This window comes from Paenarthrobacter sp. AR 02 (assembly GCF_021538675.1).
In the GTDB taxonomy this organism is placed as follows: Bacteria; Actinomycetota; Actinomycetes; order Actinomycetales; family Micrococcaceae; genus Arthrobacter.
Map to the genome: position 1 here is coordinate 55826 of NZ_JAJUKH010000012.1, position 57671 is coordinate 113496.

Consider the following 57671-nt stretch of genomic DNA (forward strand, 5'->3'; position numbering starts at 1 on the left):
ATTGTGATCCTCTACGAAGCGCTTGGCCGGCTGGCTCCGTCGCCGGTGGTTGAGCTGAATCATGCGGTTGCCGTAGCAATGGCCACGGGTCCGGCCGCCGGGTTGGACCTCGTAGATGCACTGGCGGGCCGGGGCGCGCTGAAGGGTTCGCATCTCTTGCCCACTGTACGGGGCGTGCTGCTCATCAGGCTCGGACGGTTCGGGGAAGCAAAGGAAGCCCTGGATTTAGCCTTGAATTTGTGTTCGAACACCGCTGAACGCTTCGCGTTGGAACGCAGGATCGCCGAGCTGCCGGGGCCGGTTGTCCATGGTTGAACGGTAAGACAAGACTTTTGGCCGGCTAAGGGAGTCACTGGCAGTACCCCTATCAGCAGTGCCTCCCTTCCTCTCAGGCAAAGAGTGTTAGATGGAAACATCCACTCATGACAGACACGCAGGAGAAACATGCCTACCGCTTCCGCATTTGCCTCACCCTCGGCCACGGGCGACCTGACCCTGACCACCATCGAACGCCGTGAGGTTGGCCCGAACGACGTCCACATCGACATCAAGTTCGCCGGAATCTGCCACTCGGACATCCACACCGTCCGTGGTGACTGGGGACCCCAGCAGTACCCGCTGGTCCCAGGCCATGAAATTGCCGGCATCGTCACCGAAGTCGGCTCCGAGGTTACCAAGCATCAGGTCGGCGACCGCGTCGGCGTCGGCTGCATGGTCAACTCCTGCAAGGAGTGCAAGAACTGCCTTGCAGGCGAGGAACAGTATTGCCTTAAGGGCAACGTGGGCACCTACGGCGCAGTGGACCGGGATGGCACCATCACCCAAGGCGGCTACTCAACAAACGTTGTGGTGAACGAGGACTTTGTTGTCACCATTCCCGAAGGTTTGGACCTCGATGTTGCCGCACCACTGTTGTGCGCCGGCATCACCACTTTCTCCCCGTTGCACCACTGGGGTGCCGGTCCGGGCAAGAAGGTCGCCATTGTGGGCCTGGGCGGCTTGGGCCACATGGGCGTCAAGATCGCGCATGCCATGGGTGCCGAGGTGGCCGTCCTGTCGCAGTCACTGAAAAAGATGGAAGACGGCCTCAAGCTCGGTGCGGACCACTACTACGCCACCAGCGACCCCGCCACCTTCGAGGAGCTCGCAGGCACCTTCGACCTCATCATCAACACTGTCAGCGCTTCCATCGACATCAGCTCCTACCTGCAGCTGTTGACCCTCGATGGAACGTTGGTCAACGTTGGAGCGCCGGCTGAACCGCTGCCGGTGAACGCCTTCGCCCTTATCGGCGGCCGTCGACGGTTCGCAGGTTCCATGATCGGCGGCATCCCGGAGACCCAGGAAATGCTGAACTTCTGCGCCGAGCACAGCCTTGGCGCCGAAATCGAGGTCATTCCCGCGAGCCAGATCAACGAGGCGTACGAGCGGGTCCTGGCCTCGGACGTCCGCTACCGCTTCGTCATCGATACCTCCACCATCGGCTAGGGATCACGGCGCCACCGAAGCACGACGCCACCACCAGCATGGAAAGGCCACGTTTCCTCCATGGGAGCGTGGCCTTTCCCGTGTCCCCAGCAGGGACAATGGTCTGGTGACTTTCAGACTGGACACCATTGGCAGGGGACTGGTCTTCGCCGATTCCCTCGACAACCTTGCCGCCGCCCTCACCAACCAGGGTGACGCCGGCACGGCAGTCGTGCAGGCACCTCCCGGTACGGGCAAGACGACGTTGGTGCCGCCGTTGTTGTCCAACCTTGTAGCCGAACGGCACCCCGGCCAGCCTCGCGTCGTCGTTACCCAACCCCGGCGCGTCGCTGCCCGGTCCGCCGCCCGCCGGCTTGCCGGCCTGGACGGTTCGCGGCTTGGTGGCAGGGTTGGCTACACCGTCCGGGGTGAAAGCAAGGTAGGCGATGACACCGTGGTGGAGTTCGTCACGCCCGGCATCCTTCTCCGTAGGCTGCTGGTTGATCCGGGGCTCGACGGTGTCCATGCCGTAATCCTGGACGAGGTCCACGAGCGCGGGTTGGAAACGGACCTTCTTCTCGGCATGCTCGCGGAGGTCCGCGAACTCCGGGACGACCTGTCATTGGTGGCGATGTCGGCGACCGTCGACGCGCCTCGTTTTGCGGCGCTTCTGGGGAAATCCGGTCTCGACGGCGCCGGTCCTGCTCCGGTGGTTGATTGCCCGTCGGCGCTGCATCCGTTGGAGGTCCGGTGGGTGCCGTTCCGGGACCGGCGACTGGATGAGCGGGGTGTAACCCGGAGCTTCCTTGACCACGTTGCCTTCACCGCGGCGAGCACCCACGCTGCCGCCTTGACCGATCCCGGGGTGGACGCCCTGGTGTTCCTTCCGGGCGCCCGCGAGGTGTCCGACGTCGCTGCCCGCCTGCGGGGGCAGGTGGCCGACGAAATTGAGGTGCTGGAGCTGCACGGCCAGATCGGACCGGAGTCCCAGGACCGCACAGTATCAGGCCGGGAACCCGGAGGCTCGCCCCGGATCATTGTTTCCACGTCCCTGGCGGAATCGTCGCTCACGGTTCCGGGGGTTCGCTTGGTCATCGACTCGGGGCTCTCCCGGGAACCGCGCCGCGACTCGGGGCGGGGCATGTCCGGTCTGGTGACGGTCTCCTGTTCCCGCGCCTCGGCGGAGCAGCGGGCCGGCCGGGCTGCGCGGCAGGGTCCGGGCACGGTGGTGCGCTGTTATGACCAGCAGGCATTCGCCGCGGCCCCTGCACACCAAACCCCGGAAATTACCGTCGCGGACCTGACCGGGGCGGCATTGGTCCTCGCTTGCTGGGGCGCGCCTGGCGGCGAGGGCTTGTCACTTCCCGACGCACCACCGGCCATCGCCATGAGGGATGCCGTGGAGGTGCTCCGGGAATTGGGAGCGGTGACGGACGATGGAACCGCCACCAGTTTGGGCAAAACCCTGGCCCGGGTCCCGGCCGATCCCCGGCTTGCCCGCGCCTTGCTGGAAGGATCCAGCGTTGCCGGCCCACGTTCGGCCGCTGAAACGGTGGCCTTGGTGGCGGGGGACCAGCGGGCTCCCGGAGCCGATCTCACTGCATTGCTCTCATCGCTGCGTTCGGCTTCACACCCCGGCGCCCGGCGATTCGCGGAGGACACGCGGCGGCTGGAGTCGATGGCGCGCCGCGAGGCTGCCAGCATCGTGCCTTCCGTGGTCAGCAAAGAGCTCACCGCGAGGGAGGCGCCTGGCTTTGTGGTGGCCTTGGCGTTCCCGGATCGGATCGCCCGGCGCGTTCCCGGCGATGGAAGCACCACGTACCTCCTCTCCTCCGGGACGCGTGCCGGTCTCCCGGCTGGTAGCCCGTTGTCGGCCCATGAGTGGCTAGCTGTCGCCGAGGTGTCCCGGGCCCATGGCCGTGACGCCGCAGGTACCGGTGCGGTGATCCGATCGGCAGCACCGTTGTCGGCGGAGCTTGCAGAAGCGGCCGCGCCGCACCTCCTGGTCGGGGAGACGAAGGCAACGTTCGGCCAAGGGCGCGTAACCGCCACCCTGGAACGCCGTTTGGGCGCCATCGTCTTGTCCGCCACGCCTGTGCGACCCAGCGTGGAAGCCGGCCGGCATGCCGTGGCGGAGGCTCTGGAGAAAGCTGGGCTCTCCATGATTGGGTGGTCGGCACCGGGCGACGCCCTGCGCAGGCGGCTCGCTTTACTGAGGCGCGAGCTCGGTGATCCCTGGCCGGACGTCAGTGACGACGGCTTGCTCTCCAGGCTGGACGAGTGGTTGGCCCCCGAGCTGGAGGCCATCGCCTCCGGCTCGCCCGCCGGTTCGGTCAACCTCCTGGAGCCCCTGCGGCGCCTGCTGCCCTGGCCGGAAGCATCGCGGCTGGACAGCCTGGTGCCCGAGCGCCTGGAGGTGCCGAGCGGTTCGCGGGTGCGGATCGATTATCCGGACGTGGACAACGACTCTGGCAGGCCTGTTGTGGCGGTCAAGCTCCAGGAGTGCTTCGGCTGGGACCGTACGCCACGCCTGGTCGATGGCAAGGTTCCGGTGCTCTTCCACTTGCTGTCACCGGCCGGACGGCCGTTGGCGGTAACGGACGACCTCACGTCGTTCTGGTCCGGACCCTACGCGCAGGTCCGGGCCGAGATGCGTGGGCGCTACCCCAAGCATCCCTGGCCCGAAGACCCGTGGACGGCGCCGGCCACGGCCAAAACCAAGAACCGGATGCAGGCCGGCTAGCCCAAGCGCTCCACCATGAACTGCATCTCGCCATCCACGAAGGTTCCCACAACGCTGCTGGCGGCGAACTCGTCAGGCCCGGTGGTCAGGGGATCGAGCTCGAAGGCTGTGAAGTCTGCGCGCTTGCCCACGGTAATGGAGCCTGAAACATCCCACAGCCCTGCGGCCTTGGCTGCATGCGAGGTGTATCCCTCCAGGGCCTGGAGCGCGGTGAGGGCCTGGGCCGGGGCGATGGGTTGCTGCTCGGGATGTCCGGATCGCCGGCGTAGCTGCGCATCGGCGATGATGGGAAGCGGCTCGTAGGGGGCGATGGGCCAGTCCGAGCCGATGCCCAGGGTCACTCCGGCATCACGGAGGTCCCTGCACCGCCATGCCCTGTCCGCACGTTTGGGGCCCAGGCGTGTGGACCAATTGTCGCTGTGGTCCGCGAGCGAATAGTGCGTGCAATGCGTCGGTTGCATGCTGGCCACCACTCCCAGGTCCTTGAAGCGCTCCACCAGGTGGTCCGGTACGGATTCGATGTGCTCGATCCTGTGGACAGTCCGGCGCAGGACATCGGCAGGAACAGTACCGGCCAGTGACTCCAAGGCATTCAACACATGGTGCACGCCGGCGTCCCCGATTGCGTGGGTCGCTGTGGGGATTCCCCGGGATGCGAAGTAGTGGACGGCAGCAGTGTAATCCTCGGGACGGGGCCAGAAAGCTGCCGTGGATTGGCCGAGGGTGTCGGGCTCGTAGAGCCAGGCGGTGCCATTGTCCACTGTCCCGTCGACGAAGAGCTTGATGGCCTCAATGGACCAGCGGCGGCCACCGGTTCCGATGCCGCGGGCCATGTCCTTCCACTGGGCCTCGCCACTGCCGGGCATGCACCACGGAGCCGTGCGCAGCCGAAGGGGCAGCTCGCCGTCGGCCTCGAGTGCCTCGAAAAGGGCGGTTGATTCGTCACTGTGGTCCATGATGTGCCCGCCGGTCAGTCCGGAACGCGCGAAGTCCCGCAGCAGTCCGGCCAGCCGCGCCTTACGCTCCTCGAAGGACTCCTGCGGGATGTGGCGCTGCACGAGTTCCATGGCCGCCGCTTCCAGCAGGAGCCCCGTGGGTGTGCCATCGCCGTCGCAAACAACCTCTGAAATCTGGTCGAATTCCTGAGGGCCGTGGATGCCTGCCCGCTCCAGTGCCCGGCTGTTGGCAAGTGCCGAATGGCCATCGAACAGCCGGACAAGGGCCGGTTTTCCGCCGCTGACATCGTCCAAGGCATTCCGGTGCATGGGGGTGGTGCCAAAGGCGTTCGGGTTCAGGCCCCAGCCACGCAACCACTCGCCGTCGTTCGCTGCTTCCGATCGCAACAGAGCGCGCACGTCCGCCAACGTCGCCGCACCGGAAAGGTCGACCCCAATGGTGAGGTCAAGGCCAAAGACAGGATGGATGTGGCAGTCCACCAGGCCGGGAGTCAGCGTAGCCGTACCGAGGTCCACCACCCGGGTTCCCGCCTGGCGCCAGCTTTGGGCGTCCGTGCGGCTTCCGACGGCGGCAATCACACCACCGCTGACCGCGACGGCTTGTATGGGCTCATGGTGTGGCCGGTCATCCAGTGTGTGAACGGTGTCGGCAAGGACGATGAGGTCAGGAGTCATGGGTTTCAAAGCTTCCAATCCGGGAAAAGACGTCGGGGCGGTTGGTGCGCAGGCTACGGGCGATGAGCAGGCCGGCAAGGAACACCAGCGGTGATACCAGGAGCAGGATGGTATTGGTCAGCGCATCGGCGAAGGTGAGGAGTTCGATGTTGATGGCGATCAGTGCCACCACTCCGAACAGGAGGATGGCCGAGGCTACTGTCAGAGGGATGATCAGGCGGTTCGTGACAGCGGCAGGGTTACGGCGCAGGTAGATAAAGGCGGCAACGGACACCAGTCCCTGGAGTGCAACAATCCCGAAAATACCCGGTGTGTTGACCCAGATCAGGAGTTGCTTGTAAGGGTCGGCGCCGGCGATCGCGCAGATGATAATGACGACGGCGGCCAGGACAGTCTGGATCTGACCTGCACGATGCGGCGACTTGTATTTGGGGTGTGTCCTGCCGAGGAATGCTGGCAGCACACCGTCTTTGGCCAGCATGTAAACGTAGCGGTTAATCGCGTTGTGGAAGGCCAGTTGGGATGCGTAAACACTGGTCACGATCAGGATGTACATGACCACTTCTGCCCAGGGCCCAACGTACTGGTTGATGGTAGCGAAGAACATCCCGTCGGCCAGTTCTCCGGCGGCCGCCACCACGTTCCCGTCCCCGTACGCCTGGATAACAGTCCAGACGATGAACGCGTAGAACACGGACATGAAACCTACGGCGATGTAGGTTGCCCGCGGTACTGATTTGTCCGGATTACGTGCTTCGCGCCGGTAGAGCACCGTGGATTCAAAGCCCATGAAAGCTGCGAAGCAGATGGCCAGGATTGCCAGGACGCCCGGGGTGAAGGCGTGCTCGGGGGAGAAAGAGGAAAAACTGATGCCTTGGGCACCGCCACGGGCCAGGATGCCGACGCCCATGACGGCGAGGATGGCGGTTTCGGCGATGAGCAGGACCCCCAGGACCTTCGCTCCGACGTCGATTCCCCGGTATCCAAGGAACCACACCGCAGCGATCGCTACGAGGGCAACGGCGGGCCAGGGAACGTCCAGTCCGAACAGTGTGTGGAGCATGGCTTGGGTCTGGACGGCGAAGAGACCGTAGACGCCGATTTGCAGGCAGTTGTAGGAAACGATGGCCAGGATGGCAGAGGCCAAGCCAACTGTCTTGCCCATGGCCAGGGTGATGTAGGTGTAAAAGCCGCCGGCGGCCTTGACGTGTTTGGTCATGGCCATAAAGGAGATGGCAAACACCAGGAGTACCGCGCCGGCGATGACATACCCCATGGGGGCGCCGATGCCCCCAACGCCAAGGGCTACTGGTGCCACTCCGGCCATCACGGTGAGGGGGGCTGCTGCGGAGATCACCAGGAAAGCGATGCCGCCGGTGCCGATGGCATTCCGTTTGAGCCCATTCCCGGCATCAGCTGCCGGGGGTCGGGTTTCGAGGTCAGACATGGGGGTCCTCTGGGGTTCTGTGGGGAGGGGAAGTTTTGGAGGTTACGGAACCTAAAGCGAAAGGCTTTCGTTTATCGTAAGGGCCTGTGACCCTCCGCACAATACTTCGACGCAAACTTCTGGCTAGAGTCGTAACAACAACCTCGAATGGAGACACCCGCATGGCACGCCCGCTGGTCCCGCTGATATCGATCGACGCACTCGTCACCGCCGCCCTCGAACTGGTGGACGAGGCAGGGGATTTCAGCCTGCCGAAACTGGCCAAACGGATCGGGGTCAGCCAGTCCTCCATCTACAACCACGTCAGCGGGCGCGAGGAAATACTTGAGCTCATGCGTGGGCGCATCATAGCGGCATCGCCCTACATCCTGGGCAAAGACCAGGATTGGGAGGCATCCTTGCGGGCAATCGTCCGCAGCTACCGCGATGCTTTTGCCCGCCACCCCCGCCTCGCGCCGCTATTGGTACTTCAAACCGTCCAGGACCCCCAGGTCCTGGCACTCTACGAAAACCTCGCTGTCGCCCTGAGTACGGCCGGGTTCACCGGCGGGGACGTGGTCTCCGCGATCTCCACCATTGACAGTTTCGCACTGGGGTTCGCCCTGGACCTTGCCGCGCCTGACGTCGTGTGGGCTCCGCCCCTGGACGGCTATCCCACCCTGACCAGTGCCCTGAGCCATGCGGGCCTTCCCACCGAACGCGGGGAGGCGGCATTCGAGTTCGGCCTGGAAATCCTCATCGCAGGCCTCCACTCCCGCCTCCGTTCGACGGTGCAGTAAAGGTGGATTCTGCTGGACAGGTGATCCAAAACTGGTGGGACGCCGTACTTCGCGGTTTCACCGATGCCCACACCACTGCAGTACCCCTCCCTGCCCTGCTCGGCATCCTCGCATGTTCAGTAGTCCTGAGCATCCCACGGCTCACATGGCGCTGGTTCGGCCTGTACGTGACCTTCGTCCACGAACTCGGCCACGCGTACGCAGCCCTGATGACCGGCCGGTTCGTGCACGGACTTCGCATCGGGCTGGACCATTCGGGCCGGCTGGTCAGCAGCGGCCGGAGTTCCTTCGGTGCGGCATGGTCAGGATTCTGGGGTTATCCGGCCCCGGCGGTTGTGGGCCTAAGCCTGATCGCCGCATGCGCTGCCGGGCGTTCGGGGGCGGCAATGTCCGTGGGCGCCCTGATACTGCTGGTTTCGCTGGTCTTCCTCAGGAACCTGACGGGCATACTGGTGGCCGTGTGCAGCGCGGTCATTGCCCAGGTCTTGATCCTGTTTGCGGCGCCCACCACCGTCAATTACGTCGTGCTGGCACTCGGTGTTGCGCTCTCCGTGGGCGGTGTCCGCGATCTCTTCAAACTCGTCGGTGTTCATACCCGGCGACGGAACCGGTTGGCGGCCTCGGACGCGTTCATTCTGGGCCGCACCACGGGTGTCCCGGCCTACGTCTGGCTGGCCGGCTTCACAGTGGTAATTGCGGGGTGCTCACTCGTGGCTGCCTGGTTGCTGTGGGGCATGCTCACGGTTTAGTCCAAAGCCGGGCCGGTGGATCAAAGGCCGACGCCGGCAGGCTGGTTTTGCTCGCTGCAAGCCCTTGTCCTGCGGCCACCCCAGGGTGTCCAATCCTCTTTAACGTTCCACGTTCAGGGCGTTTGCATGAGCGCCGGAGAGAACACCAGGAGGTGCCCATGTCCGTGAAGGGTACGCGCGAACCGGCAAAAGGAAGCGGCCCAGGCACTGCTGAGGCCAAGGGCGGCGATAATGGCTCGACCATGTCACCCACGGATCCTGCCGGCATCCGGAATGTGGCACTCGTCGGACATTCCGGTGCAGGTAAATCCATGCTGGTGGAAGCCCTGCTTGCAGCCACTGGCGCCATTCCCAGGATGGGGACCATCAGCGACGGGACCACGGTCAGCGACTCGGATCCGTCCGCGATCCATCAGCAACGGTCCGTGACCTTGTCGGTGGCGCCGATCCGGGTCGGTGCGGTCAAGGTCAACCTGATCGACACCCCGGGCTACACCGATTTCACCGGCGAACTTCGGGCAGGTTTGAGGGCCGCAGACGCGGCCCTTTTTGTTGTATCCGCGGTTGACGACATCGACGGCGCCACCGTTGCGTTGTGGGGCGAGTGCCAGAAGGTCCGGATGCCGCGTGCGGTGGTGCTCAGCAAACTGGACCATCCGCGCGCTGACTTCGCCGCCGCCGTCGTGCGCTGCCGGGAAGCATTCGGTGACTCTGTCCTTCCCCTGTACCTTCCTGCCGCCGACAACGCCGGCCTCATTGGCATCATCCATGGCACCAGCAGCGAGACGCGGGTGGAGGAAGCCCGGGGACCCCTGGTGGAAGGCATTATTGCCGAAAGCGAAGACGAGACGCTGATGGACCGGTATCTCGGTGGTGAAGAACTGGCGCTGGAGGACCTCATCAAGGACCTCGAAACAGCGGTGGCCAGGGGAAGCTTCTTCCCCGTCATTCCCACCGCCGCAGAAGCCGGCATGGGGCTCGCTGAGCTCATGGCCCTCATGACCGAAGCCCTGCCATCACCCTTGGAACGGGTTCCCCCGCCGGCCATGACGTTGGACGGCACATCGCTTAAGCCCCTGCGCTGCGATCCGGCAGCTCGATTGGCGGCCGAAGTAGTGCGAACCACCGTGGATCCGTTTCTTGGCCGTGTATGCCTTGTCCGGGTCTTTTCGGGAACCCTGCGGGAAGATTCGTCGATCCACGTAGGCGGCAGGGGACTCGCCGACAGGGGCCATGAAGACCACGACGCCGACGAACGCGTCACCCATCTGTACTCACCTGTCGGTCAGGGACTGAAAGCAGTTCCGCAGTGCATTGCAGGTGACATCTGCGCGATCAGCAAACTCGCCAACGCCGAGACGGGCGACTCGATATCAGACCGTGAGGCGCCGCTGCTTCTTGAGACCTGGAACATGCCCGAGCCCCTGATGCCGGTCGCCATCGAAGGCGCTTCCCGGAGTGACGAGGACGCGCTTGCCAAGAGCATCGGCAAGGTGGCGGCCGCCGACCCCACGCTGCGCCTGGAACGGAACCCGGACACCCACCAACTCGTCCTCTGGTGCATGGGGGAGTCCCACGCGGAGGTAGTCCTGGACCGGCTCCGCAACCAGGGCGTCAAGCTGCAGACCGTGGACGTGATCACGCCTCTCCGGGAGACCTTTGCCACGAAGGCAAATGGGCACGGCCGGCACGTCAAGCAGTCCGGGGGCCACGGGCAGTTCGCCATCTGCGACATAGAAGTCGAGCCCCTCGGCCGCGGCGAAGGATTCGTGTTCTCGGACAAAATCGTGGGCGGCGCAATCCCGGGAACTTTCGTTTCTTCCGTGGAAAAAGGCGTCCGGGCGCAGATGCTTAAGGGTGTCTTGGCCGGTTTCCCGGTGGTGGATATCAAAGTGACGCTGGTGGGCGGTAAGACCCACAGCGTTGATTCCTCTGATGCGGCTTTTCAGGCGGCCGGAGCCCTGGCGCTGCGCGAAGCGGCAGCCGCGGCCAAAATCCAACTCCTGGAACCGGTATCCGCGGTGGTCATCAGCGTTCCCGATGAGTATGTAGGGGCGGTCATGAGCGACCTTTCAGGTCGGCGGGGACGCGTCACCGGGACGACGGCTGACGATACCGCAGGGACCGAAATCACCGCCGAGGTCCCGGACCAGGAGCTCCTGCGTTACGCTATCGAGCTGCGCGCACTGACCGCCGGGACGGGCCGCTTCCGGCGGTCCTACCTCCGGCATGAAGCGCTGCCCAAGTAGGACCTACGGGTTGGCCCGCAGGAACGCGGCCACAGCCGGCGCCAGCGACGCGCCCACTTCGGCTGCGCCCCGCTTCACACCCTTAACCGCAAAAGAATGGTCGCCGCCCTCACACCACTGGAGTGTCGCCGTCGGGCCAATCCTTGCCACTACGCCCTCCAGCAGTTCCGGCGTGGCAAAGGTATCGCGGGTACCTTGAAGAAAGAGCATGGGCACAGTGACTCCGTAAAGGTGCTCGTCGCGAAGCTTCTCCGGCTTACCCGGTGCATGCAACGGGTAGCCCAAGTACACCAACCCCCGTGCGGGCATTCCCTCAGCCACTGCCATTGATGCCATGCGTCCGCCGAAGGATTTGCCGGAAGCCCAGAGGGGTTCCGCATTCCCCAGCTCAGTGGCCCTGTCCATCACGGCCCGCCACGTAGCGATAGCCAGAGGCGGCCGATCAGGAAAACGCCGGCCGGCTTCGCGGTACGGGAAGTTGAAGCGCAGGGTTGCGACCCCTTCGTCCGCCATCGCTTCAGCGAAACCCTGCAGGAACGGATGTTCCATTCCCGCGCCGGCGCCATGGGCCATCACCAGGGTGGCCGAGGGGTTGTCAGGCCGGATGGAAAGGGCCGAAATTTCGAGTTCGTTGACGGCGATCCGCAAGGATGTTTCAGGCGTTGGCATGCATCCATCATCCTGCAGTGAGGCGGTCCGCGATGGACATGCGCACCGGAACGGGCCCGAATGCTGACGCGGGCGGTTCAAACACGGTAGCTTGTGGCCATGGCGAGCGAAGCAACCATTGTCACCGTGCCCGGCCCCGACGGTCCCCGGGAGGTTCGAATCTCCAGTCCCAGCCGAGTCATGTGGCCGGAGGCAGGACTGACCAAGCTGGACCTGGCCCATTACCTCATTGACGTGGGCGAGGCCTTTGTCGCAGCCAACGGGAACCGTCCCGTCAGCCTGCAACGGTATTCGGGCAACATCGAGGGCGAGATGTTTTTCTCGAAGAATCCGCCCAAGGGAGCGCCGGACTATGTGCGTTCGGTGCCCGTCACGTACCCGAGCGCACGGTCCCATCCGCAATTGGTCATCGATGAGCCGGCGGCCGCGGTGTGGGCCGCACAAATGAACACCGTGGTGTTCCATCCGTGGGCTTCCCGGGCCGACGATCCGGATAACCCGGACCAACTCCGGATCGACCTCGATCCCCAACCAGGGACGGACTTTGATGACGCCAAGCCGGCCGCACTTGAACTTCGATCAGTCCTGGAGGAGGCGGGCCTCACGGCGTTCATTAAGACCTCCGGGAACCGCGGGCTTCACGTCTATGCCCCCATCCACCCCAAGCATGAGTTCCTGGACGTGCGTCACGCCGTGATCGCCGCCGGCCGTGAATTGGAACGCCGCATGCCGGACAAGGTCACCATGGCGTGGTGGAAAGAGGAGCGCGGAAAGCGGATCTTCGTAGACTTCAACCAGGCCAACCGGGACAGGACCATCGCCGGTGCCTACAGCCCGCGTGCCGTACCCACAGCGCAGGTATCCTGTCCGCTGACGTGGGACGAACTGGATCACGCCGATCCGGCGAAATACACCATCGCCACAGTTCCCGAGCGCCTCAGGAAAGCCGGTGACCCGTGGGCGACCATGCACTCGCAACCGGGGGAGATCGACGTTCTGCTTTCCTGGTGGGAACGCGATGTCAGCAACGGCCAGGGCGAGATGCCCTTCCCGCCGGAATTTCCCAAGATGCCGGGAGAGCCCATGCGGGTGCAACCAAGCCGGGCGCGCAAGCCGGAGGAGTAAACCTCCGGAACCTTCGCCTGCGCCCTGGGTTCCGGGGCATCGATCCGGGGGTTATTCGAACCGGGACGGATCTCCGGTTCCGCGACGCACGACTTCGGCAACGCCGCTGGAAAAGTCCACCACGGTAGTCGGCTCTGCCCCGGTGTCGCCGGCGTCGATGACACCGTCCACCTGATTGTCCAGCCGTTCCTTGATTTCCCAGCCCTGCGTCAGGGGTTCTTCCTGGTCGGGCAGCAGGAGCGTGCTGGACAACAGCGGTTCGCCCAGCTCAGCCAACAGGGCCTGGACAACGCGGTGGTCCGGGATGCGCACACCCACCGTCTTCTTCTTGGGGTGCAGGAGCCGCTTGGGTACTTCGCGGGTGGCCGGGAGGATGAACGTGTAGCTGCCCGGAGTGACCGCCTTGATGCTCCTGAAAACGTCGTTGTCGAGCATCACGAACTGGCCCATCTGGGCGAAGTCCTTACACACCAGCGTGAAGTGGTGCTTGTCGTCCAAATGCCGGATCGCCCTGATGCGGTCAAGCGCTTCCCGGTTTCCGATTTGTGCCCCCAACGCGTAGCAGGAGTCGGTGGGGTAGGCGATCAGGCCGCCGTCCTGCAGCATTTTGACCACCTGGCCGATAGCGCGTGGTTGGGGATCTTCCGGGTGCACATCAAAGAATCTGGCCATGGGAAGAGCCTACGACAAAGCTAGGACAGGATGTCCTTGTTCGAGAATTTTGCGTAGGCCAACGTGCCGCATACGGCGATGTATCCGGCCTGCAGCAACGCATTGGCGCCGAACGACGTCCAGTCGATCGGCTGCCGCAGCAGATCCGCGAACCCCAGCCAATGGTGGCTGAACAGCCACGGGTGCAGCCAGTCCAGTTGCGGGAGGTTGTCCAGCACCTGGGAGACAACAGAGAGGACAATCGTGGCGGCCATGGCGCCCACCGGAACATCAGTGAAAGTGGAAATCAGCAGTCCTATGGCCGACAAACCCAACAGCGACACCGTGATATAGCCGGCGATCACCAAGGACCGCAGCATCGATTCGCCCACGCCGATGGTGTCGCCTGAAAGGAGCGTCACGGGTCCCACAGGAAAAAGCACGACGCCGACCAAGGCACCTGACGCTGCCACGGTCACCGTCGCGGCGAAACAGAACGCAACGGCCCCGGCATACTTGACCAGCAGGAGCCGGACGCGGCCTGCGGGTGCAAGCAACAGGTAGCGCAAGGTCCCCATGTTGGCTTCGCCGGCGATGGTATCCCCAGCCACCACGCCGATGGTCAGGGGCAGGAATAACGGTACGCACACCACCAGGGCGGTCACGGCCACAAACAGCCCGTTCTGGGTGATGCGGTCCAAAAAGAGCGGCCCCCGGCCTGGGGCGACGGGTCGGGACGACAGTTTGACGGCCACAGCTATGAGGATGGGTACGGCCGCAAGGGCGAGCAGCATCGCCCATGTACGGAGGCGACGGAACAGCACCGACAATTCAGAGCCAAGCAGGGACCACCCAACCGCGGGCCGCACCCCCGGGGCCAAGGGCTTAGAGGTGTCAGCCGACAACGTCGAACCCCTCTCCGGTCAGGGACACGAACCGGTCTTCCAGGCTTGCGTCTTCAACAGCGAACCCCCGTACCCGAACGCCATCGGCAACCAAGGCTGCCACGATCACCTCGGGGGCAGGCCCGGCCAGTCCACCGTTCATGACAGCCCTCGCCTCGATGGGGCGTTCACCATCCGGTGTGGCCGCCGGGACCAACCCCAGGCGCGCCAGGACGCCGTTGGCGCGTTCGGCGTCGGGCGTTTCAACCACAACCTGCCTCTGGCCCGCGGACCGCAACTCCGCCAGCGGTCCTTGGGCGACCAGGCGCCCGGCACTCATGACGCCGACGTGGGTGCACATTTGTTCCACCTCGGCCAGCAAATGGCTGGAAACGAACACTGTGGTCCCTCCCGCGGCGAGGGACCGCACCAAGCTACGGACCTCGCGGGTGCCCTGGGGGTCCAGTCCGTTGGTGGGTTCGTCCAGGACCAGCAGCTCCCGCGGCCTGAGCAGCGCGTTCGCCAAGCCAAGGCGCTGCTTCATGCCCAACGAATAGGCCCGGACCTTCTTACCGGCAGCGTGAGTAAGTCCAACACGGTCCAGGGCGTCGGCGACGCGTTGTCGACGTGTCGCCGGCAAGGCGTGGCGGTCAGCTGAATCGAGGCGCATGAGGTTTCCGGGTCCCGTGAGGAAGGGGTAGAAACCGGGCCCTTCCACCAAGGCACCGACATCGGGGAGGACCGATGCCAGCGCGGCCGGCATGGACTGGTCCAGGACCCGGACATCGCCGCTCGTGGCGGAAGCCAGCCCCAGCAGTACCCGGATGGTGGTGGTCTTTCCCGAACCGTTGGGTCCAAGGAAGCCGAATACCGCCCCGCGCGGTACAGCGAGGTCGATGCCGTCAACGGCGGCGCGTTGCCCGAAGCGTTTCACCAGCCCGTGGGTCTCAACAGCCAGCTCCTCAGCGGCGGCCCCGCGCTGCGTTGGTGAGGGCTCCTTCACTGGGCGGCAGCCGCTGACTGGAGCCGCTCCAACGGGACCAGCCCTGCGAGGACGCGGCCGTCGTCGAGAATCAGGACGCTCACCAGCGAAGAGGTCAATGCCCGGCCGCCGGAAACGCTTTGCAACACCTGGGAGATTTGGGGATTCGAAGTAAGCCCGGCAGGCACGGCGGCGGCAGGCAGCATGACGATCGATCCCCACCCTTCGCCGGAAACCCGTGTGCCGTGAGGCGATGGCGCTTTGGGGCTGGAATCGGCATCAGGCACCGGAGTGAGCCGCGCCGGGAGTACCTTCGTGGTGACAGTGGAACCCGCTGGCGGTGTGAACTGGAACAAGCCGGGATCGGGAGCGGTAAGGCTCAGATCGGTGAAGGCCAGGGAGTAGGCAGGGTCGGCTTGGTTCTTCGCCTGGACGTGGACGCCCAGCGGGAAGCCGGTTTCGGAGTCGACGTCGATGGACACCGAGGCCACCAGGGTGCCGGGGTCCTTCGGGGCCAGGCTAAGCCTGTACGCACTACGACCGGCAACCGATGAAGCCTCTCCCACCGTTACCTCGGTTCCGGCGTCAACAGCAGCCAGGAACCGGTTGGCCAGCGCCTCGGGCGTGGGCATCGCCGGCTTGCTGGGAAGAGTCTCCGTGGGGGCGCCGGGTTTTGGGGCCTGGAGGTGGGTGGCGCTGTTGTCTGCCGAGTTGTAGAACCACGCATCCTTGCCGTTGACGATGAGGTCGCGCTCAGCCATGGCGTCCATGATTTGCAGTCGCGCCTTGGTGGGATCGCCAACGAAGACACGCGCGGTGTGGCTGCCCGCCAGGAACTCAAGTGCGGTACCAGCACCCGGAGTGACGCCCGGGGTCGACGAGGGTATATCCGGGAGTCCCAGCTCCGCAGTTTGTTGGAGCGTTCCGGAGAAGGCACGCACTTGCGTGCGCGCAATCATGGCAAGAACCTCATCCGCCGTCTTGGGCGGCAACGACACTGTGGCACCGGCCTGGACCGAACCGGTGAGCACCGCAAGGACAAGGGCAAGGGGGATCAGGAGAGCTGGCAGCCACCGCCGCTTGGCCCGCGTCATTGCTACCGACCACCGCACGTGAAGGGCATGGATTAAGACTACTCCCGTTCCTGTCCGGAATTGGGGGCAGTCTCGCAGAAGCGCGAGTTAGTCCTGGATCAGCTGGCGCGCCAGTTCCACCGCACCGTGCACCGGGGCCTGTGTCAGGATCCGGACGGATGACGGGTCCTCGAGGGAAACTTTCCTGGCTACGGCACCAGCCAGCTGGCTCTGGTTGACCAGCAGGCCCCCGGCCATGACGAGCGGCAGGTCTAGGCCCAGTTCCCCCAGTACCTGGCGGGCAAGTGTTGCCAGGGAATGCGCGGCCTCGGCCTGGATCCGAACGGCAGCGGGGTCTCCCTCAGCTGCAAACTCCAGGACGAGCGGGGCCAGGCTGGCCCAGTGGTCAGGTTCCGGCTTCGCGTAGAAGAAGTCCATGAGCTGCAGGGCATCGGCGCTGGAGGTTGCTTCCATCAGCGCCCGAACCAGGATCCCAGGCTCCAGTCCGGCGTAGTACTCGCGCAGGGCTTCCCGGACGGCGTCGCGCACCACTGAGTAGCCGCTGCCCTCATCGCCCAGCAAATAGCCATACCCGCCGCTTCGCGCTTCGCGTCCCTCGGCGTTTCGACCCCAGGCTACCGAGCCGGTGCCAGCGACCAGCACGGCGCCGGCGTCGAGGCCGGCGGCCGCGAGGACAATGCGGGTGTCGTGGACCACCTCGACTTTGGCGCCGGGGAAATGTTCCATGAGGAGGGCGGAGAGGACAGCACGGCTCGCTGGCGTGTCGGCGCCCGCTGCACCCGCACAGACGGCTTTGACTCCACCTCCCACGCTTGCGGCAATCCGGCGCAGGACCGCGTCAGCGCCCTGATGCCCGACCGATGACAAGTTGGCGCTGGTTTCCGTGATTTCATCACCGGAGCTCCCCGGTGATCCGCTGACTCCCTGCGCTTGGTCCGAACGGACGGCGTGTGTCTTTGAGCCGCCGATGTGGAGGCCGAGGACTCGCGGCGTCACGGGAGCATCGCCGATGCTTTGGTTCTGCCGGGTGCGATGGCGCGGATCAGGGTCCCGGCCCGCTTCGCAGCGGCGCTCCTCAAGTTCACGGTGTCCTTCAACTGGCGTCCCTTCGGTTCAGGTGCGGACTGTCTGTGCGAAGGTGGGGGAGTGCCCCTGGCTCGCCGCAGTTGGTTGAAACCAACAGTCCCTAGATTGGCATAGACCAATCCAGCTGTCTACAAGTAGGATGTCCAACATGCAACCAGAAGCTGCACCTGCTGCGCCGAAGTATTACCTCCTCAAAACGGAGGTCTTGGCGCTGATCGCGGGTCTGCAGCCCGGGACGCTTATCCCCACCGAGCGGGCACTGGCGGAAAAGTATGCAACCTCCCGCACCACGGTCCGGCAGGCGATCAGCGAGCTCGTCGCGGAAGGCAGGTTGGGCAGGATCCAAGGGCACGGAACCTTCGTAGCACCACCCAAGGTGACGCACGTCCGGCAATTGACGTCCTTTTCCGATGACGCCCGCACGCAAGGCCTCCGTCCCGACTCCACCCTGATCGGCCTCGACGTCGTCCGGGCGGACACCGTCGTCTCGACGCACTTGGGATTGGAAGAGGGCGCGCAGGTCACCCGGTTGGAGCGGATCCGCTTGATCGAGGGCGAGCCGTTGGCCCACGAAGTCGCCTGGCTGCCGGGCAAGCTGCCGCGTTTCAAGTCGAACCTGTCCAAATCCGGGTCGCTGTACGCGGTCCTCGAGGACGTCTACGGGATCCGGGTCGCTGACGTGGAAGATACTGTGGAAACTGCCCTGGCAGGTCCCGGCGACGTTCAGCTTCTCGGAATCGAAATGGGTGCACCATTGCTGGTGGTACACAGGCTGGCCAGATCCGCCACAGGTGTTCCGGTGGAGTGGACCCGCAGCACGTTCCGTGGGGACAGGTTCAGGTTCGTCTCACGCGTGAAATCAGGCGATTAGCATGGCCAACTCGGCCTCAGGCGAGTCCGTCATCAGCCGCGTCGTTCGGCTGGTGGGAGCATTTGATGACTCCCACCGCACCATGAATGTAGCCATGCTGGCGCGCCGATCCGGGCTTCCAGTGACCACCACGTATCGCTTGGTGGACGAGATGCTGGCCGAGGGACTGCTTGAACGCGAAGCCAATGCTGAGGTCCGCGTGGGCATACGGCTGTGGGAGCTCGTCTCCAGGAGTTCGCGGATGGTGGGCCTGCGGGAAGCCGCGTTGCCGTTCATGGAAGACGTTCAATCGGTGGTCCAGCATTCAACGACGCTTGGGATCCTGGACTCCGACGAGGTCCTCTACATCGAACGCATCGGCTCCAGGGATTCCATGGTGGACATCACCAAGGTGGCCGGCCGGCTTCCCGTGCACGGTACATCGTCCGGGTTGGTCCTGCTGGCCTACTCGCCGGCTGCCTACCAGGACATCTTTCTGTCCCGGACGCTGGAGAAGTTCACCGATGCCACGCTGACCAATCCAGCCGATCTGCGCCGTCACCTCGCAGCCATCCGCCAACGGGGATTCGCGTCCATGCCCGGAATCATCGTGCCGGAATCAAGCGGAATCGCGGTTCCCGTCTTCGGGCGAACGAACACCGTGGTGGCTGCCTTAAGCGTTGTGGTGCCCAGGAATGAAGAAAACGCGGCCGTGCGCGTGCCGGTATTGATGACTGCCGCGCGCGGTATTTCGAGGGCCCTGGGTTGGCGCGGAGAGCTCAAAGGCGCGCTCCGCCAAAGCAACGGCAACATCTGATTCCCGTTCATCGGTAACGCTGTGGCCCCACTCACAAGCGCGCTGGCAGAGTGGAGCGCACAGCAGGGCACTGCGGACCGGAACCCCGGCCGGCGCCATACACGAGGACATTGACCCTCAAGGCATTCAGCCCAAGTACATCAACGGCCCCCGGGCCCTCTTCCGTGCTGCCCTGCGCCGTAGTGATGTTTGAACGCCGCTATGCCGCGGCAGGAGGAGTTTTGGTCATGGAGTCAGCAGTACACGGAATGCCGTCCCAACGCGTGGCCGGGAAAGTGGCTGTGGTTACCGGCGGCAGGGGAGACCTGGGAAGCGCAACCGCCCGGTTGTTGGCTGAACATGGGGCGTCCGTAGCCTCGTTGGACCGGGCAGGGACGCCGGCCGGGGGCAACCATCCCGGTATCACCGAATACGACGTTGATGTCACCGATGAGTCCAGCGTCGCAAGGACGATCGGAAAACTCAGCGAGGAGCTCGGCGCTCCGGACATCCTGGTCAACGCAGCCGGCATCATCGGCGTCGCCGGAGCAAGCCACACCGCGTCCATGGAAGATTTCAACGCCATCTTTGACGTCAACGTCAAAGGGGTTTGGCTCATGACCAAGTACGTGGTTCCAGGCATGATCGCCAGGCAGTCCGGAAGCATCATCAACTTTTCCTCCATCCACGGACTGACCGGCGGACGCAACGTGCCGCTCTACCACGCAACCAAGGGCGCTGTCCGGCTCCTCAGCAAGTCCGACGCCGCCGCCTACGGCTCCCACGGTGTCCGGGTGAACTCCATCCACCCGGGTTCCATGAACACCAGGATGAGCCGCCGGTCGGCGGAACAGTCCGAGATCGGGGCAGAGGCCTATTACCGGCAGTTGGTAGGCAGCAACCCACTGCCCAGGCAGGGCGAACCGGACGAAATTGCCTACGGCGTGCTGTACCTCGCTTCCGATGAGTCCCGGTTCACCACGGGATCCGAACTGGTGATCGACGGCGGCTACACCGCGGTCTGACCCGCCTGGCAACTGCAACCCCATTTCATTCCCGAAAGGCTCCACCGTGAAATTCCTGAACGGCACACAAACCGATACCTATGACGTCGTCGTGGTCGGCTCGGGCGCAGGCGCCCTGACGGCAGCGGCCACCGCCGCAAAGGCGGGCAAATCCGTCGTCGTCCTCGAAAAAACCGAGCTGCTGGGCGGTACCTCCGCGGTATCGGGAGGCATGCTGTGGGTGGCCGACAACCACCACGCCCGCGAAGCCGGTCTGAGCGACTCCAAGGAAGCCGCGGCGCAATACATCCGCGCTGTGGCCCGCGGACGTAGCCGCGAAGAGCTCCTTGATGCTGCCCTCGATTACGGGGACACCATGCTCCGTTTTACCGAGGACGAATGCGGGGTCCGTTTCATCTTCCTGGATAATTTCCCGGACTACCGCCAGGACCTTCCCGGTTCCGTTGAAGGCGGGCGGACCGTTGAACCCGAACTGTTCAACATCCGCGAGGCACTTGGCGAACTTGCCCACCATGTCCGGTCCGACGGCAGGGCGCCGTTCACTATGCAGGAGTATGAGAACTGGGGTGCCTTCACCAAATTCCCGTGGAATGAACTGAACCAGCGGCAGGAACAAGGACTTGTGGCCAAAGGCCATGCCCTGGTAGCCATGCTGCTTGCGAGCCTGGTCCGGGATGGCGCGGCACTGGTGGTTGGCGCCCGCGGTCAACGACTCCTGCTCGACGGCGGCAGGGTAGTGGGCGTCGAACTCGAGTCGGGTGAAACTTTCCACGCCAACGACGGCGTCGTCCTCGCTACCGGTGGCTTCGAGTGGGACAAGGCGCTGGCCGATTCGTTGCTGGCCTCCCGCCTGTACATCATGTGCTCACCACCCTCCAACACTGGCGACGGACTAAAGATGGCACAGCGGATCGGGGCACAGACCCGCGGAACCCGTGAAGCCTGGTGGGCGCCGATGTCCATCACGGGAGACACCCGCGATGGAGCGCCCATTGGCACCTTGCTGAGGTTCGAACGGCAAGGACCTGGCTCGCTCATGGTCAACCGGCAGGGACGCCGATTCGCCAACGAGTCCCAGAATTACAACGACCTCGCACGCTGCCTGCAGTCCTGGGATTCGCCGAACAACCAGACCCTGAACACTCCGGCACATGTGGCCTTCGACCACGGCTACTTGGAGCGCTACGGCGTCCTGGCTCACCGGGCCGGCCAACCGACGCCGGACTACCTGATCGAAGCACCCACGCTGGAAGAGCTGGCCGAAAAGATGGGTGTCCCTGCCGACGAACTCAACGCAACGGTCAGCCGCTTCAACGAATATGCCGTCAAAGGTGAGGACCCGGACTTCGGCCGGGGTGAAAGCGCCTACGACAAGTACTGGGGCGATGACGACTGCCCTTGGCCCAATCCGTCACTAGGCCCGCTGTTGACCGGACCGTTCTACGCAATGGAGGTGGTCAACGGTGCGTTCGGAAGCAACGGAGGCGTAGCGACGGACGGCCGGGCCCGCGTCCTGGACGTGGACGGCAACGCCATCCCAGGCCTTTTTGCCGCCGGTAACACCACGGAGAATGCCTACGCCGCAGGCTACCCGGGGGCGGGAGCCACCCTTGGCCCCATCATGACCATGGGATACCTTGCGGGCCGGACCATTGCCGGCCAACCGGCCGAGTATGCGGGTGACAGTGTGACGACAGGAGTGGGAGCATGATCCGCCACGCAGTGTTGTTCAAGTTCAAGCCTGACTTTCCCGCAGCGGACAAAGCCGCATGGGTGGCAGGCCTGGATGCGATGGACGGCAAGATTCCGGGCCTTCTGAAACTGACCCACGGCGCTGACGTCTTCCAGCACGAACGGTCCTTCGACTACGCGATCGTTGCCGACTTCGCCTCTGCCGAGGACATCGATGCCTACAACACCCATCCCCTCCACGAGCCACTCAAGAAGTACTCGTTTCCCAACAGCGAGCACATCATCGCCGTCGATTTCCACCTCTAGCACCATTTGGACGCCGTTCGAAGGAGAACAGCCATGTCTACAACTGCCCAGCAAACGACGCTGCGCAAGACCCCCGGAAAAGCGGCTTTGGCCTCGTTCCTCGGAAGCACCCTGGAGTACTACGACTTCTTCATTTATGGCTCAGCCGCCGCGCTGGTCTTCGGTCCGCTTTTCTTTCCCTCCGATGATCCTGCGGTGGGCCTGATCGGGGCCTTCGCCACCTTCGGCGTGGCCTATGTGGCCCGGCCGGTGGGTGGGCTGGTCATGGGCCACTTCGGCGACAAGCTGGGCCGCAAGAAAATCCTGCTCATCACCCTGGGCGTTATGGGACTGTCGTCCCTCGGCATCGGGTTCCTGCCAAGCTACAGCCAGATTGGTTTCTGGGCACCGGTCCTCCTGGTCATTGGCCGCCTGGCGCAGGGTTTCTCTGCAGGGGCGGAATCGGCAGGTGCGTCCACACTGACCCTGGAACACTCACCCGAGGGCCGCCGCGGCTTCTTTACCAGCTTCGTCATGACCGGTTATGCCTCCGGCATGGTGCTCGCGACACTCGTCTTTATCCCGGTGTCCGCACTGCCCACCGAGGCGTTGATGAGCTGGGGTTGGCGCATCCCGTTCTGGTTGTCCATTGTGGTGTTGGGCATCGCCTACTGGGTGCGGACGCACCTGGATGAGACTCCGGTGTTTGAGGACGCCAAGGACCGGCAGGCCGTGGCCCCGATGCCGCTGCGGGAAGTCCTTCGTTTCCAGTCAGCCGATGTGGCGAGGGTGGTTGGCATGTCCATCATGTCTGTCATGCAGACGATCTTCACAGTTTTCGGTTTGTCCTACGCCACCGGCGCCGCAGGCTTCGACAAGGCATCCATCCTGACCGTCAACGCGGTGGCCATTGGCTTGTCCATGTTCGTGATGCCCCTGACGGCGAAACTGTCCGACACTTGGGGACGCAGGCCGTTGCTCCTCACAGCGGCAATAGGCTGCTCAGCGACGATCTTCGCCTACTTCATGGCGTTGTCCAGCGGAAACATCTTCCTGGTCTTCGCCGCCGCGTTCATCAACATGACGCTGCTCTATTCCTGCTTCAACGGAATATGGCCCGCCTACTTCGCCGAACTCTTCGCCGCACCGGTCCGGTATTCGGGCATGGCTTTGGGGAACCAGTTGGGATTGGTGGTGGCCGGCTTTGCTCCCCTCATCGCAGGACTCCTGCTGGGCAAGGGCCAGGACGGGTGGCTTCCTGTCGCCGGGTTCGCGGTGCTGTGCATGGCCATCGCCGGCGTCTCCGCCTATTTCTCACGGGAAACCGCCAAGACTCCCATCGAAGACCTGGGGGAGCCGTACTGGCGGGGAATCGCCGTCAGGAAACCGTAGCTGCGGCCGTGCCCGCCAGGCAGCGACGAACGAATTCGGCACTGGGTTCGGCATAGGCGGCAACAATCCGTTTGAACAATTCAGCACCCTCGGCCCCGGGCCAGTCGGCTGGCAGGAAGGCCGCCGGCAACCCGGGGTCGAGGTACGGGATGATCCTCCATCGGTCGATGCACTGGACGTACGTGGCGAAGGCCTGCGCAGAGACGTCAACGGCGCGGCCTGAAACCGCGGCACCATGCTCCCTGATGAAGTCCTTGTGAAGGCCGGCCACCGCCTCCAGGTCCCACCAGTTCGACGCGGCATCCCGGAGGCTGCCACCTACCAACGGGGTTTCGGTCACGAAGACGGTTGCCATGTCCCGCAGGTCCAGGTCGGCCAGGATTTCCTCGACCTCCCCCCGCAGGGAGTCAGGGCAGATCCACAGACCCGCGGCCACTGTCCCGCAGCCGATCCAATGGAGCCTGCGCCGCAGCTGGTGTCGCTTTTCGCGTTCGGTCTCCGGAATGGAAAACGAGATCAGGCACCACGGATCGGCGTCGCCCATGCTGCGGGGGTTGTAGATCCGGCGGTCACCACGGGCCAGCATCGTGGAGGCGCCGTCGGTGAGCGTATAGCCGGGGAGTCCGTCACGGTTTTCCTGCAGGACCACATCCTTCTTGCGCAACCGGCCCAAGGCGGTCCGCGTGACTGTGCCGGACGTGCCGAGGGCCTCCATCAGGGCAACGATGTCCTTCGCCGACATCCAGCCCCCGGCATCCCTCAAGTACAATCCAATGACGGTCCGCAGCAATGAAGTGGTACTCCCGGGGCGGGAGTCCATATCGTCCAGTACAGCGCTCACTTCAGGCTCACAGCAGTTCGGCGAGGGCGTCCCGGATGGCGGTCACTCCCAGCTCGACCTCGGCGTAGCTGGTGCTCAACGGCGAGAGGCCAATGCGCAGCCCGTGCGGCGGGCGGAAATCGGGAATGACCCCCTTTTCCCAGAGGGCCGCAGTGACATCAGCGAAGAGCGGGTGGTCCACGGTGATGTGCGAGCCACGCTCGGCAGGGTCCCGGGGGCTCACAATTTCGGCGCCGAGAGGCACCAGGTGTTCCTCGGCCAAAGCGATGGCATACTCGGTGATCTTGACCGACTTCTCCCGGACGGCCTCCATGCCTACCGAAGCGATCAGTTCCACCATGTCCTTGAGGGGCTGCATGGCCAGCACCGGCGGTGTTCCCGTGATGAACCGCCGGATTCCCTGCGCAGGCTCGTAGGAATCCGTCATGCCGAAGGGGTTCGCGGCGCCCATCCATCCCCAAATGGGCTGTTGCAAGCGGTCCTGCTGCGAGGCATTCACATAGGCAAAGGCCGGTGAGCCGGGTCCACCGTTGAGGTACTTGTACGTGCAGCCCACCGCGAGGTCGACTCCCCATGCGTCCAGTTCCAGTGGCACGGAACCGACTGAGTGGCACAGGTCCCAGAGCATCAGCGCACCGGCCTCGTGGACCTTGGCGGTGATTCCCTTCGCGTCCGCAAGGAACCCCGAGCGATACGCCACATGGCTGAGGACCACGACGGCGGTCCGCTCGCCAAGCAGTCCGTCCAGGTCGTCCGCGCGGACACCACTGGCGGGGTTGGCAGCGATCCACTTGATGGTTGCGCCGCGTTCCTTGGCGATTCCCTCAATAATGAACCGGTCGGTGGGGAAGTTGTCGCGGTCAATGATGATCTCGTCGCGTCCGGGTTGGGAATCCACCGCGGCGCGGATCATCTTGTAAAGCATTACCGACGTCGAATCGCCAACTGTGGTCTGTCCCGGCGCCGCGCCAAGAGTCACTTCACCGATGCGGTCGCCAACGTTTGTGGGTTCGTCCATCCATTGTTCATCCCAGCCCCGGATGAGGCGGCTGCCCCAGGCGTCGTGGACGAAGGACGCCAGATGTGCGGCGGTGGCCTTCAGGGGGCGTCCGAGTGAGTTGCCGTCCAAATATGAGGTGAGCTGATCGGCGTCGGGCGCGTAAAAGGCTTCACGCTGGGCGGCGAGGGGATCAGCGGCATCCAGTTCGGTCGACGTTGGCCGGTGGGTTTGCTGTGCGGTGGTCATGGTTCCTCCTGCGGTATAGGCGGGCAGTGTTGCTTAGTTGCCGATCTCGGTCCGGACGGCGTAGAGCTCGGGGAAGAAGGTCAGGTCCAGGGCGCGCTTGAGGAAGTCCACTCCGGACGATCCGCCGGTTCCTACCTTGAACCCGATGGTGCGCTGGACGGTCCTGAGGTGCCGGAACCGCCAGGCCTGGAAGTTGTCCTCGATGTCCACCAGGTCTTCGCACGCTTCGTAGAGTCCCCACTGTGTGTCATCGGACTCGTAGATCTTCTGGAAGATGGGAACGAGGTCCTGGCGGAAGGTCCAGGGTTCGCTGGTGTCCCGCTCCAGGATGTCGGCAGGAATGTCGTAGCCGGCACGGGAAAGGACGCCTAGGAACGCATCGTAGAGAGTTGGCTCCTCCAGCAACCTGCCGAGCAGTGCGTGGGCCTCGGGCTCACTTTCGAACACGCGCAACATTCCCCGGTTCTTGTTTCCCAGCAGGAATTCGACGCCGCGGTATTGGTAGGACTGGAAACCCGAGGAACTCCCCAGGAAGCCGCGGAACTGGGAGTACTCGCGAGGCGTCAGGGTGCCCAGGACGGACCATTGTTCCGTCATGGTGCGCTGGATGGCCTTCACGCGGGCGATGCACTTGAGCGCCTTTCCCAGGTTGTCGGCGTCGAACAACCTCCGGGCTTCCAGGAGTTCGTGCAGGACAAGCTTGAGCCACAGCTCGCTGGTCTGGTGCTGGATGATGAACAGCAGTTCGTCATGGTGTTCCGGCTCGCTGAGCGGGTGCTGGGAACTGAGCAATTGGTCAAGGTCCAGATATCCGCCGTAAGACATCGCATGGCGGAAATCGGTCCGGACACCTTCTTCGATGTGGCGGACACTCTGCGGGGAATGGACGGGGGGCTTTTCCATGCCTTGAGAATATCACTTACATGACGAACGTCAAGAGTTTGATTCTCCCCAACCCCAGACCGACGATTGCGCCATCCCGTAGGCTGATGCTGAACCGTTGGGGAAGGGGGAGTGGACATGGAATCCACCCAAGGGCGGACAGCTCCGGTGTCGATCTACCTGGATGTCGACGGCGTGGTGAACCCCTTCAGTCCCATCGGAACCACTGACTGGGGTAACGAATGGACCTTCGCCGATGCGGGCATCCTCGAAGTTGCTTTCGCGCCCGAGGCCGTGGCCGAGCTTAATGACCTCTCCGGCCACCCGGCTGCCCGCTTCGTCTGGCTCACCACCTGGGAACGGTTGGCGCCTGAGTTCCTCTGCCCTGCCATTGGATTGAGGGGTGAGGACTGGCCGGTACTCTCCAGCCAAGGCTGGGACGAGGGCCCCGAATGGTGGAAGCTGGTGGCCCTCCAGAAGGATCTGGCGTCGGCCGGTAGTGATCGGATGATCTGGCTGGATGACCAACTCAGTGCCGAGTCCGAGGCACGTTCCTGGGCCGAGTACCAGCAGGACCGTGTGCTCTGCATCTCCCCGGATCCGCGGAAGGGGCTGACGCGCAAGGATTTGGCGGCCGTCCGGGCATATTTGGGTTGATGCCTGTCCCGGGTACGTTTGTCCGCTCAGGGCCCCGCCACGTAGGATTCTTAAGGTTTCAAGCCCGCCAGAATGAATCCCGCAAGTCGAGTCAGTTGAACAGATGCTGAACTATGCTGTGGATGGCAGGTACGGGGAAGTGGAACTGCTGAACGTCGACTCTGCAGATTGGGCAACAGGTGGATATCACCTTCATGGTCGCGCTGGTAATAGCGTTGGCCCTATTTTTTGACTTCACCAACGGGTTTCACGACACAGCCAATGCGATGGCTACACCCATCGCTACGGGGGCGATCAAGCCCAAAACGGCTGTTGCCCTGGCGGCTGTGCTCAACCTCGTGGGCGCGTTCCTCTCCACCGAAGTGGCCAAGACCATTTCCGGAGGCCTGATCCGGGAAGGTACGGACGGCATCCACATCACGCCGGACATTATCTTCGCGGGACTCATGGGCGCAGTTCTTTGGAACATGATCACCTGGCTCAAGGGTCTGCCTTCAAGTTCCTCGCACGCCCTTTTCGGCGGCCTGATCGGCGCCGCAGTGGTTGGCATTGGCTTCCACTCCATCAACTTTGAAACTGTCCTGCAGAAGGTCATTCTGCCCGCAGTCATCGCACCCCTGATCGCGGGGTTCGTGGCCTACATTTGTACCCGCCTCGCCTACGCGCTCACGTCGCGGCACGATCCCGAGACCGGCGACAAACTCACCCAGAAGCGCGGTGGGTTCCGCACGGGCCAGATCTTCACGTCCAGCCTGGTGGCCCTCGCCCACGGTACGAACGACGCCCAAAAGACCATGGGCATCATCACCCTGGTCCTGATCGCTGGAGGCACCCAGGCCCCCGGCAGCGGCCCCCAGTTCTGGGTCATCACCGCCTGCGCCCTGGCCATTGCGATCGGCACCTATGCCGGCGGCTGGCGCATCATCCGGACCATGGGCTCCGGTCTGACCGAGGTGAAGCCCGCGCAGGGATTCTCCGCTGAAACAAGCACGGCCTCGGCCATCCTCGCGTCATCTCACCTGGGTTTCGCGCTCTCCACCACGCAGGTTGCGTCGGGTTCCGTCATCGGTTCCGGCCTGGGTCGTAAAGGCACTTCGGTCCGTTGGGGAACTGCGGGCAAGATTGCTTTGGGTTGGCTGTTCACCCTCCCGGCCTCGGCGATCGTCGGGGCCCTGACGGCGCTCCTGGTGGGGACCGGCGTCGTTGGCGTCGTCATCGCAGCAGTGGTTGGAACGTCCGCTGTGGTGTTCATGTTCGTGGTTTCACGTAGGTCCCATGTCGGCCACCATAACGCCGTGGAAGTCGACGAGGCCGGCCACGCAGTGCAGTTCAGGAAAAAGAAGAAAAACCGAAAGACCACCCCGAGCGGAGACGTGCAGCGATGAAATGGTTGGAATTGCTGCAGGTTGCAGGTGTCACCCTCGTGGCTGCGGTTACCCTGGTTGTCCTGTATTCACTGGGGGTACGCCTGACTGCCATCGCCGGTGACGCCCAGCAGAAGTCACCCGCATTGATCCGCTCGCTTGCCTACGTGTGTTTCGGCGTGTGCGGAATAGCCGTCCTGTTCGGCATCTACCTGATCGTCCCTTACTTCGGTAAATAGCGGCCGCTCTGGCAGTCACACCCCATCGGGAGAATAATCAGCAGTGTAGTTGTGCACGTGACTGCGTGATCGTGATCCGGCAGATGTGGGGCTGTCATGAAATGCCAATCCCGGAACCAAGTCATTGGGGTGGCCTTGGCGCCGATCCTGATGCTGGGACTCTCTGCCTGCCTTCCCCCATCCACGGAAGGACTCCGGCCTGACCAAGGCTCCAGCGCAGCCACCCAGGGCACCTCGCAGCAACTGCAGCCAACCATCGCCGCCCCAACTACCGCCCATCCCCGCGAAGCTACCGATCCGGCAGTCTCCGCAGCGCCAGCCAGTTCCAGTGCGCCGGAACCGGCCGGCGCGCCAACCACCTCTGGCGGGCCGCAGGCGGACGCGCAAGTTGTGCAGTGGTTGCCTGCCGGACCCATTGGGCCCAACGACCCAGTGTCGGGACAGCGATATCTCCTGCTTCAACAATTCCAATGCGACGCCTTGGCCCAAAGCCTTGAAGGCGCTGAGGACGCCGCTGTGTGGCAGGCGGGAGCGGCTGTCTGCCGGGCTGTGCAAAGCGGAAGCCAGCAGGACTGGCAACGGGCATCCAAAGCCGTGGGCGCAACTCCGCAGATTCCACAGAGCAAGTGCCTGGAATTCAGGGTTGCCATTACCGCTGCATCATTGCTTGCCCAGCACCGCACTAATCCGCAGGCGGCCTTCAACGTTCAGCCCGGGCAAGGAGAGGCCTGCCCCAGGCAGCTCGTCGGGTTGACCGTGGTGGACGAGGAGCTCAACCCGCTTCCCGGCACAACCCGCGCAACGGGTCCCAGCACGGGCGGCACCATTGTCCGCCTGGACGGGTACTACGTGCATGTAAGCGAGGTCCTGTTCGACGGCGTACCTGCGGATGTCGACTTTGTTGGTGACCGGCACGACTATGGAACGGTCTACCTCCGGATGCCCCCGGCACAGGGTCGGGACTCGGTCAGGATCTCGATCACCGACACGGTGGAGGTCGCAGGAACTGTCACGTTCTTCTACGAGGACTCCGGCCAGTCCACGGGTACCCGAAGTCCGTCGGAGCCCACCCGGACCAGTCCCGCAACACAGCCGCCGGACGCCCTCTCGGCCCCCTCCACGTCGCCTGAACCGTCCACCACGGCCGCACCTTAAAGGCCAGGTCCAGGTCCTCACCTGTGCGTGACGCTGGCTAGTCTGGGGACATGTCACTTTTCCAGTACTACGTAGCGGCAACCATTGACGGCTTCATCGCCTCACCTGATGACGACCTCGCCTGGCTCCTGCAGTTCGACCAGGTGGACGGCGTGAACGAGAGCATCGGGTCCTTCATGGCGGGAGTGGGCTGTATCGCCATGGGCGGTGACACCTACCGGTGGCTGATCGACCACGAGCCGGACAACTGGCCGTATCCCGAAACGCCATGCTGGGTCTTCACCCACCACGACTACGTTGCGCCGGCGGGATCGGATATTACCTTCGTCCGCGGTGACGTTCGCAGCTTCGCCCCTGACCTTCTCAAGGCCGCAGGCGACAGGAACGTCTGGTTGGTCGGTGGCGGAGATTTGGTGGCCCAATTTGCCGACGCGGGACTCCTCCACGAAATGATCGTCACCATCATTCCGGTGGTGCTGGGCGCCGGCAAGCGGCTCCTGCCGTTGAAAGGCCCGACGGCGCCCCTTGAGTTGGTCTCGTCCCGCATCCTTGGGGGCGCCGCGGCGGAACTGCATTACCGGATGCCGCAGTCCGTCACCACTGGCTAGTGCCGGTTGTCCCGGATCATATTGGTGATCCGGGCCGTTGAGAGGCGGCGGCCCTTGTCGTCGGTGATGACGATCTCGTGTGTGGCAAGGGTTCCTCCCAGATGGATGGCCGTGCAGGTTCCCGTCACCAGGCCGGCAGCAACCGAGCGGTGATGGGTGGCGCCCACTTCGATGCCGACTGCATGCCTGCCCCTTCCGGCATGCAGTGATGCGGCGAAGGATCCCAGTGTCTCGGCGAGGACCACGTGGGCCCCGCCATGGAGGATCCCGGCCACCTGGGTATTGCCCTCAACGGGCATCGTCGCCACGATGCGTTCGGCTCCCATTTCGGTGAAACGGATGCCGAGTTTCACCACCAGGGCACCAACTCCGTGGGCCGACAGCCAATCATGGAACTCTTCAGGCACACCTGCCTCATTCAGCTCGTCGACAAACGGGTTCGGCGTGAAATTGTCCTTCATGCCAACTAGGCTGGCACCTGTGAGTGAAACAACCAAACCGGACCAGGTTCCAACGGCCCAGGCTGCTGCCGTCGCTACAGCACCCGCACCTTCCGCCAACAGCACGGGGGAGGGCCGGCCCAGGTTGCTGGTCCTCGATGGCCACTCCATGGCGTTCAGGGCGTTCTATGCCCTTCCCGCCGAGAATTTCTCCACTGCACGGGGGCAATACACCAACGCAGTGCACGGCTTCACGTCCATGCTGATCAACCTGATCAAGGATCAGAAGCCCACCCACGTTGCCGTGGCTTTCGACGTTTCCGACGACACCACGTTCCGCAAGGCCGAGTACAGCGAATACAAGGGCGGACGCAACGCCACCCCCGCGGAGTTCGCGGGCCAGATCGGACTCATTGCCAAGGTCATGGAGGCATGGGGGATCCGGACCATTGCCATGCCCGGATATGAAGCGGACGATGTCCTGGCTACGCTGGCAGCACAGGGCGACGCGGCGGGCTTCGAGGTCCTCCTTGTCTCCGGTGACAGGGACGCCTTCCAGCTCATCAACGACAACGTTTTTGTGCTCTACCCGAAGCAGGGCGTCAGCAACATCCCCAAGATGGACGCTGCTGCCATCGAAGAGAAGTACTTCGTCAAACCGAGCCTCTACTCGGACCTCGCCGCACTGGTCGGGGAATCGGCGGACAACCTGCCCGGTGTTCCCGGCGTTGGCCCCAAGACCGCTGCCAAATGGATCAACCTTTACGGCGGCCTTGAAGGCATTCTGGAAAACCTCGATTCCATCGGCGGCAAGGTCGGCGGTGCCCTCAAGGAGAACCTGGAGAACGTCAAGCGCAACCGCAGGCTGAACCAGTTGCTGTCCGATCTTGATCTGCCCCTCACCCTGGCGGACCTGCACGAACCACGCCCTGACCGCCAGGCAATTGAGGAGCTCTTTGAAGAGCTCGAATTCCGGACGCTCCGCACCCGGCTCTTCGACCTTTACGGCGACGACACGGCCGGTGCCGCACCGGACACCATCGACGCTCCGGAGTTTTCCAGGATCACGGACGCTGAGTCGCTGGAGGCGTTCTTCGGCGCAGGGGCCGGCATGCGCTCAGCCCTCGCGGTGCAATTGGTTCCCGGGCGCATCGGTGACGACGCGAGTGCCCTGGCAGTAGTCCGCAACAACGGTGCTGCGTACATTGAACTCGCGGACCTGGATGCGGCGGCAGAGTCCGTGCTGCTTCGCTGGCTTCGGGACCCCGAAGAAGCCAAAGTGCTGCACGAGTTCAAATCGGCGCTCAAGGCCTTGCACAACCGGGGCCTTGGACTTGAGGGCGTGGTGGATGACACCTCAATTTCCGGTTACCTGATCCAGCCCGACCGTCGCAGCTACGACCTCGCCGAGCTCGCCCAGGTGCACTTGAAAATTTCGCTCGCGGCGGCTGCAGCCCCCTCCGGCCAGCTGGAGCTGGACCTTTCCGGGGAAACCGACGAAGTTGCCGCAACAGCGCTCGTCCAGCATGCCGCCGTCGTGCACGCACTCAGCAAGCACTTCGAAACCGAACTTGCCGACATCAAGGCCGATGCCCTGCTGACGACGCTTGAACTTCCCGTCGCGCGCGTCCTGGCGCAGATGGAGCTGACGGGTATCTACGTCTCCACGGACCGAATGGATGAGCAACTTGCCGACCTCACCAAGGTGATCGGCAATGCCCAGGAACAGGCGTTCGCTGCGATCGGCCACGAGGTAAACCTCGGATCGCCGAAGCAGCTCCAGACCGTCCTCTTTGACGAACTTGGGCTCCCCAAGACCAAGAAGATCAAGTCCGGCTACACCACGGATGCTGCGTCTTTGAAGGGGCTGCTGGAGAAGACCGGACACGAGTTCCTGGTCCAGCTCATGGCGCACCGGGAGTCCTCCAAGCTGGCCCAGATGGTGGAGACCCTCAAGAAGTCCGTTGCCGACGATGGCCGCATCCACACCACGTATGCGCAGAACATCGCAGCAACCGGCCGCATCTCCTCCAACAACCCCAACCTGCAGAACATCCCCGTCCGCAGCGAGGAAGGACGGCGTGTTCGGGGTATCTTCGTCGTCAGCGAGGGCTACGAGTGCTTGCTGTCCGCGGACTACTCGCAGATCGAGATGCGCATCATGGCGCATCTGTCCGGCGATGAAGCCCTGATCCAGGCTTACCGCGACGGCGAGGACCTGCACCGCTTTGTGGGCTCACGGATCTTCAACGTTGAGCCGTCCGAGGTCACCAGTGCCATGCGCTCCAAGGTCAAGGCGATGTCATACGGCCTGGCATATGGCCTGACGTCCTTTGGCCTTTCAAAGCAGCTGGAGATCTCCGTCGATGAGGCGCGCACCCTCATGAAGGACTACTTCGACCGTTTCGGTGGAGTTCGCGATTACCTGCGCGGCGTCGTGGACCAGGCCCGCACGGATGGCTACACGGCCACCATCGAAGGCCGCCGGCGCTACCTGCCGGACCTGACCAGCACCAACCGGCAGGCCCGCGAGGCAGCAGAACGCATCGCATTGAACTCACCCATCCAGGGCTCGGCGGCGGACCTTATCAAGCGTGCCATGTTGGGCGTTTCCGCGGAGCTGGCCACCCAGGGCCTGAAATCCCGCCTGCTGCTGCAGGTCCACGACGAACTGGTTCTCGAAGTGGCACCGGGGGAGCGCGAGGCTGTGGAGAAACTGGTCATCGAACAGATGGGCTCGGCAGCTGACCTTTCAGTCCCGCTGGATGTGCAGATCGGCGTGGGTTCAAGCTGGTACGAGGCCGGACACTAACCCGGGCAGGCATTCAATGGATCGCGGAGGGCGCGCCGCCGAGATGGTGGCGCGCCCTCCGGCGTCTGATTAGGCTCGGGAGCGTGGCTGATCCCAATGAACCAAACCTTGAAAAATACTCCGCCCGGCGATTTCCTGCCGTAGGAAACCCGGAAGATGCCGATTACGGCCGATGCGCCACGTGGGTGCAGGCAGTTTCACATGGCTTCCACCAGCAACGGCGCGATGACGAATTCCTGGCCAAGACGCTCGCTGCTTACGAGACTGACCAGCGACAGCTGACCGGCGTATACGTCAACGGCACTGTGCCGGACCATTCCTTGGGGGCCGACGTACCCGTGGCGACGTACGCCACGATGCGCAAGTCCCTGAACATCGGCTTCGGACGCCACCTGGAAACCAATTTGGTTACGTCAGTGACGGTCCGTGGCACCCACCGCAGGAACGGAATCCTTCGCGGAATGATCACGGCAGACCTGGAGTCTGCCAAGGACGATGGCTTGGCCATGGCTGCCCTCACGGCGTCCGAAGGCTCCATTTATGGCCGCTTTGGCTTCGGGGTGGCTACGTTCGAACGGAGCATCAAAGTTGATACCGGGCCACGCTTCCGCCTGAAGGGCGAATCGGAGGGTACCGTCGAGGTCGCCGATCCTGCGGTGCTCCTGGACGTGGCGCCAAAGGTATTCGAGCGCGTCCACCGGCTATCGCCGGGTTCCGTGGACCGGCAGGAGTATTACCGGCTGATCGCGTCCGGCTCCATTGGCCCCGACGGCAAGCCCGACACCAGTGTTCGCTGTGCCCTGCACTATGACCTTTCCGGAGCGTTGGACGGCTACGTCTCTTACCGCTTCAAAGGGTGGGAGCACAAGCCGTACACCATGGAAATCGTTGACCTGGTAGCGGCGACAAATGCCGGGTATCTTGATCTCTGGCGCTTCCTGGGCAGCATCGACCTCATTGACGAGATCACGTGGGCTGAGGCTCCCGTGGACGACCCCCTGGCATGGGCCCTTGAAGATCCGAGGTGCATTGATGCTTCGGAAATCCGGGACATGCTGTGGCTCCGGATCCTGGATACTCCGGCAGCCCTGCAGGCCCGCCACTACGCGTCAGCAGGGAGGCTGGTCATGGAAGTAGCAGATCCGTTGGGAATGGCGGATGGTGCATGGGTCGTGGAGTCCGACGGCGGCAGCACCGCCGTCGTGCGGGACGCTGCGGGCGAGACGCCCGACCTCAGGCTGGACGCGGCGGACCTCGCGTCGATCTATTTGGGCGCCGTGTCGCCGGTGACGTTGGCCGCCGCAGGACGCATCAAGGAGAAGCGTCCGCGCGCTGCGCTCCAAGCCCAGCAGCTCTTCGCAGTTGAGCGGTCCGCACACTGCATGACCCACTTCTAAGCCTTCGCCCGAACCAAACATCATCAGATAGCCACAACAAGACGGGACATCCATGGGGGATTCCACGCGGCGGCCGTTGGTCCGCCGTCGATCAGTGCTGCTCGGAATAGCGGGCTTCGCGTCAGCGGCCCTGGCAGCATGCTCGGAGACAGCAAACGCATCCGGCACGGATGCCGACGCAACGGAAGAGGCGACGCTTCCGGCGTCAGGCCCGGCAACGGGCCCCGCTACTCCGCCGCCGTCCATCGCTGCCAGGTCCCGTGAGCAGGCCGCTGCTGCCCTGGCCCCGGCGGTGCCGGACAAGCAGCAGATCCTGGCGGAGTTCGCCGAACGCCGCCCCAAGGAATGGGGCCTCCACGTGACCGGGGTGGTGAACAACTCGCAGTCGCGGCAAGTAGCCCTCACCTTTGATGCTTGCGGCGGACCGGGAGGGGCAGCATGCGACCAGAAGCTGCTGGAAACGCTGCGCCGGCTCAACATCCCCGCCACCCTCTTCTTGAACAGCCGCTGGATCCGTGCCAACCAGGGGCTGTCTGCGGAGCTGGCCGCCGACCCGCTGTTCGAGCTGGCCAACCACGGAACTGCGCACCTTCCCTTGTCCGTGAATGGTAAGTCGGCATACGGAATCGCCGGAACCGCTACCGCTTCGGCGGCTTACGACGAGCTCATGGGCAACCAGGACGTGGTGCACGAACTGACCGGGACAAGGCCACGCTTCTTCCGCCCAGGGACTGCCTACTACGACGACGTGGCTGCTGCCATGACGCACCGGGTGGGCCTGGTGCCCGTCAACTTCTCCTTAAACGGCGACGGCGGAGCCACGTATCCGGCGGCAACCGTCGCCGCCGAGGTGGGTCGGGTAGCCGCCGGTGACATCGTCATTTCACACTTCAACAGGCCGGCCGGGGGCACGGCGGAAGGCTATGCGCGTGTTCTGCCGAGGCTGCTGGACAGGGGCATTGGGTTCGGGCGGCTCAGCGACGTCCTCACCTCGTAGGACTCCTTTTGACCCTGCTTTGCCAATGCGACTAGAATAAACGGGCGTGTACTACGTGCATGCATCCATTTTGTATTAATCCACAAATCAGGATGAGCCGGTAATTTGCCGTGTTCTGCCGTCCGGACCCGGGCGGCAGCGGTTCGCCTGACCGACTAACTATCCACAACGGAGCCCCTACTACATGACCATCACCTCCACCGAGAAGCCCGGTACCCCCGTAGTCGCCATTAACGACATCGGTACCGCTGAGGACTTCCTCGCAGCTGTCGACGCCACCATCAAGTACTTCAACGACGGTGACCTCGTCGAAGGTACCGTCGTCAAGGTCGACCGCGACGAAGTTCTGCTCGACATCGGTTACAAGACCGAAGGTGTCATCCCTTCCCGCGAGCTTTCCATCAAGCACGATGTTGATCCCGGCGACGTTGTCGCTGTTGGCGATCAGGTCGAAGCTTTGGTCCTCACCAAGGAAGACAAAGAAGGCCGTCTGATCCTCTCCAAGAAGCGTGCTCAGTACGAGCGTGCCTGGGGCGACATCGAGAAGGTCAAGGAAGAAGACGGTGTCGTTACCGGTACCGTCATCGAGGTTGTCAAGGGTGGCCTCATCCTGGACATCGGCCTGCGCGGCTTCCTGCCCGCATCCCTCGTCGAAATGCGTCGTGTCCGCGACCTGGCTCCGTACATCGGTCAGCAGATCGAAGCCAAGATCATCGAGCTGGACAAGAACCGCAACAACGTTGTCCTGTCCCGCCGTGCATGGCTCGAGCAGACCCAGTCCGAGGTTCGCTCCACGTTCCTCAACAAGCTGGAAAAGGGCCAGGTTCGTCCCGGCGTTGTTTCCTCCATCGTCAACTTCGGTGCATTCGTGGACCTTGGCGGCGTAGACGGCCTCGTTCACGTTTCCGAGCTGTCCTGGAAGCACATCGACCACCCGTCCGAGGTTGTCGAGGTTGGCCAGGAAGTCACCGTCGAGGTCCTCGAAGTGGATCTGGACCGCGAGCGTGTCTCCCTGTCGCTCAAGGCTACGCAGGAAGATCCGTGGCAGACCTTCGCCCGCACCCACGCCCTCGGCCAGGTTGTTCCGGGTAAGGTCACCAAGCTGGTTCCGTTCGGTGCGTTCGTTCGCGTCGAAGACGGCATCGAAGGCCTCGTGCACATCTCCGAACTGGCTGTCCGCCACGTGGAGCTGGCCGAGCAGGTTGTCTCCGTTGGCGACGAACTGTTCGTCAAGGTCATCGACATCGACCTCGAGCGTCGCCGCATCTCCCTCTCCCTCAAGCAGGCCAACGAGGGCGTGGACGCTGACAGCACCGAGTTCGATCCCGCTCTGTACGGCATGGCCGCTGAGTACGACGAAGAGGGCAACTACAAGTACCCCGAGGGCTTCGACCCCGAGTCGAACGAATGGCTCGAAGGCTACGAGAACCAGCGTGCAGCCTGGGAGCAGCAGTACGCTGACGCCCAGACCCGCTGGGAAGCCCACAAGAAGCAGGTTGCCCAGCACGCTGCCGACGACGCTGCAGCTGCAACGTCGGGCGAGAGCGACTCCGGCACCACCAGCTACTCCTCGGAGCCGGCTGCTGCTGAGTCCAACGCCGGTACCCTGGCGTCCGACGAAGCACTCGCCGCTCTGCGCGAGAAGCTCACCGGCAACTAATTCCGCCTCCCTCACGGGATGTGCTGAATAGCCACAAAGGACCCCTGCCTCCGGGCAGGGGTCCTTTTGCGTTCGTCGGATCGCGACGGGTGCGGGCAGATCAGAGGGGCATGTCAATCCATTCAGTTCCCTCGGGGCTCAACTCTACGGACCCTGCCGTCAGCGACGCCAACTTGCCCTGGGCCTTGGCTATCTCTGCGGGGTTGTCCGCGAGGGCCAGCCGAAGGATGGTGTGCCTGGCCTCGTAACCGGTTTCGGCCATGACGTAACCTGCGCCTCGGAGTTCATTTTCGAGGCGGCCCGCTTCTGCGTGCGGGACTTCCACTGCACATAGCCGCAACCGTCGGCGGTTCACCAGGGGAGCGGACTCCAAGGCTGACGAGACGGACTCCGAATAGGCGCGCACCAGCCCTCCCGCACCCAGCAGGATCCCACCGAAATAGCGCACGACGACGACACTTACGTCGCTCAGGTCGGTCACCTGCGGTGCTGTTTCGCGTTTGATGAGGGCTTCGAGCATGGGAATGCCGGCCGTTCCCGAGGGCTCACCGTCATCACTGGAGCGTTGGACCATGCGGTCCGGCCCGATGATGAACGCAGAGCAATGGTGGCGGGCGTCATGGAATTCCCGCCGCAAGTCCGACACGAGCGAACGGGCGGTCTCCTCGTCAGGCGAACGACGCAGGACGGTAATGAACCTGGATCGGCGGATTTCCAGTTCGTGGCGGATATCAGGTCCCGCGGCCAGCGTTGTGTAGGTTGTTGCGCGGCTGTCGTCCTCAATTTCCACCGCTTCAGTCTAGTGTTGAGTGGTGTTGAAGATTGGGCTGACGGGCGGCATCGCCTCGGGAAAATCACTGGTCGCGTCACGGCTGCAGGAATTGGGCGCTGTCCTCGTCGACGCTGACGCCCTTGCACGGCAGGTGGTGGAACCCGGCACTCCCGGCCTGGAGCGGGTGGTGGAGGCGTTCGGTCAGGGCATCCTCGACCAGGACGGACGGCTGGACCGGCCCCAGCTGGGCTCCATCGTGTTTGGCAACGCCGGGAAGCGGGAAGTGCTCAACGGCATCATCCACCCGCTGGTCCGTGAAGCCGCCGCGGCGGTCGTAGCAGCTGCCGGCGCCGGTGACGTCGTGGTGCAGGACATTCCGCTGTTGGTTGAGACAGGGCAGGGCAGTAACTTCCACCTGGTGTTGGTGGTGGATGCGCCGGACGACGTGCGCCTGCAGCGGATGGTGGAGTTTCGCGGTATGGCACCGGACGATGCCCGTTCCCGTATCGCTGCCCAGGCGACGCGCGAAACCCGCAATGCCGCCGCTGACGTTGTGTTGACCAACGTAGGCACGCGGGAGGAACTGCTGGCCCGCGTCGACGTCCTCTGGGAGCAACGCCTGGTGCCGTTCGTGGAGAACCTGCGCCATGGCAAACGCGCTCCAAGGCCGGGTGCAGCCGTCATGGTCCCCGCCGACCCCACGTGGAGCCTGCAGGCCGGGCGGCTCGCGGCCCGCATCGCTGCGTCCGCTCCGGGGGAGATCCTAGCCGTTGACCACATAGGCTCGACGTCCGTGCCCGGTTTGGCAGCCAAGGACGTTATCGATCTCCAGGTCACGGTAGCTGATCCGGGAACGGCAGACCGGATAGCACCGCTGCTCGCCGCTGCCGGCTATCCCGCTGTCCCAAACATCACCCATGACACGCCAAAACCCTCCCTTCCGGATGCCCGGCAGTGGGAAAAGAGGTTCCATGCCAACGCGGACCCGGGCCGGCCGGTGAACCTGCACGTTCGGGCGGCAGGGTCAGCCGGGTGGCGCTATGCCCTGCAGTTCCGTGACTGGCTGCGAGCCGAACCCTCTGCTGTGCGTCTCTACGAAGAGCACAAGCGGGAGCTCGCAGCCCAACATTCCGAAGACCTGGACACCGCTGCCTACGCGGACGCCAAGGAACCGTGGTTCACCGTTGTGGCGTGGCCGCTCATGGATGAGTGGGCTGCCCGCACGGGGTGGGTGCCGCCGTCGTATTCCTCTTCCGCTGATGGCAAACGCGGACAGTAGCTGTCCTCGGACGGGGGTAGATTTGATTCATGAGCCTTGCCCAGGAAATCAACCGTGTCGTCGCACCGTTCGAAGTGATCAGCGAGTTCAAACCCGCCGGTGACCAGCCGACCGCCATTGCTGAGCTGACAGAACGCATCAACAACGGCGAAAAAGACGTCGTCCTCCTCGGCGCCACAGGTACAGGCAAAAGCGCCACGACGGCGTGGCTCATCGAGCAGGTCCAGCGGCCCACCCTGGTGATGGTCCAGAACAAAACCCTCGCTGCGCAGTTGGCCAATGAATTCCGCGAACTGCTGCCCAACAACGCGGTGGAGTACTTCGTCTCCTACTACGACTACTACCAGCCGGAAGCATATGTAGCGCAGACGGACACCTTCATCGAGAAGGACTCCTCCATCAACGAGGAAGTCGAACGTCTGCGCCACTCCGCCACCAACGCGCTGCTCACCCGCCGCGACGTCATCGTGGTGGCAACGGTGTCCTGCATCTACGGCCTGGGCACGCCGGAAGAATACATTGCCGGAATGGTCACCCTCCGCAAGGGAGCGGAGATGAACCGGGACCACCTGCTGCGCAGGTTCGTTTCCATGCAGTACACCCGCAACGACATGGACTTCCACCGGGGAACATTCCGGGTCCGGGGCGACACCGTGGAAATTATCCCGATGTATGAAGAACTGGCCATCAGGATCGAATTCTTTGGCGATGAAATCGAGAATATCCAGACCCTGCATCCGCTGACCGGAGAAGTGCTCCGGGAGGAAGAGGAAATGTACGTGTTCCCGGCCTCCCACTATGTGGCCGGACCGGAAAGGATGGCACGTGCCATCAAGCGGATCGAGGACGAACTTGCCGACCGCTTGAAAGTGCTCGAGGGGCAGAACAAGCTGGTGGAAGCGCAACGGCTTCGGATGCGCACCACGTACGACCTCGAGATGATGCAGCAGATGGGCTTCTGCAACGGCATCGAGAACTATTCGGTACATATTGACGGCCGCGCACCCGGGACGGCGCCCCACTGCCTGCTGGATTACTTCCCCGACGACTTCCTCCTGGTCGTTGACGAGTCGCACGTCACGATTCCCCAGATCGGTGCCATGTACGAGGGCGACATGTCCCGCAAGCGAAACCTGGTTGACTTCGGTTTCCGGCTGCCCTCCGCCATGGACAACAGGCCCCTGAAATGGGACGAGTTCCTGGAACGGATCGGCCAAACCGTTTACCTCTCCGCCACCCCTGGCAAATATGAGCTGGGTAAGGCCGATGGCTTTGTCCAGCAGATCATTCGTCCCACGGGGCTCATCGATCCCGAGGTTGTGGTCAAGCCCACCAAGGGCCAGATTGACGACCTCCTGGGGGAGATCAGGACACGGACCGAAAAGAACGAACGCGTCCTTGTCACCACCCTGACAAAGAGGATGGCGGAAGACCTCACCGACTACCTGGTGGGCCACGGCGTCAAAGTGGAATACCTCCACTCCGACGTCGACACCCTGCGCCGCGTCGAGTTGCTCCGCGAGCTCCGCATGGGCGTCTTCGATGTCCTGGTGGGCATCAACCTGCTCCGTGAAGGCCTCGACCTGCCCGAAGTCTCCCTTGTCAGCATCCTCGACGCGGACAAGGAAGGCTTCCTGCGTTCCTCGACGTCCTTGATCCAGACCATCGGCCGTGCTGCACGCAACGTTTCGGGCCAAGTGCACATGTACGCGGACAAGATCACGGACTCCATGGCCCACGCCATTGAGGAGACCAACCGTCGCCGTGCCATCCAGGTCCAGTACAACACCGACCATGGCATTGACCCTCAGCCGCTGCGCAAGAAGATCGCCGATATCACCGACCAGCTGGCCAAGGAGGACGCCGACACCCAGGAGCTGCTGAACAACAACCGCCTGGCCAAGGGTGCCAAGCGGGGTAAGTCAGCCGCGAAGGGTGCCGCGACGGTCCGGCAGGACGGGCTCGCTGCAGCTCCCGCTGAGGACCTTGTTGGACTAATTGAGCAGCTCACGGAGCAGATGCACGGGGCGGCGGCCGAGCTGCAGTTCGAAGTGGCTGCCCGGATCCGGGATGAGGTCAAGGAGTTGAAGCGGGAACTAAGGCAGATGCAGTCCGCGGGCCACGCCTAAGGTAAGGTTGGAAGCACGTAGGGGAGTATCCCAAGCGCTAAGTCCGTCAGCACGCAAGGCATGGTTGCCTCGCCGGGCCTAGCGGGTCGCCACGTCAGAGCACTAAGTCTCCAGGCGGCCGGAGAGACTTACACCGCTTTCACGTACCCTGCGAAAGGCCCCTAAATGGAGCTCCCTGTCTGGTTCGAGGTCGGCTCGTTCGTCGTCCTTGGAATTATTCTGCTGATTGACCTCTTGCTGGTCGTCAAACGCCCCCACGAACCCTCAATGAAGGAAGCCGGCCTGTGGGTCGCCTTCTATGTGGCCTTGGCCATGGTCTTCGCCGGAGCAATGTTCTATTTCACCGGTCCGGAGTACGGTAGCCAATTCATCGCGGGCTGGGTTACCGAGTACAGCCTGAGCATCGACAACCTGTTCGTCTTCATCATCATCATGGCCCGGTTCGCGGTGCCCCGTAAGTACCAACAGGAAGTGCTGATGGTGGGTATCATCATCGCCTTGGTCCTTCGGGGAATCTTCATTGCACTCGGCGCTGTAGTCATCGAGCAGTTCAGCTGGGTGTTCTACATCTTTGGCGCGTTCCTGCTGTGGACTGCCTGGAAGCAGGCCAAGGACTCCGGTGAAGATGAGGAAGAAGGCGCCGAGAACCCGCTTATTGCGCGCCTCCGCAAGGTCCTGCCCATGTCGGAGAAGTTCGACGGCGGCAAGTTGCGGACCACCGTTAACGGCAAGAAGGTCTTCACCCCCATGCTGATCGTCTTCGTGACCATCGGCCTCACAGACCTCCTGTTTGCTGTCGACTCCATCCCGGCGATCTTCGGGCTTACCCAAAGCGCGTTCATCGTCTTCACCGCGAACATCTTCGCGCTGATGGGCCTGCGCCAGTTGTACTTCCTGCTCGGCGGTCTGATGACACGCCTGGTTTACCTGAAGCACGCACTGTCCGTGATCCTGGCGTTCATTGGCGTCAAGCTGGTCTTCCACGCCATGCACGTCAACGAACTGCCCTTCATCAACGGTGGCCACCACATCGAGTGGGCTCCGGAGATCCCCACGTACGTCTCGCTCGCGGTCATCGTCGGAACCATCATTGTGGCAGTCGTGGCCAGCCTCCTGAGCCCGGCAGCCGGCAAAGCCAAGATGGATGCCAGGCTGGAAGAGGACGCACGAAAGAGCCTGAGCGAAGCCGAATAACAGGCTTGGATCGTTGTAGTCTCATGAAGTGAACACCACTTCGACGACGGCGCTGGACCCTCAACGGGTCCAGCGCCGTTCCGTTTTCCTGCTCAGCTCAGCCCAGCTCCTGAGCGGAGTCGGCAACGGAGCCACGTTGTCCATCGGGTCACTCCTGGCTGTGGACCTGACCGGTTCTGAGGCCTGGGCGGGTTCCATTACAACGGTCCTGACCCTGGCCGCAGCGATCGCGGCCCTACCGTTGGCACGGTTGGCGGAGTCGCGGGGGCGCCGTGTTGGTCTTGTGACGGGTTTGGTGGCAGCAATGGCGGGGGCGCTTCTCATCATCGTTTCCGTGATGAGCCAACTCTTCGTCGTCCTGCTGTTGGGTGCGGCGTTGCTGGGGCTTGGTAACGCGGCGAACCTCCAGGCGAGGTTTGCCGCCGTCGACCTTGCGCAACCCGAGCACCGTGGCCGGTCGCTCTCGACGGTGGTCTGGGCGATCACCATCGGCGCGGTCGCAGGGCCGAACCTGATCCAGCCCGGCGCTGTCGTCGGAGCCGCTTTGGGCCTGCCTCCGATCGTTGGACCGTTCGTGTTTTCCGCGGCTGGGCTGCTGCTGGCAGCCGTTCTGCTATTCGTCGGCCTACGGCCGGATCCCTTGCTGCTGGCCCGTCGTCTGGCCGCCGCCGATGGGCCAGGCGAGGCAGGGGAGAAACCCATCAGGGGCACTGTCGGGTCCGGACTCCGGGCTGTCCGCTCGTCGCCGCAGGCGATGCTGGCGCTCACGGCGGTGGTGGGCGCCCACGGCGTGATGGTGGCTGTCATGTCCATGACGCCATTGCATTTGCAGCAGCTGCTGGGTGGATCGCATCAGGGGCACCACGGCGGCACCACCGACAGCACGGACGCCTTGGTGATCATAGGCGTGACCATTTCGCTGCACATTGCGGGAATGTACGCCTTGTCGCCATTATGGGGCTGGCTGACGGACAGGGCCGGGCGGCTGCAGACCATCGCTCTGGGGCACGGCCTCTTGCTGCTGGCCGTGTTCATCGCCGGCTTCGGGCAGCACGAACCCGTCCTGGTCACCAGCGGACTGATCCTGCTCGGCCTGGGCTGGTCCGCAGCCACGATTGCCGGCTCAACCTTGCTGGCAGAGAGCGTCGCACCAGGCCAACGCGTCACTGTGCAGGGCGTATCGGACACGCTGATGGGCGCAGCCGGAGCGGTGGGCGGTGCCACCTCAGGGTTGCTTCTGGCCTGGATCGGCTACCAGGGCCTCAACATCGCTTCGAGCATGGTGGCGGCGGCAGTGCTGGCCCTCGCCGGCGTTGCGGCCTTACGGGGACCCCTCCGCCACGCAGGGTAGTCCCGCGACAGAGCTAGCGGGCAGTCCGGACCATGCCCAGCAACCGTCCGAAGATGCCTTCACCGTCCTCGCCAATGCCATCGTGGTGGAAATCGGCGGTGACCCACGGCTGGAGCCCACGCACGGCGGCTGCCGTCTCCAGTGAAAGGTCATGGTCAACGTAAATGTCGTCCTTGTACACCGCAGCCGCAACAGGCACAGTGTTGGTTGCCAACCGCTCGGTGTCGTACAAGGGCTTCCAGTCCTTCTTGCTGGCCAGCAGGGCGGCCACCTCGCGCATTGGGGCGAGGGATGGGTCCTGCTCGAAGTACCACGGATACACCATTTCGCCGGTGAGCAGCGGCGCTTCAGCACCGGGCTCGAACTCGGGGTAGTCCCGCAGGACCCTCCAAGCGGCCCAATCCGTGGCCTCGTCCTGGCCGTAGATTGACTCGTGCATCACGGCGTAGAGGGGATTGGTTCCCCTGCTCACCAGCGCCCGCACTTGTTCGAGGAACGACTCAGAGAGCCGCGGGCCGTTACTGGTCTCGATGAACGCATCCTCCAGGAGGTAATGCAGTGCATCAACCCTGCCGTTGCCTCCCAGGAATGATCCCACCATTTGGAACCGCTCAGGCGTCAGCCGCTCGCCACTGGCCAGGAACTCCGGCTGCTCCTCCAGATGGCGCACAATCCGGGTGACAAGTTCCCGGTCCTCGGGATACCAGGAAAAGTACTCGGCGTTACGGGCCGCGACACGGCGGAAGGTGGCCTGGTACACGCGGTCGGCCGCACCCTGGAGTGGGGCCAGCCCGCCCGTAATCAGCACTTCCCGCAGTCCTTCGGGCGCAAAGGACAGGTACGTCAAGGCACAGAACCCGCCGAAGCTTTGGCCCAGGACGGACCAGGGTCCCGAGTCCAGGACCGATCGGATGTGCTCAGCGTCGGCAACGATGGAATCCGCGCGGAAATGCGTCAGGTACTCCGCCTGCGCCTCCGCATCTCCCCGTCGTTCCAGACTCTTGGGCTCGACGGGGGTGGACAACCCCGTGCCGCGTTGGTCGAGCATGAGGATCCGGAAATCCTTAGCGGCGGCTTTCATCCACCCGGAGAGGGAAGTGACCCTGTTGCCCCGGCCACCCGGGCCGCCCTGGAGGTACAGGAGCCAGGGCAAGCGGCTGGCAGCTTCGGGGGTGTGCGCGGTGGAGGAGTATTCACGGGCGAATACCGAGATGGTTTCGCCGGAACCGGTCGGGCTCTCCGCTGCGTGGTCCAGGGGGACTGTGAAGTAGTGCTCCACGGTTCGGATCCCACGGAATTCGTGGCGGCCGCGGATACTGTGGCCGTCGTTGGGCAGCACGGTTTCAGCCACGGGTGAGTGCCTGGTTAGCGGGGTCGGAAGTCGCGCCAAAGGCTTCAAGCGCGTCACCTGTCAGGCGGAATGTTGACCACTCCGCCATGGGGAAGGCTCCAAGGTTCTTATAGAAGTTGATCGAGGGCTCGTTCCAGTTCAGGACACTCCACTCGACGCGCGCATATCCACGTTCGACGGCGGTTGCGGCCAGGTGCTGCAACAGCGCCTTGCCGTGGCCCTCGCCGCGCGCATCCGGTTCCACATAAAGGTCCTCAAGGTAGATACCGTGGACCCCCTCCCACGTGGAGTAGTTCAGGAACCACAAAGCAAAGCCCTGCACCGTGCCCGCGGCATTCTCGGCGATGGTGGCGTATACCCGGGGGTTGTCCCCAAAGAGGACGTCCGAAAGCATCTCAGGAGTGTTCTTGACGGCGTCCGGTTCCTTCTCGTAGATCGCAAGATCGTGGATCATACGAAGGATTGCGGGAACGTCTTCAACTGTGGCGGGTCGGATTACACTCATGGCATCGAGCTTACTAGGGGAGATCGGCCTGCCGCCGCCAGGCCAACACCGAGGATCCGTACCTTACGGGCGGCTCCCGGTACATCAGCTGCGTGCCTCCCACCAGGAGGGGCGGCGCCACGTACTTGAGAGTCCCATAGGGACTGTCCGTGACAACGACGTCAGGTTCCGGCAGCGGACCGGTTGCAACATCCCCGTAGTCCCGGGGCAGGGCAAAAAGTTCCTCGGCGGTCCGCGCCAGTGACATCCTGGCCACCCCACCGCGTCCTGTATGAAGCCGTTCGCCCAGCAAAGCGATGACGGCGGCAGCCAGTCCGTACCCTGTGGCATGGTCCAGCGCCTGGACAGGCAAGGCGCCGGGCTTCCACCCTGCGTCGTCGTGCTGACTGTATCGTTCGGCGATCCCCGTCGCTGCCTGGACCAGACTGTCGAATCCGCGTCGCCCCTTCCACGGTCCGCCCTGGCCCCACGCCGTCAAGGTGGCGACGACGAGGCCGGGCCTGCCAGCCAACAGCGCACCGGGCCCCAGACCGAAACGGTCCAGGCCGCCGTCGTGGTATCCCGTGACCACAACGTCGGCCGAAGCAACCAGCCCGTTGATGACGCCCAAGTCCGCGGTCCGGCCGAGATCCGCCTCGGCGCTTCGCTTATCGAAACCTGAATCGACGAAAGCGTCCGTCAATTCCGGAAGCTGGGGCGGGTCGATGCGTAGTACGTCCGCGCCGAGGGCCCCCAGGAGCCGAGTTGCGGTGGGGCCGGCAATGACACGGGTCAGGTCCAGGACCCGTAATCCGTCCAGCGGCAGCCTTGGGTTGCCGGCAGGAAACCACGCCGTCCGGTGCAAGGCGGCAGCATGCTCAGCCGAAGATTCGATGTCGATCCAGCCGCCGGAGGCCGCCGCATGATGCATCGGCGAGGCGAGCCATTCGGTGCGGCTCCGGACGGCCGCAGCCACGCCCTTGTTGGCCACGATCGCGGCCTCGGCCTCCAGGGAGGTCATCGACAAGAGCGTACGGTCCACGTCCTGTGGGCTGGTCGCTGAAAGGGCTTCCAGCAAACGGGCAGCATGGTGGGGATAGTTGGCGTGAAGGCGGATCCAGCCATCCTTCGTGGGCCTGAAGCCCGACATCGGAGCAAAGCCCACTGGTTTCTGCCCAGCGATTCTCAGGTGCCCCAGTGAATCGAATGCAGCCGCCGCAGGAGCGGCTGAGGTGGAATACCTGCCGGGAGATCCGGTGAGTGCGTTGAGCGCAGTTGCCACCGCTTGGACTGAGCCGAGCGCGAGGCCTTCGACGTCCAATGCACCACCCCACCACCGGCGCGGACCGTCGCAAGCAGCGGGAGGCACTTCAACCAATGCCTCAAGTTTCCGCAGGCCTGCACCGAGGTCGGGGATGGTTCCCATGGGATTCCCGCTCAGAGCCTGTTGACGTCCGTCACGCGGACCACTGCAGTGCCGGACTCGTCGGAGGCTGCCAGGTCCACTTCGGCCGATATGCCCCAGTCGTGGTTGCCTGCCGGGTCATCGAAGATTTGCCGGACCTTCCACGTGCCGGGCTCTTCGGTGATGATGAGCAAACCGGGTCCGCGCGCGTCGGGTCCGGTGCCGATGTCGTCGTGTTCGTCAAAGTAATCGTCCAACACGTCTTCCCAACGCCCGGCATCCCAGCCGGCATCGGCGTCGAGTTCGCCCAAGGCACTGGAATCCTCGTCGGCGAAAAGTTCGACCCTGCGGAACATCTCGTTACGGACCATTACCCGGAAAGCCCGGATATTGGACGTCAGCGACGGAGGCGGGGGCGGTGGCGCATCGTGCGGCGTTGGGGCAGCCCCTGAGGTGAGTTCTTCCCATTCATCCAGCAAGCTGGAGTCCACCTGGCGCACCAGTTCCCCCAGCCATGCGATCAGGTCTTCGAGATCCTCACGGAGCAGGTCCTGGGGAACGGTCTGCCGGAGGGCCCGGAAACCGTCCGCCAGATAACGGAGGACGATGCCCTCCGAACGCGCCAAGCCGTAGAACTGGACGAACTCCCCGAAGTTCATGGCGCGCTCATACATGTCACGGATGATCGATTTCGGTGCGAGCTCAAAGTCGCCAACCCATGGGGCTGCCTTGCGGTACACCTCGAAGGCTTCGCCCAGGATTTCGGCCAACGGCATGGGGTAGGTTACTTCGTCGAGCATGGCCATGCGCTGGTCGTACTCGATGCCGTCAGCCTTCATGGCCGCAACAGCTTCACCCCGTGCCTTCTTTTGCTGGGCGGAGAGTATTTGCCGTGGCTTCTCAAGCGTTGACTCGATCACGGAAACAACATCAAGGGCGTACGACGGCGACTCCGGATCAAGCAACTCCAACGCGGCAAGGGCGAAGGGAGACAACGGCTGGTTCAGTGCAAAGTTGGCCTGCAGGTGCACTGTGAGGCGAACCGAGCGCCCCTCGGCTTCCTGCTGGTCCTCAGGGATCCGTTCAACAACTCCTGCTGCCAGGAGCTCACGGTAGGTTCCCAAGGCTTTCTTCATCAGTTTCAGCTGCGCGGGCCGGCTCTCATGGTTTTCGCTCAGAAGCCTGCGGGTTGCCTGGAACGGGTCACCCGGACGTTCCATGAGATTCAGGAGCATCGCGTGGGTGACGGTGAAGCTGGACGTCAGCGGCTCCGGTATGGACTCCACCAGTTTGTTGAACGTCGGCTCGCCCCAGGAAACAAACCCCTCCGGCGGTTTCTTCTTGACCACCTGGCGCAGCTTCTTTTGGTCGTCGCCGAACTTGGCCGTGGCCTTGGCCATGGCTTTGGTGTTCTCCACCACGTGTTCGGGAGCCTGGACCACCACCGTGCCTGCAGTGTCGTAGCCGGCACGGCCTGCGCGGCCGGCGATCTGGTGGAACTCACGGGAGTTCAGGGGGCGGGTTCGAACGCCGTCGTATTTACTTAGGGCCGTCAACAGCACAGTGCGGATGGGCACATTGATGCCAACACCCAACGTGTCAGTGCCGCAAATAACCTTCAGGAGTCCTGCTTGGGCCAGTTGCTCCACCAAGCGGCGATACTTCGGAAGCATTCCGGCGTGGTGGACGCCGATGCCGTGGCGGACCAGCCTGTTGAGGGTCTTTCCGAATCCGGCGGCAAACCTGAAGCCCGCGATGAGTTCAGCGATCCGGTCCTTCTCGTCACGGCTGCACATGTTGATGCTCATGAGGTTCTGGGCGCGCTCAATGGCTTCGGCTTGGCTGAAGTGGACCACATACACCGGAACCTGCTTGGTGGCGAGCAGCTCCTCAAGGGTCTCGTGGACAGGCGTCACCTGGTAGTAGTAGTGCAGCGGGATGGGGCGTTCGGCCGAGCTCACAGTGGTGGTGGAGCGGCCGGTGAGATCCGTCAGGCCGGCCTCGAAGCGCGTCACATCGCCCAACGTCGCGGACATAAGGAGGAACTGGGCCTGGGGGAGTTCCAGCAATGGCACCTGCCAGGCCCACCCCCGTTGCGGGTCGGAGTAAAAGTGGAACTCGTCCATGATGACGGAGCCCAGCTCGGCAGAAGCACCCTCGCGGAGGGCGATGTTCGCGAGGATCTCAGCTGTACAGCAAATGATCGGCGCATCCTGGTTCACCCCGGAGTCACCGGTGATCATGCCAACGTTCTCTGCGCCGAAAATGTCGCACAGGGCGAAGAACTTTTCCGACACCAGCGCCTTGATGGGGGCGGTGTAGTAGCTCCGTTGGCCGCGCGCCATGGCTTCGAAGTGCGCAGCGATCGCCACCAGGGACTTTCCGGAGCCCGTGGGAGTGGCAAGGATGACGTTGGCGCCCGAGGCGAGCTCCATGATCGCTTCGTCCTGGGCCGGGTACAGCTGAAGCCCGCGGCTCTCCGTCCACTCCACGAACCGTGTGTATATTTCGTCCGGGTCCAGGGGACCGGTATCGGGGGAACCGGGAAGCTGCTCAAGAAGTTTCATTGGTTTCCAGCTTAGTGCCCGCACGGTTTAGGCTCGGCCCAGCAGCGATGCCAGAAGCGAGGAGGCTCTAATGAAGTGGGACCCGTCCAAATACATCGAGTTCGGTAACCACCGGGACAGGCCGTTCCATGACCTCGTGGGGAGGGTCCAGGCCAGTCACCCGCGCAAGGTGGTGGATCTCGGTTGCGGCCCCGGAAACCTGACGGCGACGCTGACCGATCGCTGGCCTGGAGCCCGCGTGGTAGGTATTGACTCCTCTGCCGACATGCTAAGCAAAGCCGAATCGTTGGCGAAAGACACCGCGCAGTTGTCGTTCCAGCTTGGCGACATCGCACAGTGGGAACCGGATGCGGATACTGATGTGGTTGTCACGAACGCCGCACTCCAATGGGTACCGGGGCATCAGGAGATGGTGTTTGCTTGGCTGCGCGACCTCAAACCCGGCGCATGGTTCGCCATGCAGGTACCGGGAAATTTCACTTCTCCGTCCCATGCACTGATGCGCGGACTTGCGGAGTCACCCCGCTGGTCGCCCCACTTGTCGGGCGTCCTTCGGCACGATGGCGCGGTAGGCAGTCCTGCGGACTACCTGGGGATCATGCTCGACGCCGGTTGTACGGCTGACGCTTGGGAGACCACCTACCAGCAGGTACTGACCGGCGAAGACCCTGTTCTGGAGTGGGTCCGCGGCACGGGCTTGCGACCTGTGCTGGCGGCTTTGTCCGCGGAGGAAGCCGCAGACTTCGAGCAGGAATACGCCGCGATGCTGCGGGAAGCTTATCCGGCCACGAAACACGGCACAGTTTTTCCTTTCCGGCGGATCTTTGCGGTCGCGCGCAAGAATTGAACCCCGGATTGCCGCCAATTCCAGCAGCCGACAGTTTCCCCCGCCGGACCGGCTTGTCCCGTACCGGCGTCGCTGGTCTAATTTTCGACATGGACCATGGACGTTTCGAACCCCTCACGCCGCGCACGACGCCGGTGACCGGCCGGAGTCACTGATGACTCCTACAGGCGATTTTCCCGGCACCTGGCGTCCCAATACCGGGAGCGCCGTCGCACTCTTTGAACAGTTACGCCTTCGGATCATTGAACTCGTGGACTCCGGAATCCTTGCGGTCGGGTCGAAACTTCCTCCCGTTCGAAATCTTGCAGGTGCACTGGATGTTGCGCCGCATACAGTGGCCCGTGCCTACAAGGAGCTCGAAGCGGCCGGCGTTGTGGCTACCCGGGGGAGGAACGGCACGGTGGTCTGCGCGCGGGATGACCGATGGGGAGCGCTGGCAGGCGTAGCTGCCGAATATGCGGCCGCCGCAAAAGCACAGGGGGCTTCCTTCGCTGAAGCGGTGCAGCTTTTCGCGGCCGCCTACGACGCCGACTGATACCGATCAGTAGGGTGTGAGGCACGACATGGAAATTCGAAGAAGTTTTCGATTAGCATTGGTAGGTGCCCAAAGCCTTAGCTGAAGATACCGCCATCGAATCGCCGAACAGCATCCCAGCCGTTCTTGAAACCAAGCCCGCCAGGCCGGACCTGTCGCGCCTGGTGGTCAAGGGCGCCCGGGAACACAACCTTCGCAACGTGGACCTGGACCTGCCGCGGGACGCCATGATCGTGTTTACGGGACTCTCGGGTTCCGGCAAGTCATCGCTGGCTTTTGACACTATCTTCGCTGAAGGCCAGCGCCGGTACGTGGAATCGCTGTCCGCCTACGCGCGCCAATTCCTCGGCCAGGTGGACAAACCCGATGTCGATTTCATCGAGGGCCTGTCACCTGCGGTGTCCATCGACCAGAAGTCCACCAGCAAGAATCCGCGCTCCACCGTGGGCACCATCACTGAGATTTACGACTACATGCGGCTCCTGTGGGCCCGCGTCGGCCGCCCGCACTGCCCAGTGTGCGGCGAGCCGATCACCCGCCAGACTCCCCAGCAAATCGTGGACCAGCTCCTGGAGCTGGAGACGGGTACGCGCTTCCAGGTCCTCGCACCCGTGGTGCGCGGACGCAAGGGAGAATTCGTTGACCTTTTCAAAGAACTGACCGCCAAGGGCTACTCCCGTGCCCGCGTGGATGGTGAGCTGGTACAGCTGAGCGATCCTCCCAAGCTGGGCAAGCAGTTCAAACACACCATCGAAGTTGTGGTGGACCGCCTGGTGGTCAAGGAAGACATCAGCCAACGGCTCACCGACTCTGTCGAAACAGCCCTGGGCTTGGCCGAGGGGCGCGTCCTGGTCGAATTCGTCGACCTCGATGCTGAAGATCCTGGACGCATCCGGGCGTTTTCCGAGAACCTGGCCTGCCCCAACGAACATCCCCTGGCCATCGATGAGATCGAGCCACGTTCTTTCTCGTTCAACAATCCCTTCGGTGCGTGTTCCGCCTGCAGTGGTATTGGCACCAAGCTTGAAGTCGACGAGGAATTGATAGTTCCTAACCCGGAACTTTCGCTTGGCGAGGGCGCCATCGCCCCATGGTCGCTGGGTACGGCGACCACCGAATACTGGAACCGCCTCCTGGAGGGCCTGGCCCACGAACTGGGCTTCTCCATGAAGACCTCGTGGGAGAAACTCCCGAAGGACGTCCGCAACACCGTGCTCCACGGCAAGGACCACAAGGTCGTTGTCCAGTACAAGAACCGTTTCGGCCGGGAGCGCAAGTACAGTACCGGCTTCGAAGGCGCCATCCAGTATGTCCACCGGAAGCACGGGGAAACGGACTCGGATTGGGCCCGCGACCGTTACGAAGAATACATGCGCCAAATCCCCTGCCCTGAGTGCAATGGCGCCCGCCTGAACCCGGCATCTCTGTCGGTATTGATCAACGGCAAGTCGATCGCCGCAGTCGCAGCCCTGCCAATGCGGGAGTGCGCGGAGTTCCTGGGCAGCCTGACCCTGACCAACAGGGAGGCGCAGATTGCCAACCAGGTGCTGAAGGAAATCCAGGCCCGGCTGACCTTCCTCCTGGATGTCGGTTTGGAGTACCTCAACCTCGAACGGCCCTCCGGCACCTTGTCCGGCGGCGAAGCGCAGCGGATCAGGCTGGCAACCCAGATCGGCTCTGGCCTTGTGGGTGTGCTGTATGTCCTCGACGAGCCATCGATCGGACTCCACCAGCGCGACAACCGCAGGCTCATCGAGACGCTGACGCGCCTCCGGGACCTCGGTAACACGCTGATTGTCGTGGAGCACGACGAAGACACCATCCACGAGGCCGACTGGGTGGTGGACATCGGACCGGGCGCCGGCGAGCACGGCGGCCAGGTTGTGCACTCCGGAACCTACAAAGAGCTCCTGGCGAACACCGAATCGCTGACTGGCGATTACCTGTCTGGCCGCCGCACCATCGACATCCCCAAGAAGCGTCGTAAATACGACAAAAAGCGCGAATTGAAGGTTGTTGGCGCCCGGGAGAACAACCTCAACAACGTTGACGCGACGTTCCCCCTGGGACTCTTCACCGCCGTCACAGGTGTCAGCGGTTCCGGCAAGTCCACCCTGGTGAACGAGATCCTCTATAAGGTGCTGGCCAATAAGCTCAACGGCGCCAAGCAGGTCGCCGGTCGCCACAAGACCGTGACGGGGCTGGAGCACCTGGACAAGGTGGTCCACGTCGACCAGAGTCCCATCGGCCGCACGCCCCGGTCCAACCCGGCAACGTATACCGGTGTGTTCGACAACATCCGCAAGCTGTTCGCAGAGACCACCGAAGCCAAGGTCCGGGGCTACCAGCCGGGACGGTTCTCCTTCAACGTCAAGGGTGGGCGCTGTGAAGCCTGCTCCGGTGACGGCACCTTGAAGATCGAAATGAACTTCCTTCCGGACGTTTACGTTCCCTGCGAAGTGTGCCATGGAGCCCGCTACAACCGGGAAACCCTTGAGGTCCACTACAAGGGCAAGACGATCGCCGACGTCCTCAACATGCCCATCGAGGAAGGCGCGGAATTCTTTGCGGCCTTCACCCCCATCGCGCGGCACCTGAGGACCCTGGTGGACGTTGGCCTGGGCTATGTACGGCTCGGCCAGCCTGCCACCACGTTGTCCGGGGGCGAGGCACAGCGCGTCAAGCTGGCAGCCGAACTCCAGAAGCGCTCTAACGGCAGGAGCATCTACGTCCTGGATGAGCCCACCACCGGGCTCCACTTCGAGGACATCCGGAAGCTCCTGATGGTTCTCCAAGGCCTGGTGGACAAGGGCAACACCGTTATCACCATTGAACACAACCTGGACGTCATCAAGTCTGCTGACTGGATTGTGGACCTTGGCCCCAACGGTGGATCCGGCGGTGGCCGGATTATTGCCACGGGAACACCCGAGCAAGTGGCTAAATCCACGGAGAGCCACACCGCGACATTCCTGGCCGAGATTCTGGGATAGAAGTATTCCGGTAGCGGCATGCGAGTTTCAGGCATGCCGCTACTCGTGAGAAACTAACCCGGTGACTCAAACAAAGGTGCCCGTAATATTCGATCTGGACGGCACCCTTGTCGATCCTGCCGGCGGCATAACCGGGGGAATCTCTGCCGCCCTCAGGGAAATGGACCTTCCTGTTCCAGGGCAGGCAGTCCTGAATTCCATGGTGGGCCCCAAGCTCAGTGATTCGCTCCTGCATTTGGCCAATGTCCCCACAGAATTGGTGGACGAGGTCATTGACCGCTATCGGCGCCACTACAAGGAAAGCGGAATCGCCCAGAGCAAGCTTTATCCGGGTATCCACGATCTTCTTCAGGACTTTGCTGAGTCCGGCCGTCCAGTGGCAGTAGCTACCCAGAAACCACAGTCCATTGCCCGCCTTGTCCTGGAGCATCACGGGATTGCCGGTTTCTTCGTCTCCATAAGGGGCGCGGCTGACGACGAGTCCTTGGGCGCCAACACTGCTTCCGGCAAGGTTGAAATCGTGGGCGCTGCCCTGGCCGACCTGCACTCGCAACCCGCGGTCATGGTGGGGGACAGGCATCAGGACGTCGCAGGTGCCATGGCCAACGGGCTGGACTGCATCGGCGTCGGTTGGGGTTTTGCCCCCGACGGCGAACTCGAGCAGGCCGGGGCAGTGGCCGTGGTGGGCACCGCGCTCGAACTGAAAAGCACAATTGAAGAACTTGACGCTGTCCGCGCGGCAGCCCTGAGCGAGGTACAAAACGATGGCAGTATTTGATGCGATCCGGTGGACTACCCGCGGGCTCATTTCGTCCACCTGCCGCCCTACGGTCATTGGACTGGAGAACGTACCCACCGACGGCCCGTTCATTGTGGCCCCCAATCACCTCTCCTTCCTTGACAGCGTGATCGTTCAGGCGCTGATGCCACGACCGGTCGCGTTCTTTGCCAAAGCTGAATACTTCACCACCAAGGGCGTCAAGGGCGCTGTGATGAAGTCCTTCTTTGAAGCTGTTGGTTCCATACCCGTAGAGCGGGGCGAGCAGGCGGCCAGCGTCCAGGCGTTGAAGACCCTGCTGGATATCCTTGAATCGGGCAAGGGCATCGGCATCTACCCCGAGGGCACCAGGTCCCGCGATGGAATCCTCTACCGTGGACGCACCGGCGTGGGCTGGCTTGCCCTGACTACGGGTGCACCCGTCATCCCCGTGGGGCTGATCGGCACAGAGAAGCTCCAGCCGGCGGATAAGAATGCCGTCCGTCCCCAGCACTTCACCATGAAGGTTGGCGAACCGCTCTACTTTGATAAGACGGGCCCGGATCATTCGCTGCCCGCCCGCCGCGAGGTCACGGACAAGATCATGGATGCCATTGCTCTGCTCAGCGGACAGGAACGCTCCACGAGCTACAACCAGAGCAAATCCGTGGACTAGCCACCCGGGCCCTGGCTTGGCCGTGGCATCTGGTGTCGGTCCGGTTCACTAGACTGGACATGTGGCAGATCCAGCAAGTTACCGACCCCAAACAGGTGAAATTCCCACCACGCCGGGCGTCTACCGTTTCCGCGACCCCCACGGCCGGGTCATTTATGTAGGCAAGGCCAAGAACCTCCGTTCGCGGCTGAATTCGTACTTCGCCAACCCGGCAGGTTTGCTCCCCAAGACCCACGCCATGGTCCATGCTGCCAGCAGCGTTGAATGGACCGTGGTTGGCAGTGAACTCGAGTCGTTGCAACTCGAATACACATGGATCAAGGAATTCAAGCCACGCTTCAACGTCGTCTTCCGTGACGACAAGACGTACCCGTACCTTGCTGTGACGATGGGCGAGAAATACCCCCGGGTACAGGTCATGCGGGGCGAGCGGAGAAAAGGGACCAGGTACTTTGGCCCCTACACAGCCGGTGCCATCCGGGAAACCATGGACACGCTGCTGAGGGTATTCCCTGTCCGCAGCTGCAGTGCCGGTGTGTTCAAGCGGGCCGAGTCCAGCGGAAGGCCCTGCCTCCTTGGCTACATCGACAAATGTTCTGCGCCATGTGTCGGCAGGGTCACTGCCGATGAGCACCGGGTGCTCGCAGAGGACTTTTGTTCGTTCATGGGAGGTGAAGCCAAGCGCTTCATCAGCCGGCTCGAGAAAGAGATGGCCTCAGCGGTAGCCGACCTTGATTACGAGCGCGCGGCGGGGCTCAGGGATGACATCATCGCCCTGCGAAAGGTCTTTGAACGCAATGCCGTAGTGCTTGCCGAGGACACCGACGCCGATGTCTTCGCTTTGCATGACGACGAGCTGGAGGCCTCGGTACAGGTCTTCCACGTGCGCGGAGGCCGCGTCCGGGGCCAGCGCGGATGGGTGGTGGAGAAGGTCGAGGATGCCACCACGCCCGAGCTCATCGAACATCTGCTGCAGCAGGTCTATGGCGAGGACAGCGAAGTCCAGGGCCGCATCCCGCGGGAAGTCCTGGTCCCCGAGAACCCCAGCAACCACGCTGAACTGACTGAATGGCTGGGAGGCCTTCGTGGTGCCAAGGTGGACATCAGGGTTCCGCAGCGTGGGGACAAGGCTGCGTTGATGTCCACGGTCCGGGAAAACGCGGAGCAGGCACTCAAGTTGCACAAGACACGGCGTGCCGGCGATATGACCGTCCGGTCCTTGGCCCTCCAGGAACTCCAGGAAGCCTTGGACATTCCTGTGCCGTTGCTTAGGATCGAGTGCTTCGACATCTCGCATGTGCAAGGGACCAACGTGGTGGCGTCCATGGTGGTCGTGGAGGATGGCCTTCCCAAGAAAGCCGACTACCGCAAGTTTTCCATCACCGGTGCCGCCGCGGCGGACGACACCGCAGCCATGCATGACGTCCTGACGCGCAG

At 63.4% G+C, this 57671-nt stretch carries 49 protein-coding genes (2 of these 49 running past the window's edge); 32 read left to right on the plus strand and 17 right to left on the minus strand.

The features are described from left to right. From LRQ04_RS18020 to hrpB, 3 genes are all read left to right on the plus strand, one after another. Nucleotides 1-315 carry the 3' portion of an RNA polymerase sigma factor gene (locus LRQ04_RS18020; protein WP_235521679.1) on the plus strand. 951 nt of this gene lie to the left of the window's left edge, so 315 of the gene's 1266 nt are visible here — the last part of the coding sequence; its start codon lies off the left edge, out of view; the stop codon is at nt 313-315. A gap of 129 nt (nt 316-444) precedes the next feature. Continuing rightward, entirely contained in the window at nt 445-1488 is a 1044-nt protein-coding gene (locus tag LRQ04_RS18025) for an NAD(P)-dependent alcohol dehydrogenase (protein WP_235521680.1), read from the plus strand. A gap of 106 nt (nt 1489-1594) precedes the next feature. Next, entirely contained in the window at nt 1595-4210 is a 2616-nt protein-coding gene (gene hrpB, locus LRQ04_RS18030; protein WP_235521681.1) for an ATP-dependent helicase HrpB, read from the plus strand. Here hrpB and LRQ04_RS18035 read toward each other — a convergent pair. Both LRQ04_RS18035 and LRQ04_RS18040 read right to left on the minus strand, forming a co-directional pair. Further along, nucleotides 4207-5841 carry an amidohydrolase gene (locus tag LRQ04_RS18035; protein WP_235521682.1) on the minus strand — a complete coding sequence of 545 codons (1635 nt, stop codon included), beginning with the start codon at nt 5839-5841 and terminating at the stop codon, nt 4207-4209. The genes hrpB and LRQ04_RS18035 overlap by 4 nt on opposite strands. Continuing rightward, nucleotides 5831-7288 (minus strand): APC family permease, encoded by a 1458-nt coding sequence (locus LRQ04_RS18040; protein WP_235521683.1) that lies wholly within the window; start codon nt 7286-7288, stop codon nt 5831-5833. The genes LRQ04_RS18035 and LRQ04_RS18040 overlap by 11 nt, the downstream gene beginning before the upstream one ends. Before the next feature lie 161 nt (nt 7289-7449). On the opposite strand from LRQ04_RS18040, the gene LRQ04_RS18045 reads away from it, so the two are divergent. The 3 genes from LRQ04_RS18045 to LRQ04_RS18055 all read left to right on the plus strand — a co-directional run bounded on the left by LRQ04_RS18045 (nt 7450) and on the right by LRQ04_RS18055 (nt 11065). After that, on the plus strand, nt 7450-8067 hold the full coding sequence (locus tag LRQ04_RS18045; protein ID WP_235521684.1) for a TetR/AcrR family transcriptional regulator C-terminal domain-containing protein: 618 nt from the start codon (nt 7450-7452) through the stop codon (nt 8065-8067). 2 nt (nt 8068-8069) lie between these two features. Then, nucleotides 8070-8816 carry a M50 family metallopeptidase gene (locus LRQ04_RS18050; RefSeq protein ID WP_235521685.1) on the plus strand — a complete coding sequence of 249 codons (747 nt, stop codon included), beginning with the start codon at nt 8070-8072 and terminating at the stop codon, nt 8814-8816. A gap of 158 nt (nt 8817-8974) precedes the next feature. Continuing rightward, nucleotides 8975-11065: an elongation factor G-like protein EF-G2 gene (locus tag LRQ04_RS18055; RefSeq protein ID WP_235521686.1), complete on the plus strand. Its 2091-nt coding sequence runs from the start codon at nt 8975-8977 to the stop codon at nt 11063-11065. A gap of 3 nt (nt 11066-11068) precedes the next feature. Here the strand turns inward: LRQ04_RS18055 and LRQ04_RS18060 are convergent, their stop codons facing one another. After that, nucleotides 11069-11734, minus strand: a complete 666-nt coding sequence (locus LRQ04_RS18060; RefSeq protein ID WP_235521687.1) for an alpha/beta family hydrolase — start codon at nt 11732-11734, stop codon at nt 11069-11071. Nucleotides 11735-11833: 99 nt separating this feature from the next. On the opposite strand from LRQ04_RS18060, the gene ligD reads away from it, so the two are divergent. Further along, complete coding sequence (gene ligD, locus LRQ04_RS18065) at nt 11834-12859, plus strand: non-homologous end-joining DNA ligase (protein WP_235521688.1); 1026 nt, start codon at nt 11834-11836, stop codon at nt 12857-12859. 51 nt (nt 12860-12910) lie between these two features. Here the strand turns inward: ligD and LRQ04_RS18070 are convergent, their stop codons facing one another. The 5 genes from LRQ04_RS18070 to LRQ04_RS18090 all read right to left on the minus strand — a co-directional run bounded on the left by LRQ04_RS18070 (nt 12911) and on the right by LRQ04_RS18090 (nt 17466). Beyond that, nucleotides 12911-13531, minus strand: a complete 621-nt coding sequence (locus LRQ04_RS18070) for an L-threonylcarbamoyladenylate synthase (RefSeq protein WP_235521689.1) — start codon at nt 13529-13531, stop codon at nt 12911-12913. Nucleotides 13532-13551: 20 nt separating this feature from the next. Continuing rightward, nucleotides 13552-14415 carry an ABC transporter permease gene (locus LRQ04_RS18075; protein WP_255774365.1) on the minus strand — a complete coding sequence of 288 codons (864 nt, stop codon included), beginning with the start codon at nt 14413-14415 and terminating at the stop codon, nt 13552-13554. Continuing rightward, nucleotides 14405-15397, minus strand: a complete 993-nt coding sequence (locus tag LRQ04_RS18080; protein ID WP_235521690.1) for an ABC transporter ATP-binding protein — start codon at nt 15395-15397, stop codon at nt 14405-14407. The genes LRQ04_RS18075 and LRQ04_RS18080 overlap by 11 nt, the downstream gene beginning before the upstream one ends. Next, nucleotides 15394-16470 carry a DUF2092 domain-containing protein gene (locus tag LRQ04_RS18085; protein WP_235521691.1) on the minus strand — a complete coding sequence of 359 codons (1077 nt, stop codon included), beginning with the start codon at nt 16468-16470 and terminating at the stop codon, nt 15394-15396. Before LRQ04_RS18085 ends, LRQ04_RS18080 begins: the two co-directional genes overlap by 4 nt. 87 nt (nt 16471-16557) lie before the next feature. Next, nucleotides 16558-17466 carry a BadF/BadG/BcrA/BcrD ATPase family protein gene (locus LRQ04_RS18090; RefSeq protein ID WP_235521692.1) on the minus strand — a complete coding sequence of 303 codons (909 nt, stop codon included), beginning with the start codon at nt 17464-17466 and terminating at the stop codon, nt 16558-16560. Nucleotides 17467-17695: 229 nt separating this feature from the next. On the opposite strand from LRQ04_RS18090, the gene LRQ04_RS18095 reads away from it, so the two are divergent. The 6 genes from LRQ04_RS18095 (at nt 17696) to LRQ04_RS18120 (ending at nt 23596) form a co-directional block, all read left to right on the plus strand. Continuing rightward, the gene (locus LRQ04_RS18095) at nt 17696-18427 is read left to right on the plus strand and encodes a GntR family transcriptional regulator (RefSeq protein WP_374111500.1); all 732 of its coding nucleotides are present in this window, start codon (nt 17696-17698) and stop codon (nt 18425-18427) included. A 1-nt stretch (nt 18428) separates the two neighbouring features. Continuing rightward, nucleotides 18429-19223, plus strand: a complete 795-nt coding sequence (locus LRQ04_RS18100) for an IclR family transcriptional regulator (protein WP_235521694.1) — start codon at nt 18429-18431, stop codon at nt 19221-19223. Between the two features lie 227 nt (nt 19224-19450). After that, complete coding sequence (locus tag LRQ04_RS18105) at nt 19451-20227, plus strand: SDR family NAD(P)-dependent oxidoreductase (protein ID WP_235521695.1); 777 nt, start codon at nt 19451-19453, stop codon at nt 20225-20227. 46 nt (nt 20228-20273) lie between these two features. Next, nucleotides 20274-21938: an FAD-dependent oxidoreductase gene (locus LRQ04_RS18110; RefSeq protein ID WP_235521696.1), complete on the plus strand. Its 1665-nt coding sequence runs from the start codon at nt 20274-20276 to the stop codon at nt 21936-21938. Continuing rightward, the gene (locus LRQ04_RS18115) at nt 21935-22225 is read left to right on the plus strand and encodes a Dabb family protein (protein WP_235521697.1); all 291 of its coding nucleotides are present in this window, start codon (nt 21935-21937) and stop codon (nt 22223-22225) included. Before LRQ04_RS18110 ends, LRQ04_RS18115 begins: the two co-directional genes overlap by 4 nt. A 33-nt stretch (nt 22226-22258) precedes the next feature. Then, nucleotides 22259-23596 carry an MFS transporter gene (locus LRQ04_RS18120; protein WP_235521698.1) on the plus strand — a complete coding sequence of 446 codons (1338 nt, stop codon included), beginning with the start codon at nt 22259-22261 and terminating at the stop codon, nt 23594-23596. On the opposite strand, the gene LRQ04_RS18125 is transcribed toward LRQ04_RS18120, so the two are convergent. Genes LRQ04_RS18125 through kynA form a run of 3 tightly spaced genes read right to left on the minus strand, consistent with a single transcriptional unit; the run spans nt 23583 to nt 26586 of the window. Further along, a complete protein-coding gene (locus LRQ04_RS18125) occupies nt 23583-24437 on the minus strand; it encodes a PaaX family transcriptional regulator C-terminal domain-containing protein (protein WP_235521699.1) in 855 nt (284 codons plus the stop codon). The genes LRQ04_RS18120 and LRQ04_RS18125 overlap by 14 nt on opposite strands. 7 nt (nt 24438-24444) lie before the next feature. Next, on the minus strand, nt 24445-25683 hold the full coding sequence (gene kynU, locus LRQ04_RS18130) for a kynureninase (protein WP_235521700.1): 1239 nt from the start codon (nt 25681-25683) through the stop codon (nt 24445-24447). A gap of 33 nt (nt 25684-25716) precedes the next feature. Further along, nucleotides 25717-26586 (minus strand): tryptophan 2,3-dioxygenase, encoded by an 870-nt coding sequence (gene kynA, locus LRQ04_RS18135; RefSeq protein WP_235521701.1) that lies wholly within the window; start codon nt 26584-26586, stop codon nt 25717-25719. A gap of 117 nt (nt 26587-26703) precedes the next feature. Here kynA and LRQ04_RS18140 point away from each other — a divergent pair, with 117 nt between their 5' ends. The 5 genes from LRQ04_RS18140 (at nt 26704) to LRQ04_RS18160 (ending at nt 30588) form a co-directional block, all read left to right on the plus strand. Continuing rightward, nucleotides 26704-27222 carry an HAD domain-containing protein gene (locus tag LRQ04_RS18140; RefSeq protein ID WP_235521702.1) on the plus strand — a complete coding sequence of 173 codons (519 nt, stop codon included), beginning with the start codon at nt 26704-26706 and terminating at the stop codon, nt 27220-27222. 179 nt (nt 27223-27401) lie between these two features. Further along, a complete protein-coding gene (locus LRQ04_RS18145) occupies nt 27402-28607 on the plus strand; it encodes an inorganic phosphate transporter (RefSeq protein WP_235521703.1) in 1206 nt (401 codons plus the stop codon). Next, the gene (locus LRQ04_RS18150; protein ID WP_235521704.1) at nt 28604-28825 is read left to right on the plus strand and encodes a hypothetical protein; all 222 of its coding nucleotides are present in this window, start codon (nt 28604-28606) and stop codon (nt 28823-28825) included. The genes LRQ04_RS18145 and LRQ04_RS18150 overlap by 4 nt, the downstream gene beginning before the upstream one ends. A gap of 96 nt (nt 28826-28921) precedes the next feature. Further along, a complete protein-coding gene (locus LRQ04_RS18155; RefSeq protein ID WP_235521705.1) occupies nt 28922-29980 on the plus strand; it encodes a hypothetical protein in 1059 nt (352 codons plus the stop codon). A 50-nt stretch (nt 29981-30030) separates the two neighbouring features. After that, nucleotides 30031-30588: a dihydrofolate reductase family protein gene (locus LRQ04_RS18160; protein ID WP_235521706.1), complete on the plus strand. Its 558-nt coding sequence runs from the start codon at nt 30031-30033 to the stop codon at nt 30586-30588. Here LRQ04_RS18160 and LRQ04_RS18165 read toward each other — a convergent pair. Beyond that, nucleotides 30585-31049 (minus strand): hotdog fold thioesterase, encoded by a 465-nt coding sequence (locus LRQ04_RS18165; protein WP_211712601.1) that lies wholly within the window; start codon nt 31047-31049, stop codon nt 30585-30587. The genes LRQ04_RS18160 and LRQ04_RS18165 overlap by 4 nt on opposite strands. A gap of 19 nt (nt 31050-31068) precedes the next feature. Here LRQ04_RS18165 and polA point away from each other — a divergent pair, with 19 nt between their 5' ends. The 4 genes from polA (at nt 31069) to rpsA (ending at nt 37894) form a co-directional block, all read left to right on the plus strand. Further along, the gene (polA, locus tag LRQ04_RS18170; protein WP_374198978.1) at nt 31069-33840 is read left to right on the plus strand and encodes a DNA polymerase I; all 2772 of its coding nucleotides are present in this window, start codon (nt 31069-31071) and stop codon (nt 33838-33840) included. A gap of 83 nt (nt 33841-33923) precedes the next feature. Next, complete coding sequence (locus LRQ04_RS18175; RefSeq protein ID WP_235521707.1) at nt 33924-35237, plus strand: GNAT family N-acetyltransferase; 1314 nt, start codon at nt 33924-33926, stop codon at nt 35235-35237. 52 nt (nt 35238-35289) lie between these two features. Further along, on the plus strand, nt 35290-36234 hold the full coding sequence (locus LRQ04_RS18180; protein WP_235521708.1) for a polysaccharide deacetylase family protein: 945 nt from the start codon (nt 35290-35292) through the stop codon (nt 36232-36234). Between the two features lie 184 nt (nt 36235-36418). Further along, the gene (gene rpsA, locus LRQ04_RS18185; RefSeq protein WP_090821282.1) at nt 36419-37894 is read left to right on the plus strand and encodes a 30S ribosomal protein S1; all 1476 of its coding nucleotides are present in this window, start codon (nt 36419-36421) and stop codon (nt 37892-37894) included. Nucleotides 37895-37994: 100 nt separating this feature from the next. On the opposite strand, the gene LRQ04_RS18190 is transcribed toward rpsA, so the two are convergent. Then, nucleotides 37995-38684: a YigZ family protein gene (locus tag LRQ04_RS18190; protein WP_235521709.1), complete on the minus strand. Its 690-nt coding sequence runs from the start codon at nt 38682-38684 to the stop codon at nt 37995-37997. Between the two features lie 22 nt (nt 38685-38706). Between LRQ04_RS18190 and coaE the strand changes: the two genes are divergently transcribed. From coaE to LRQ04_RS18210, 4 genes are all read left to right on the plus strand, one after another. Next, nucleotides 38707-39945: a dephospho-CoA kinase gene (gene coaE / locus LRQ04_RS18195; protein WP_235521710.1), complete on the plus strand. Its 1239-nt coding sequence runs from the start codon at nt 38707-38709 to the stop codon at nt 39943-39945. 29 nt (nt 39946-39974) lie between these two features. Further along, a complete protein-coding gene (gene uvrB / locus LRQ04_RS18200) occupies nt 39975-42074 on the plus strand; it encodes an excinuclease ABC subunit UvrB (protein WP_235521711.1) in 2100 nt (699 codons plus the stop codon). A gap of 165 nt (nt 42075-42239) precedes the next feature. Continuing rightward, a complete protein-coding gene (locus LRQ04_RS18205) occupies nt 42240-43268 on the plus strand; it encodes a TerC family protein (RefSeq protein ID WP_235521712.1) in 1029 nt (342 codons plus the stop codon). A 28-nt stretch (nt 43269-43296) separates the two neighbouring features. Next, a complete protein-coding gene (locus LRQ04_RS18210) occupies nt 43297-44619 on the plus strand; it encodes an MFS transporter (RefSeq protein WP_235521713.1) in 1323 nt (440 codons plus the stop codon). A 13-nt stretch (nt 44620-44632) separates the two neighbouring features. Here LRQ04_RS18210 and LRQ04_RS18215 read toward each other — a convergent pair whose 3' ends face one another. From LRQ04_RS18215 to LRQ04_RS18230, 4 genes are read right to left on the minus strand one after another with little or no spacing between them, the layout of a single operon-like run. After that, nucleotides 44633-45970: an alpha/beta fold hydrolase gene (locus LRQ04_RS18215; protein WP_235521714.1), complete on the minus strand. Its 1338-nt coding sequence runs from the start codon at nt 45968-45970 to the stop codon at nt 44633-44635. Then, entirely contained in the window at nt 45963-46475 is a 513-nt protein-coding gene (locus LRQ04_RS18220) for a GNAT family N-acetyltransferase (protein ID WP_235521715.1), read from the minus strand. Before LRQ04_RS18220 ends, LRQ04_RS18215 begins: the two co-directional genes overlap by 8 nt. Before the next feature lie 13 nt (nt 46476-46488). After that, nucleotides 46489-47880, minus strand: coding sequence for a CoA transferase (locus LRQ04_RS18225; protein ID WP_235521716.1), 1392 nt, complete (start codon nt 47878-47880; stop codon nt 46489-46491). A gap of 11 nt (nt 47881-47891) precedes the next feature. Further along, complete coding sequence (locus LRQ04_RS18230; protein WP_235521717.1) at nt 47892-50426, minus strand: RNA helicase; 2535 nt, start codon at nt 50424-50426, stop codon at nt 47892-47894. 70 nt (nt 50427-50496) lie between these two features. Here LRQ04_RS18230 and LRQ04_RS18235 point away from each other — a divergent pair, with 70 nt between their 5' ends. The 6 genes from LRQ04_RS18235 to uvrC all read left to right on the plus strand — a co-directional run. Then, the gene (locus tag LRQ04_RS18235; protein WP_235521718.1) at nt 50497-51273 is read left to right on the plus strand and encodes a trans-aconitate 2-methyltransferase; all 777 of its coding nucleotides are present in this window, start codon (nt 50497-50499) and stop codon (nt 51271-51273) included. A gap of 154 nt (nt 51274-51427) precedes the next feature. Continuing rightward, nucleotides 51428-51808: a GntR family transcriptional regulator gene (locus LRQ04_RS18240; RefSeq protein WP_235521719.1), complete on the plus strand. Its 381-nt coding sequence runs from the start codon at nt 51428-51430 to the stop codon at nt 51806-51808. Between the two features lie 65 nt (nt 51809-51873). Beyond that, nucleotides 51874-54801 carry an excinuclease ABC subunit UvrA gene (uvrA, locus tag LRQ04_RS18245; RefSeq protein WP_235521720.1) on the plus strand — a complete coding sequence of 976 codons (2928 nt, stop codon included), beginning with the start codon at nt 51874-51876 and terminating at the stop codon, nt 54799-54801. Between the two features lie 61 nt (nt 54802-54862). Then, a complete protein-coding gene (locus LRQ04_RS18250) occupies nt 54863-55579 on the plus strand; it encodes an HAD hydrolase-like protein (protein ID WP_235521721.1) in 717 nt (238 codons plus the stop codon). Then, nucleotides 55566-56234 carry a 1-acyl-sn-glycerol-3-phosphate acyltransferase gene (locus tag LRQ04_RS18255; protein WP_235521722.1) on the plus strand — a complete coding sequence of 223 codons (669 nt, stop codon included), beginning with the start codon at nt 55566-55568 and terminating at the stop codon, nt 56232-56234. The genes LRQ04_RS18250 and LRQ04_RS18255 overlap by 14 nt, the downstream gene beginning before the upstream one ends. A gap of 61 nt (nt 56235-56295) precedes the next feature. Further along, nucleotides 56296-57671: the 5' portion of an excinuclease ABC subunit UvrC gene (gene uvrC, locus LRQ04_RS18260; protein WP_235521723.1), read on the plus strand. It continues 640 nt past the right edge of the window; only the first 1376 of its 2016 coding nucleotides appear in the window; its start codon is at nt 56296-56298; its stop codon lies beyond the right edge, outside the window.

Excerpts from the sequence above, each read along its gene's own strand:
- LRQ04_RS18025 (WP_235521680.1), top strand. The coding sequence starts at position 445 with ATGCCTACCGCTTCCGCATTTGCCTCACCCTCGGCCACGGGCGACCTG.
- LRQ04_RS18035 (WP_235521682.1), bottom strand. The coding sequence starts at position 5,841 with ATGACTCCTGACCTCATCGTCCTTGCCGACACCGTTCACACACTGGAT.
- LRQ04_RS18040 (WP_235521683.1), bottom strand. The coding sequence starts at position 7,288 with ATGTCTGACCTCGAAACCCGACCCCCGGCAGCTGATGCCGGGAATGGG.
- LRQ04_RS18045 (WP_235521684.1), top strand. The coding sequence starts at position 7,450 with ATGGCACGCCCGCTGGTCCCGCTGATATCGATCGACGCACTCGTCACC.
- LRQ04_RS18055 (WP_235521686.1), top strand. The coding sequence starts at position 8,975 with ATGTCCGTGAAGGGTACGCGCGAACCGGCAAAAGGAAGCGGCCCAGGC.
- LRQ04_RS18060 (WP_235521687.1), bottom strand. The coding sequence starts at position 11,734 with ATGCCAACGCCTGAAACATCCTTGCGGATCGCCGTCAACGAACTCGAA.
- ligD (WP_235521688.1), top strand. The coding sequence starts at position 11,834 with ATGGCGAGCGAAGCAACCATTGTCACCGTGCCCGGCCCCGACGGTCCC.
- LRQ04_RS18070 (WP_235521689.1), bottom strand. The coding sequence starts at position 13,531 with ATGGCCAGATTCTTTGATGTGCACCCGGAAGATCCCCAACCACGCGCT.
- LRQ04_RS18085 (WP_235521691.1), bottom strand. The coding sequence starts at position 16,470 with ATGACGCGGGCCAAGCGGCGGTGGCTGCCAGCTCTCCTGATCCCCCTT.
- LRQ04_RS18095 (WP_374111500.1), top strand. The coding sequence starts at position 17,696 with ATGTCCAACATGCAACCAGAAGCTGCACCTGCTGCGCCGAAGTATTAC.
- LRQ04_RS18100 (WP_235521694.1), top strand. The coding sequence starts at position 18,429 with ATGGCCAACTCGGCCTCAGGCGAGTCCGTCATCAGCCGCGTCGTTCGG.
- LRQ04_RS18105 (WP_235521695.1), top strand. The coding sequence starts at position 19,451 with ATGGAGTCAGCAGTACACGGAATGCCGTCCCAACGCGTGGCCGGGAAA.
- LRQ04_RS18115 (WP_235521697.1), top strand. The coding sequence starts at position 21,935 with ATGATCCGCCACGCAGTGTTGTTCAAGTTCAAGCCTGACTTTCCCGCA.
- LRQ04_RS18120 (WP_235521698.1), top strand. The coding sequence starts at position 22,259 with ATGTCTACAACTGCCCAGCAAACGACGCTGCGCAAGACCCCCGGAAAA.
- kynU (WP_235521700.1), bottom strand. The coding sequence starts at position 25,683 with ATGACCACCGCACAGCAAACCCACCGGCCAACGTCGACCGAACTGGAT.
- kynA (WP_235521701.1), bottom strand. The coding sequence starts at position 26,586 with ATGGAAAAGCCCCCCGTCCATTCCCCGCAGAGTGTCCGCCACATCGAA.
- LRQ04_RS18140 (WP_235521702.1), top strand. The coding sequence starts at position 26,704 with ATGGAATCCACCCAAGGGCGGACAGCTCCGGTGTCGATCTACCTGGAT.
- LRQ04_RS18150 (WP_235521704.1), top strand. The coding sequence starts at position 28,604 with ATGAAATGGTTGGAATTGCTGCAGGTTGCAGGTGTCACCCTCGTGGCT.
- LRQ04_RS18155 (WP_235521705.1), top strand. The coding sequence starts at position 28,922 with ATGAAATGCCAATCCCGGAACCAAGTCATTGGGGTGGCCTTGGCGCCG.
- LRQ04_RS18160 (WP_235521706.1), top strand. The coding sequence starts at position 30,031 with ATGTCACTTTTCCAGTACTACGTAGCGGCAACCATTGACGGCTTCATC.
- LRQ04_RS18165 (WP_211712601.1), bottom strand. The coding sequence starts at position 31,049 with ATGAAGGACAATTTCACGCCGAACCCGTTTGTCGACGAGCTGAATGAG.
- LRQ04_RS18180 (WP_235521708.1), top strand. The coding sequence starts at position 35,290 with ATGGGGGATTCCACGCGGCGGCCGTTGGTCCGCCGTCGATCAGTGCTG.
- rpsA (WP_090821282.1), top strand. The coding sequence starts at position 36,419 with ATGACCATCACCTCCACCGAGAAGCCCGGTACCCCCGTAGTCGCCATT.
- uvrB (WP_235521711.1), top strand. The coding sequence starts at position 39,975 with ATGAGCCTTGCCCAGGAAATCAACCGTGTCGTCGCACCGTTCGAAGTG.
- LRQ04_RS18205 (WP_235521712.1), top strand. The coding sequence starts at position 42,240 with ATGGAGCTCCCTGTCTGGTTCGAGGTCGGCTCGTTCGTCGTCCTTGGA.
- LRQ04_RS18220 (WP_235521715.1), bottom strand. The coding sequence starts at position 46,475 with ATGAGTGTAATCCGACCCGCCACAGTTGAAGACGTTCCCGCAATCCTT.
- LRQ04_RS18225 (WP_235521716.1), bottom strand. The coding sequence starts at position 47,880 with ATGGGAACCATCCCCGACCTCGGTGCAGGCCTGCGGAAACTTGAGGCA.
- LRQ04_RS18230 (WP_235521717.1), bottom strand. The coding sequence starts at position 50,426 with ATGAAACTTCTTGAGCAGCTTCCCGGTTCCCCCGATACCGGTCCCCTG.
- LRQ04_RS18235 (WP_235521718.1), top strand. The coding sequence starts at position 50,497 with ATGAAGTGGGACCCGTCCAAATACATCGAGTTCGGTAACCACCGGGAC.
- LRQ04_RS18240 (WP_235521719.1), top strand. The coding sequence starts at position 51,428 with ATGACTCCTACAGGCGATTTTCCCGGCACCTGGCGTCCCAATACCGGG.
- LRQ04_RS18255 (WP_235521722.1), top strand. The coding sequence starts at position 55,566 with ATGGCAGTATTTGATGCGATCCGGTGGACTACCCGCGGGCTCATTTCG.